A 55,290-nucleotide genomic window follows, 5' to 3' on the forward strand; every position below is an offset into this window, starting at 1 on the left:
GCGGGGGTGCCGCTCGACGGGGCGGAGGGCTGGGTGCCGCCGCCCGCGGGGGTTGCCGTGGGCCAGCCGCCGGGGCGTCGGCCGCCGCCTGCGGGGGCTGCGGTGGGCCAGGCTCCCGGGGCGGAGGCGGGTGTGGGCGTGGGCGCAGGGGTGGGCGGAGCCTGAGGGGGCTGGGACTGGGATTGAGGTTGGGGCTGGGGCTGGGGCGACTCGACGGGTGCTGGAGGTGCCGGGGGCGTGGAGGGGGCCTGACCCACCGGAGCCGCACCGGCCGCCGCCCCGGGCCCGGTAGCGGGCGGCGTCTGCCCCGGCCCCCCCGAAGCCCGTACGGCAGCTCGCGCCGCGGCGGGCCCGCCACCGGGCGGAACCGGCGCGGCAGCCGCTCCCGCGTGGGCGTCCGGGCCGGGCACGTATCCCATCGCGGGCATGCCACCGCCGCCCGCAGCCGCACCCGCACCCGCACCCGCACCCGCTGAGAAGTTGACACCCCGCTCCAGCCGATCGAGCCGGGCCATCACGGAACGCTCGTCCCCGTACGCCGCGGGAAGCATCACGCGCGCGCAGATCAGCTCCAGCTGGAGCCGGGGCGAGTTGGCGCCCCGCATCTCGGTCAGCCCCGCGTTGACCAGGTCGGCGGCACGGCTGAGCTCCGCGGCGCCGAAGGTGCCGGCCTGGGCCTGCATGCGCTCCAGGACGTCGGCCGGGGCGTCGATGAGCCCCTTCTCGGCCGCGTCCGGCACGGCGGCCAGGATGACGAGGTCACGCAGCCGCTCCAGCAGGTCGGCGACGAACCGCCGGGGATCGTTGCCCCCCTCGATCACACGGTCCACGACCTCGAAGGCGGCGGCCCCGTCACCGGTGGCGAAGGCCTCCACTACGGAGTCGAGGAGCGAGCCTTCGGTGTACCCGAGCAGGGAGGTGGCCATGGCATACGTCACACCCTCCTCCCGCGCTCCGGCGAGCAACTGGTCCATGACGGACATGGAGTCACGCACGGACCCCCCGCCCGCGCGCACGACCAGCGGGAGTACGCCGTCCTCGACGGGGATGTCCTCCCGGCCGCATACCTCGCCGAGGTAGTCCCTCAGGGTCCCCGGCGGGACCAGCCGGAACGGGTAGTGATGGGTCCGCGACCGGATGGTCCCGATGACCTTCTCGGGCTCGGTGGTGGCGAAGATGAACTTCAGATGCTCGGGCGGCTCCTCGACGACCTTCAGCAGTGCGTTGAAGCCGGCCGACGTGACCATGTGGGCTTCGTCGATGATGTAGATCTTGTAGCGGCTGGAGGCGGGCCCGAAGAAGGCCTTCTCCCGCAGCTCACGCGCGTCGTCCACACCACCGTGGGACGCGGCGTCGATCTCGATGACGTCGATGGACCCGGGGCCGTTCCGAGCGAGGTCACGGCACGACTGGCACTCTCCGCACGGGGTCGGCGTAGGACCCTGCTCACAGTTCAGACACCGCGCGAGGATCCGCGCGCTGGTCGTCTTGCCGCAGCCGCGCGGCCCGCTGAACAGGTACGCGTGATTGACCCGGTTGTTCCGCAGCGCCTGCTGCAACGGGTCGGTGACATGCTCCTGCCCGATGACCTCGGCGAACGACTCCGGGCGATAGCGGCGGTACAGCGCGAGAGACGACACGCATACGAGGTTATAGGCGCCCACTGACAACCCACCCCGCCCGGGAACGCAAGCGCCCCCCACGCACCCGCCAGAGCCGACCTACCCTTGCTGCCTTCCGGCCCTGGGGGAGTTCAGTCAGATAGCGCCGCGTGAGGGGCTGCCCAAACAGTACCCGATGGCAGGGGGCGGGAACGAGTTCGCGAGCACTCCTCAACGTCTTGTATTGTTTGCGGCGGAGGATTCGCCTAGAGGCCTAGGGCGCACGCTTGGAAAGCGTGTTGGGGGCAACCCCTCACGAGTTCGAATCTCGTATCCTCCGCCAGTGCCTCACCGGGCACGATGTCGAAGGGCCCCACCGTTCACGGTGGGGCCCTTCGACGTTGTCCGTCTCAGTTTCCGTCTCAGTCGGCTTTTCCGTCGGCTGCGGGAGCCCCGCCGGTTCCGGGCGGCACCCAGAGGGCATCGCCGACTTACTGCGCGACCTTGCGGAGCATGGTCCCCGTCACATCATGTACCGAGCGCGCATCCGGGCCGCTCCCCCAGGCTCCCAACCCATGATCGAGTCGATCACGACGTCCGGGACGCCGAGGATCAGGAGGACGGTCGCGGCGGTGTGGCGAGCGTCATGAAGGCGGCCGTCTCGTACGCCAGCGTCCCGCAGCAGCCGCTTCCAGGTGTGGAAGTCGGTGTTCGGGCTCAGCGGCCCACCGACCGGCGAGGCGAAGACGTATCCCTTGCCCTCCCAGTCGGCACCGGCCGCGATCCGTTCCCTTTCCTGCGTCTCCTGGCGCTGGCGGAGAATCTTGATCAGCGGATCTGGCAGGCCGATGGTTCGGCGGCCCGCGCGGGACTTCGTGGACTTGTGCTCGCGGCGGGTCTGCTGTCGCTTCGGGCAGTAGCCCGCCTTACGGCCGCAGGGTTCGCCGTCGCAGCCGTGGGCGTACTTGGGCCGGAGCCGGTTCTTACGAATGCGGGCGTATCCGGCGTCGAGGTCGACGTCTTCCCAGTGCAGACCCAGCGCCTCCCCCTTGCGGAGGCCCAGCGCCAGGGCGACGACCCAGCGCGCGCTGTTGCGGAGCTTGGCCGCCTCGACGAGGAAGCTCTGCACCTCGTCGATCGTGAACGGCTCGATGTCCTCCTCTTCGAGGCGGGGAGCCTTGGCGATCTCGGCCGCGTTGGTGGCGACGTGCCCACGCCGGACGGCTTCACCGAGGGCGACCCGAATCGTCCGGTGGGCATGGTGGGCGGTGCCGGCGGAGCTCCAGGACGTCTGCATCTTCCGGTAGAAGCGTTCGAGGTGCTCGGGCTCCAGGCGGTCGAGCTTGTGGGCGCCCAGGCCGGGGACCAGGTGAACGCGGACGTCCACCTCGTAGCCGTCGTACGTGTTCTCCGAGACGTACGGCTTGGCGATGTTCTCGACCCAGTGCTCAAGCCAGGCTTGCAACGTCCAGCTCTGCCCAGGCTTCCTGAGCTTCCTGTCATCCCGTGCCCGCTCCATCTCACGGGACCGCCTTGGTGACCTGTGCCTTGGTCTTGCGCTCGTTGTGTCGGCGGTCCGGCTTGCCGTCATCACGGACGCCGACGGTCACGCGTCCGTGCCACTTGCCGTCCTTGCCGAGGTAGATCGAGGAGGCGCCGTTGGGCTGGCGGGTGCGGTTCTTCTCTGCCATGGCGTCCCCTCAGGCCGCGCGGGCGGGTCGGTGGCGCAGCTTGGCCACGTTGAGTGGCGTCCTCCCTCAAGGCCACCGGTACTTTCAGGAATCCGTCCATGGTCTTGCGCGGCATCCGGACCCGCCGCAGCACGTCGTAGCCGACAAGCCGTAGTTCGACGACACCAGGCTTGATCGTCGTGACGTACACGGCATGGACTCCCCAGGCGTGCCGCAGCCGTTCGGCAGAGGTGGCGACGTCGGCGGGCTCCTGTCCCGGGGCAAGCCTCAGACGAAGCCGCAGCCCGGTCGAGGTGGGACGGATGATCCCGCGACGCGGTGGGACGGGCCGCACCTCGCGGCGGGTGGTGGCCTTGACCGCCAGGACCCGCAGTCGGGACGGAGCGACAGTCAGGCCGCACGCCTCCATGACCGAGCCGTACGAGCTGAGCAGACGGGCCGTGGATATCGGCAGGCCGACCGTCGACCAGTAGATCCCGGGGTGCTTGGCCCGGGCGTAGGCAGCCCCGCCGCCGAGCGCGGCGACAGGACCACCCACCTCCAGGAGCGTTCGGGGATGGTGTGCCTGACGTGGCAACGTCGTAGGTAGCTCCGGTTGCGGCGGGAGCTGTACGCCTTGCCGCCACCGACATGGTCGGGCCGCGTGCGCGGGTGTCCTCCGCCAGGGCGGGGGACACGGATGCGTTCGAGCACGGGTATCAGCTGCGGGGCATCACCCCACTGCCCTGGCGTGATCACGAATGCGAGGGGCGTCGGCCCCCGTCGCCGGCCAGATGGATCTTGCAGGTCAGGCCGCCCCTGGAACGGCCCAGGGCCTCGTCGTCGCGGTGCTGAGCGGGCCGACTGCATCGGCCCGGAATGCTTGGTGGGCGTGCACGAGCACCGGCGGCGTGCTGGTGAGCCCGGCAGGACGTCGAGTCAACACCGACCATGGTCCAGTCGATCCTGCCGTCCGCATCGGCGTCAGCCTGGACGGCTTGCAGGATCCTGTCCCAAGTACCGTCCGCCGACCAGCGGCGATGCCTGTCATAGACCGTTTTCCACTTCCCGAACCGTGGCGGCAGATCCCGCCATGGGATACCGGTGCGCTGGCGGAAGAGAATGCCGTTGATCACCCTGCGGTGGCTCTTCCACCGCCCGCCCCGCCCGACGTTCTGTGGCAGGTGCGGCTCCAGCCGAGCCCACTCTGCGTCGGATAGATCACCCCGTCCCACGAGAGACTGAACGACACGGACGCTGCTCAGTCACCAGACCCATCGGACACTGCTTAGAGCCCGTTCTGAGTCCAGGTCACGAAAAGGCCTAGCACTGGTACTCCCAGAAGCGGCCTCTGTCGTGAGTATCCGTACTCACGACAGCAGGCTGCGGAGGAGGGACGGTCGACGGATGGCTGAAGAAGAGGAACGCCGCCGCGTACGTGTCGCTGTCGGGGTGTGCGTGGGTCTGGGCGCTGTCGAACTGGTCTTCTTCGGGCTGATCTGGCTGAGCTGGTTCCAGTCCTACCTGTCGTGGGATCCACAGAGCTACGGAGATCCGCCAGCCGCCTATCAGGAGAAGTCCCTGTATGTAGCCGCCGCCGCTGGTGTAGCTGTCCTCGTTGCCGCCGCCTTCCGCTCCTGGAGAGTGGTCATCGGGCAGGTGATAGCGGGCGGAGCACTGCTCATGCTGTCGTTTGCCACCGGGAGCGCGGCGCAGGGCTACTACGAGTCCTCATACGAGAGCGCCTGTCATGCGGGAGGATTCTGCGACGTCCCGGCGCCCGCCCGGTGACGGCATCACCCGGGATCGGACACAGCCCACTCGCCCGTGTCGAGTCTCAGTTGACGGTTGACGGGTTGGCGTCGGGTGATGCTTGACGTCTGTCCTAGACGATCTTCCTAAGGCCGGCCGCGTGGCTCAGGCCAGCGGGGTTCAGCGAGGCGCCCGTGCCTACGTGGTCGGCTGCCCGGCCTCGTAGGCTGGCTGTCGTCGCCTGAGGCTCAGACACCCCGGGCCCAGCTCCGCCAAGGGTCTTTCGAGACACCGGGACCGTGCCATTCGCGTGCCAGATCCTGCGGGGAACAACGGGGAACAACGGGGAACAGCGGGAACCTGTCCCGGGTGCGGCCACCTCTCCAACACCGCTCCGCCCCAGGTCAGCGCAGAAATGGCCGGTACGAAACCCAAGCTTCCCAAACTGAGGGCTTCGATGCCGTAGTTCCGGTGCTGGTTGGGTCGCTCACCGGCAGTGGCCATGCCGGTCATCATCCCAGCCGTTCGGGGGATACGCGGGCAGCCTCGGAGGCGTATCCCCCGCAGCGGGGGCATCCCTTGCTGGAACGAAAGGGAGACATGATGCCGCTCTACCTATCGAGGTTCAGCTACACGCCGCAGACCTGGGCGAGACTCATCGGCCACCCCGAGGACCGCGCAAAGGCCGCTCAGTCGTACATCGAGTCCGTCGGCGGCAAGCTCCACGGCTTCTGGTACGCGTTCGGCACCCGCGACGGCTACAACCTGTGGGAGGCCCCCGACAACGTCTCCATGGCCGCGGTCGCCCTGGCGATCAGCGGAGGCGGCGCACTCAGCTCGTTTGAGACGACCGTTCTCCTGACCGTCGACGAAACCATGGATGCCCTGCGCAAAGCTGGGCAAGTCCAGTACCGGGCTCCCGGCGCGTAGCGGTCCAGGCGGCTTGCAGCGACCAGGCTCAGGCATCGGGTGTCGGCGGCGGTACAGCAGCGAGGTACAGCAACCACAGCAACCCTCCGCGTCCAGTGGTGGTCGTTGAAGACCGCATAGCGTCCTGCATGACCGCCATTGACCGATCTCTGTGGCCGAGGACGACCAATGACGACCAGCAGGCACATGAGCCCACCGCGCCTGACCAGCAAAAACCCAGCTCACCAGGAGCAGTTTTGGTTGCATTTATATGAACCCATTGAGGACATTCTGGCGAGTGGGTAGCCAGATCTTCTACTACCGTCAGCTCGTCTCGTCGGGCTGGGCCCGCGGCAGGCGGGTGCCCCGGACTCTGTCTTCGTCCGGCATCCGCGGATCATGGAACTGCGCCATCCTTGGCCTTGGCGCCGAAGCGACTTCGGTCCGCCTGTGACGTTCCCCGTCTGTCGAGGTGCACCCTCATGAAGTCCCGTTCGACGCTTGCGAGTTGGCTGAGCAAACTCGACCGTTCCCGCCTGGCACGCATACTCGCCATGCGGAAGGACGCAGCCTCCTCCCCGGAACCACGCTCGGTGGAAGAACTGGCAGACCGTCTCCAACGTCCGGGGTCTGTGGCACTCGTCCTGCCGCAACTCACGCTGCCGTGCGTGCAGGCCGCCGAGGCGCTGGCCGCCTTGGGAGCAAGAGCGACCCGGGACAGCCTCGCGAAGTTGCTCGGCTCGACCTCCCCTGCGGCGGTACGCGCGCTGGACGCGACCCTGGAGGCGCTGTCGGATCGGGCGCTCGTGTGGCACGACGGCAGCAGGGCACTCCGCATGCCTACGCCCTTGCGGCAGGCGTGGAGCACGCCCCTGGGACTTGACGCCCCACTGGAAGAGCTGCTGGCCGGCACCACCTCGGAGGAACTGCGCGGCATGCTGGCGGTCCTGGGTATCAAGCCACCCGGCACCAAGCAGCAGCGACTCGCGGCTCTGGTGGAGCATCACAGTGACTCGGAACGGGTCGCCGCGTTGGTGGCGGGGGCACCGGCGGCCGCACGGAAGTTGCTTGAGCAGAGCGCCAGGTCCACGCCGCGTCAGTCTCTGTTCGTCGTGTCCGGGGCTCCTGGCCACGGTCTCCAACCAGGAGCCCGATGGGCACTCGACCGCGGGCTTCTGCTCCAGGACCGTCACCGGTACGGGCCCGTCCGGATGCCGGTCGAGGTGGCCTTGGCTCTACGGGGCCCCGATTGGCATGCTCCGTTCGAACCTCTGCCGCCCGTCGCACAGTTGGTGCCCGTCACCTCCTCGGAGGTGGAGCGGGAGGCCGCGGTGGCCGCCACCGCGTTCGCGGCCCATGCCGCCTCCGTCCTTTCGGCATGCGCGACCGCTCCACCGACCCGGCTGAAGTCGGGCGGGATCGGCGCGCGTGAACTGGCCCGGCTCGGCAAGACCGCCCAAGCGGACGACGCCGTCGTACGCCTCGCCCTGGAGACCGCGTACGCCGCCGGACTGCTGGCCCGCGACGGCGATCGCGTAGCTCCCACCGAGGCGTACGACGCCTGGGCCGAGCAGGAGCCCGCAGAACAACTCGCCGTTCTGCTCCGGGCATGGCGGGACCTGCCGCTCACCCCCACCCGGGCGCGCGACGAGGACAACAAAGCGCTTCCCGCGCTCGCCGGTGCGCCTGACTGCGGCGGCTGCCTTCAGGCCCGCCACGGGCTGCTCACCGCGGCAGCGGGGCTCCCGACAGGACAGGGTGTGAAGGCCGCTTCGGAGCTGGGGCCGCTCGTGGCCTGGCACCGTCCGCTCGCCGACGATGCCTCGCCCCAGGACACGGCACCATTCAGCACCTTGATCCGCGAAGGTGAACTGCTCGGCGTGCTGGCACGGGGTGCGCTGTCCCCGCTCGGTGCCCACCTGGCGGCCCACGCCGACGAAGAGCTCGACATCGTGGCCCAGCGGCTGCTGCCCCCCGCGACCACGACGGCCCGGATCGGCGCCGACCTCACCGCCGTCGTCACCGGCACCCCGTCCGCGCGACTCGCGGCACTGCTGGATGCGACGGCCGACCGGGAGACCAGTGGTACGGCGTCGGTGTGGCGCTTCAGTGCCGGCAGTATCCGCCGGGCCCTGGACGCCGGCCGCACCCCGGACGACATCACAGCCGACCTGGCAGCCGGTTCCGCCACGGCCCTGCCACAGCCGCTGACCTATCTCATCGCCGACACCGCACGAGGTCACGGCCGGGTGCGCATCGCCCCCGCGGCCTGTGTCATCCACGGCGACGCACCCGCGCTCCTGGCCGAACTCGCGGCCCACCGCGCGCTGTCCAAGCTCTCCCTGCGGCAGCTCGCCCCGACGGTCCTGGTCAGCGGCAGCCCACCCGCGACGGCTCTCGCCGCGCTCCGTGCTGCGGGCTACGCCCCGGTCGCCGAGACCGCCAGCGGAACGGTACGCATCGAAAAGCGCCTGCCACAGAGGGCCGCCGCTGCCGTCCCGCCCCCGCGAAGGAACGCCGGGCGGCGCGGGCCCCGGACCACCGCAACCCGTACCTCGGACCTGCCCACCGAAGCCGGGATGGACGTCCTGGCCGACCGGCTGCTCAAGGCCCCGCCGACCGCACCGGAACCCGACCCGTTCGGCAGCGGGGTGCCTTTCGCGACGGACACCGAGGAGATCGTCGCCGCATACGCGAAGCACCTGTCGTACAGCGACGTCCGCCAGGTCGCCCATGCCATCGACACCGGTGCGGCCATCACGGTCGAATACATCGCCACCTCGGGCAACCGGACCGTACGCACCCTCAGCGACCTGGAACTCGACCCGCCCTACCTCGACGCCTGGTGCCATCTGCGCGAAGCGGAACGCGTCTTCAGTCTCTCCCGCATCCACGGCGTGATGCCCGCGTAGAACTTGGCGGCCAAGACCGGGTACCCGGGCGTACCACTCCAGGCATCTCGCGAGATATATTCGACACCATATTTGATATCAGGGAGGAACTCATGAGTCGGACGGTTATCGACCTGGACGACGACCTGGTCGCGGACGTGGCCAAAGCCCTCGGGACGAAGACCAAGAAGGAGACCGTCAACACCGCTCTTCGCGAGGTGCTGGAGAGCCGACGTCGCGCTCTGGCTCTCGCCCGGCTACGGGCCGCGGCCGGGGACGGCGCGTTCGATCTGGAGCTGTTCGAGAACAAGACGAACTACCGCCGGTGAACGCGGCCCAGTTCTTGATCGACACCAGCGCGCTCGCACGGTTCATGCGCGAGGACTCGGAGCAGTACGGCTGGGACCAGGCGGCAGCCGCCGGGCTCATCGCCACCTGCCCGATCACCGAGCTTGAGTTCTTCTACACCGCCCGGTCGGCCGCCGACAGGGCGCGCGGCATCGAGGACATGCGACTGATCTTCGGTTGGGTTCCCGTCGACGACCGCGCCTACGACCGCGCCTGGCAGGTCCAGGAAGCTCTCACCAAACAGGGAAAGCATCGCAGTGCGGGTGCGGTGGATCTCGTCGTCGCGGCGACGGCCGAGTTGCAGGGGCTCACCCTCCTGCACCGCGACCACGACTTCGCCCGCATCGCGGCAGTGACCGGCCAGGCTCTCCAGTGGTACGGCCCGGAGAGCGGCAAATAGGCGGTGATGGTTGCAGTTCTGGTTGCATTCACCCCCGTCATGAACGCGGTGGGAGCGGCAGCCCTCGCTAGACGGGGCCCAGATGCTGTTCCGCCCAGATGGTCTTGCCCTTCGATGTCTGGCGGGTACCCCAGCGCTGGGTCAGTTGGGCTACCAGGAGGAGGCCGCGGCCGCCCTCGTCGTAGGTGCGGGCGCGGCGGAGGTGGGGGGCGGTGGTGCCGCCGTCGGAGACCTCGCAGATGAGGGAGGTGTCGTGGGTGAGGTGGATGAGGCGTAGCTGGACAGGGGGTTCCGCGTGCCGGATGGCGTTGGTGACGAGTTCGCTGACGACGAGTTCGGTGACGAAGGCGGCGTCCTCCAGTCCCCAGGCCTCCAGCTGGGCCAGGGCGTCCTTGCGGGTCTGGGCGACGGCGGAGGGGTCGGACGGGACGGCCCAGGTGGCGACCTGGCTCGCGTCGAGGGCGCGGGTGCGGGCGATGAGCAGGGCGACGTCGTCGGGTGGGCGGGGCGGGAGGAGGTCGGTGAGAATGCTGTCGCACAGGGCGTTCAGGGTCGGCTCCGGGCCGGTGAGCAGCTGGCGGAGGCGGAGGATGCCCTCGTCGACGTCCCGGTCCGGGGATTTGATCAGGCCGTTGGTGTAGAGGGCGAGCAGGCTGCCCTCCGGCAGGTCGATCTCGGCCGATTCGAAGGGCAGGCCGCCCAGGCCCAGCGGAGGGCCGGCCGGGAGATCGACGAGGTCGGTGGTGCCGTCGGGGCTGACCACGGCCGGCAGCGGATGCCCGGCCCGGGCCAGGGTGCAGCGCTGGGAGATCGGGTCGTACACGGCGTACAGACAGGTCGCGCCGACCTCACCGCCGGCGCCGGTCTCGGGGTGCCGGTCGGCGGTCGGCCGGTCGTCCTCCCGGTCGGTGGACAGACGGGCGACGAGGTCGTCGAGGTGGGTGAGCAGTTCGTCCGGGGGCAGGTCGATGTCGGCGAGGGTGCGCACGGCGGTCCGTAGCCGGCCCATGGTGGCGGAGGCGTGGATGCCGTGGCCGACGATGTCGCCGACGACCAGGGCCACCCGCGCCCCGGACAGCGGGATCACGTCGAACCAGTCACCGCCGACGCCGGCGTGCGCGCCCGCCGGGAGGTAGCGGGAGGCGACCTCCACCGCCGCCTGCTCGGGCAGCCGCTGCGGCAGCAGACTGCGCTGGAGCGTGACCGCCGTGCCGCGTTCGCGGGTGTAGCGGCGGGCGTTGTCGATGCAGACGGCCGCCCTGGCCGCCAGTTCCTCGGCCAGCACCACGTCGTCCTGCTGGAAGACCTGCGGTCGGCGGTGGCGGGCGAGGACGGCGACGCCCAGCGTGGTGCCGCGGGCCGACAGGGGAACCGCCATCACCGAGTGCATGCCGAACTCGCGGACCCGGGAGGCCCGGACGGGGTCGCGGGCGACCAGCGCGGTGATCGCGGGGTGCGTCATCTCGTACACCCTGGCCTGTCCCGAGCGGAGCGTCTCGACCTGTGCGGAGCCCTCCGGGTACGCGTCCGCGGACCCGAGGGCGACGACCGCCTCCGGTATGCCCGGGGTCACGGACTGGTGGGCGGCGCGGCGCAGCACGAGCGGCCCGGCCGGGGTGCCGGACCCCGGGAGCGGCTCGTGCGGCTCGTGCGGGTCGTCGAGGGAGGTCAGCAGGTCGACGCTGACGAAGTCGGCCAGTTCCGGGACCGTCACGTCCGCCAGCTCCTGCGCCGTACGCATCACATCGAGGGTGGTGCCGATCCGCCGGCCGGCCTCGGCGATCATCTGGAGGCGCTTGCGGGCCCAGTACTGCTCGGTCATGTCGTGCGCGGTCAGGCAGACGCCGCGCACCTCGCCCTTCGCGTCGCGCAGCGCCGACATGAAGACCGACCAGGCGTGCTCGCGGGGCTCACCGGCGAGGCGCAGGAAGTTCTCGTGGTACTGCGGCTCGCCGGTCTCCAGCACGCGCGCCATGCTCTGTTCGGCCCGGTCGCCGGCCGGGCCGTCCACGATCTCGTTGACGCGCAGCCCCAGCATGTCCCGCTCGGTGAGGGCTGTCGTACGTTCCATGTCCGCGTTGGCGCGGCGCAGGCGCAGACGGGTGTCGTAGAGAGCCAGCGCGCAGCACGGGGACTGGGCGAAGCTCCAGGTCACGAAGGTGTCGTCGAGCGGCTCGGGCCGCTGCCCGCTCAGGGCGGAGACCAGAAGCCATTCGCCGGGGCCCGCAGCTGCCCTCGCCCCGGCTTCCGTCTCGCGTGTCCTGTGGTGCGCCAGGACCTTGATCTCCAGCCGTCGGCCGTCGCGGTGCCGGACGGAGACGTCGCCGTGCCACCTGGGCAGCCGCGCGAAGGGAGGCAGGTCCTCGGCGGGGACCGGGTCGGCCAGCAGTTCGGCCGCCGGGCGCCCCACGATCTGGTCGGCCGCGTACCCCAGCAGACGTTCCGCCCCCGCGTTCCAGCCGGTCACCATGGAGCGTTCGTCGACGGTGACGCGGGCCGTGAGGGCCTCGCCGACCACCTCGTCGATCGGCCGTGCCGTCGTCCGACCGGTGATGACGGGCTCGTCCATGATCGTTCATCTCGCTCTCGCCGGGATGCCGGGGGGCGGACGCGTCGCCCACGGCTCACGCCCCCTCCCTCCTCTCTCGCCCTCCCTCACCCTCCCTCCCTCTTCCCATCCCCCTCCCCGCCTCCCTGACACCCCGGGCACCACACCGTCGTACGACCCCCCACCCGCGACCGGCGCAGAGCGGTGCCGCAGCGAGGACAGTGCGGGTCGGGGCTGTCGCGGTGGCCGGTGAGCCAGGTGGGGCGTGGGGGGACTCGGCCCGCGGTGACCGCGGGGCGCAGGGTGCGGCGCATCTGGGTGTAGAGGCGGCGGCGTTCTGGCTCGGTGAGGGCGTTGGCCGGGGTGGCGGGGCGCAGCCTCGCGCGCCACAGGATCTCGTCGGCCAGGAGATTGCCGAGGCCGGCCAGGACCGACTGGTCGATCAGGACCGCCTTGACACGGCCGCGGTGCGAGGCGAGCACGGTCTCGAACTCCTCCCGGTCCACCGTGAGGGCGTCGGGGCCCTGGGCCGCCAGCAGCCGTGCGACGTCGGAGTCGTCGTGGGCCAGCCAGAGGCCCTGGAGTTTGCGCTGGTCGCGGTAGCGGAGCTGGCGGTCGCGGGCCAGCGTGAACAGGACGCGGTCGTGGGGTTCGGGCGCGTCGTCCGGGTGGGCGCAGAGCAGCAGGCCCGTCATGCCGAAGTGCAGCGCGAGAGTCGGGCCGCCGGTGCGGGCCAGCAGCCACTTGCCGTGCCGCTGCGTCCCGGTGATCCGGCGGCCCTCCAGCGCGTCCCGCAGGCCCCGCGCGCTCACCCCGTGCAGGACGCCCGTGTCACGTACGTCGACGCGACGGATGACCCTGCCCTGCGCACAGGACCGGAGCACCTTGCGGAAGCCCTCGACGTCCGGCAGCTCAGGCATGGGGGACGGCCTTCGGGGCGTGGATGCCGCGCACCTTTACTGTTTGCCCGGTTTAGGGTGCTTTGCACCTCACGATGCCCTCGCCCCTGCCAGCACAGGTATCAGCGCCTCTTGAACTCCACCGGCCCCGCGTTCATCTCCACCGTGCCGTCCGCGTGGAGCACCGGGCGGCGCTCGGTCATCCGGCCGCTGTAGGCCTCGACATGGTGGATCGCGGCCCCGTCGGACTCGGTGAAGTCGACCAGGGCGATGGCCACCCAGTACCGGGTCTTGGTGTTCTCGAAGAGCGGCACGGTGACGGTCGAGCCGCGGCCGTCGGTGACCACGACCTTCGCGCCGAAGCTGCGGAAGGAGCCGAAACCGTTGCTGACCGCGGAGTAGGCGCAGAGCAGGACGTAGCCCTGCTGGTCGGGGCGGACGATACGGAGGGTCTCGCGGCCGGGGACCCTGGCGTCGCCGTCGAGGCGGATGAAGGGGTGCTTCTTCCGGGAGCCGAGGCGCTTGTAGTAGACGACGTCCGCGCCCTTGCCCTTCCTCGCCGTGTCCGCCTCGGGCGCGGGGCGCGACTTCTTCTTCGGCGTGATGACGGTGCCGGGCGCCTGGTCGCCGCGTACCGCCTTGGACGCCGGCACGAACAGGGCGTAGAGATCGAGGTCGGCGCCCCGCCTGCGGCGCTCGTCGCTGCCGCCGTCCCACTCCAGCGTCGCCGTGACCACCAGCTCGCGGTCCCCCTTGTCCAGGCTCATCGAGACCTGGCCGCCCTTGTCGAGGCTGATCCTGCCGAGCGGGGGCTTGCGCAGGTTCATGGGGGACGTGGCCGGGGCCGGGGCAGGCCGTATCTGTACCTCGTCCGCCTGCCGCGAGGGTTCCTCCGCCTGCCGCGAGGGTTCCTCCGCCTGCCGCGCGGGCTCCTCCGGCGCCTCGGGCTCCTCCTCCGCCACGTCTATCCCGAAGTCGGTGGCGAGCCCCGCCAGCCCGTCGGCGTACCCCTGGCCGATGGCGCGCAGCTTCCAGGCCTCGCCCCTGCGGTAGAGCTCCAGCAGGAGCACGGCGCGTTCGCCGTCGGTGAGGGCGGGCGGGCGGAAGTGCACGGGGTCCGCGCCGAGTGGGGAGGCGCGGACGAGGACGTCCTTGACCTCGCGGAAGGTGCGGCTCGCGTCGTCGGGGTCGCAACTGCCGACCAGGACCACCCGGTCCACGTCCGCGGGGAGCGCGGCCGGGTTCATCTCGACCCGCTCCGGACCCTCGGCGTCGGCCGCGACGTGCCGTACGGCACCGGACTCGGCGGACGGCTGGTTGTAGAAGACCAGGTCGTCGTCGGACCTGACCTTGCCGTCCGCCGCCACCAGCAGGGCGCTGAGGTCGACGGTGCCGCCCACGGCGTGCAGTTCGGCGACGAGAGGGCCGGAGCCCACCACGATGTTCCCGCCCTTGGTCAGCTCCGGCATGCCGCCCCCGCCCTCGAAAGCCCCCGACGAATGTCCTCCCACCCTGCCACTCAGCGCGGCTCCCGCACCACCGCCGTCTCCCCCGCCGCGACGCTGACCGCCCCCGGCACCGACCTGCCCGTGAGCAGCTCGGTGGCGTCCGCCGCGACCGCGACATGGGCGGGCCGGTCGGTGTGGTTGATCAGGAAGAGGTAGTCGGCCTCCGGGCCGCGCCGCAGGACCGCCTCGACACCCTCCGGCGTGCTGCGTACCGGCTCCACTCCCGCCTCCGCGCGGATACGGTCCACCAGCGCGGCCAGCGTCCGCGGATCCGGCAGCGTGGCCAGGTACCAGGTCACTCCGGCGCCGTGCGCGTTGCGGGTCACCGCCGGGACACCCCTGAGCGGGCCGGACGTGTACGCCGTGACCGGCTCGGCGCCGGCGAGGCGCACCCGCTCCGACCACAGGGTCCCGGTGCCGCCGTCGCTCAGGCCCACCGACTCGCCCGGCAGCAGCGGGAACAGCTCGTCGGTGCGCACGCCGAGCGCCTCGCGGAACGCGCCCGGGTAACCGCCCAGCCGGACATGGCAGTTCCCGTCGACCGCGCCGCTGTGGAAGCCGACGGCCAGGGTGCCGCCGCGTTCCGCGAAGCCGGTGAGGTTGGCCGCGCCCTCGTCGTCCACCAGGTAGAGGCTCGGGGCCAGGACCAGGCGGTAGGCCGACAGGTCGGCGTCGGGTCGGACGAAGTCCACGGCGACACCCGCGCGCCACAACGGCTCGTACCAGGCACGCACCAGGTCCTGGAAGGACAGTTCGCCGCTCGGCTGCGACGGGAGTTCCATCGCCCAGCGGGAGCTCCAGTCCCAGACGATCGCCACCTCGGCCGTGCCGACGCTGCCGCGCACCTCGGCGAGCGCCCGCAGATCCGCGCCCAGGCGGACGACGTCCCGCCAGATCTGGCTGTCCGTGCCCGCGTGCGGAAGCATCGCCGAGTGCCACTGCTCGGCACCCGCCTTGGCCGCCCGCCACTGGAAGTAAGCGATGCCGTCCGCGCCGCGCGCCACATGGGCGAGCGCGTTGCGCCGCAACTCCCCCGGGCCCTTCGCCCGGTTCACCGGCTGCCAGTTCACCGCACCCGTCGAGTGCTCCATCAGCAGCCAGGGGCCGCCCGCGAGGGAGCGGACCAGGTCGCCGCTGAGCGCGATGTCGATCTGCGACTCGGGATCGGCGGACTGGAGGTAGTGGTCGTTGGAGACGATGTCCAGCTTCGGGGCCCAGCGCCAGTAGTCGAGGGCGTCGAAGTTGTACATCACCATGAAGTTGGTGGTGGCGGGGACGGTCGGGGCCGCCTCCAGCAGCACCGCGCGCTCCGCCTCGTACAGCGAGAGCAGCTCGTCGCTGGAGAAGCGGCGCCAGTCCAGCTGTTGGGTGGGGTTGGGGACGGCGCCGGTGGGGCGGGGCGGGAGGATCTCGTCCCAGTCGTAGTACCACTGGCTCCAGAAACGGGTACCCCAGGCGTCGTTGAGGGCGTCCAGGTCGTCCGCGTACCGCGCCCGCAGCCAGCGCCGGAACGCGGCCGCGCTCTCGTCGCAGTAGCACTCGGCGTTGTGGCAGCCGTACTCGTTGTGGACGTGCCACATCGCCACCGCCGGGTGGCCCGCGAACCGCCCGGCCAGCGCCCGCGCCATCCGCAGCGCCGCCTCGCGGTACGCCGGGCTGCTCGGGCAGAACGTCTGACGGCTGCCGTACGACAGCCCCCGGCCGTCCTTGTCGACGGGCAGTGCCTCGGGGTGGGCCTTGAAGAACCACGCCGGGGGCGCCGCCGTCGGGGTCGCGAGGTCGGCCGCGATGCCGTGGGTGTGGAGCAGGTCGAGGACGCGGTCGAGGAGGGTGAAGTCGTACGCGCCCTCCTTGGGCTCCAGCAGGGCCCAGGAGAAGATGCCGACGCTGACCATGGTGACCCCGGCCTCGCGCATCAGACGCATGTCCTCGGCCCAGACCTCCTCGGGCCACTGCTCGGGGTTGTAGTCGCCGCCGTAGGCGATGCCGGGGACGGAGAGTTCGCGCTTCACCGGGCACCTCCGCCGAGGAGACGGCGGGTCGTGGTCACGCCCCACTCGTCCAGGGACAGCAGACGGTCGCTGGAGGCCATGAGGCCGCCGGTCGCCTCGACGTGCGCGGCCCACCGCTCCCGGGTCTCGACGGCCGGGCGGGCCATCAGGCAGTCGGGGTCGTTGATCCAGAGCCGGCCGTGCTGCCACTGGCGGCCGACGCCGGTGAACTCGGCCGGGTCCTGGCCGGGTTGGCTGTAGTCGTCGGCCTCGGGGCGGCGGTGCGGTGCCGTGTCGGGGCTGACCCGCATCGCGTCGAACAGCCCGACGGACGCGAGCAGAGGTGCGCCGCAGCCCAGCAGGTAGGCGTCCTCGCCGATCGCCGCCCGGATCAGCTCGATCCCGGAGCGGTACGCCGTCAGCGCGTCGACGTCCGGGTCGTGCCGTACGCCGTCCAGCGCGCCCGCGTAGAGGAAGTCGACCTTGAAGTAGTCGTAGCCCTCGGCGCGCAGCGTCCGGAAGACCTCTGTCAGATACGCCGCCGCCTCGGGGTGGGTGGTGTCCAGGACGTGCAGGTCGTGGCCCCAGTTGCGGCCGGCGTGCGTGAAGCCGCCGGCCGCGTCGCGGACCAGCCACTCGGGGTGCTCGGCGGCCAGGTCGCTCGCCGGGTCGACCAGGAAGGGTGCCGTCCAGATACCGGCGCGGCGGCCCCTCGCCCTGATCGCGTCCGCGATGCCCGCGCGGGAGCGGAAGCGGCCGGAGAGGGTGAGCCAGTCGCCGAGGGCCTTCTGGTAGCCGTCGTCGATCTGTACGACGTCGATGGGCAGGTCGAGGGCGTCCATCGCACGGAGGTTCTCGTGGATGTCGTCCTCGGTGACGGCCGTGAAGTACTCGTACCAGGAGCACCAGACCGTCGGGGCCGGGCGCGGGGCGGGCAGCTGGAGGCTGTCGGCCCAGTCGCCGAGCACCGACTGGACGGTGGCGCCCGTCCACTCCTTCACCGGGCCGTCGGCGCTGACCTCGGCGACGGCGCCGTCCGTCACGACAAGCCGGATCGACGGCACCTCACGCGTCGGGTCGACCGCCGCCCACAGACGGACCGGCGAGCCGTCACCGGGGTCGAGTGCCAGCAGACCCTCGCCCTGGAAGGTGCCCTCGGGCACGGTGACGCCCGGCCGGTAACAGACCGTCGCCCAGTTGTCGTTGGTCGGGCGGTACGGCTTGTCGCCGAGGGAGTAGGCGCCGCTCGGGCTCCAGGACTGCCAGCCCTCCTCGTGGACGCGGGCGTTGGCCGGGTCCACGGGCGCGGAGGCGACCGGGGTGAAGGGGTTGTGCACGGGGATCTCTTTCAAGCTGAGGGCCGTCAGCCCTTGTTGGCGCCGAGGGTGAGGCCGCTGACGAACTGGCGCTGGAGCACGAAGTACACGATCAGGGTGGGGATCGCGGTGAGCAGGGCGCCGGCGGCGACGAGGTTGGGGTCGGTGAAGTACGCGCCGGTGAGGTTGTTCAGTGCCGAGGTGATCGGCATGTTCTCGCCGGTGGAGATCAGGACGAGGGCCCAGAAGAAGTCGTTGTAGATCCAGATGGACAGCAGCGTGGCCAGGGCGGCCATCGCCGGGCGGCACAGCGGGAGCACGATCTGCCAGTACTGCCGCCAGACCGAGGCGCCGTCGACGAGCGCGGCCTCGGTGAGCTCGTGCGGCAGGCTGCGCATGTAGTTGCTGAGCACGAAGGCGCAGAACCCGGACTGGAACGCCACGTGGATCAGCACCAGGCCGAGGGCGGAGTCGTAGAGCTTGCCGCTCATGGTGATGCCTGGCAGGTCGATCAGCAGATACAGCCGGTACAGCGGGGTGATGATGACCTGCTGCGGCAGCAGGTTGCCCGCCGTGAAGACCAGCAGCAGCGCCAGGTTGAGGCGGAAGTCGAAGCGGCTGACGTAGAAGGCGACCATGGAGGACAGGAACAGCGTCAACAGCACCGCCGGCACGGCGATGATCATCGTGTTGACGAAGTAGTGACTCATGTCCGACTGCGTGAACGCGTTGGTGAAGTTGTCGAAGTTCAGCGTGTCCGGCCAGGACACGTATCCCTTCTCGCTCGTCTCGCTGTACGGGCGCAGCGCCGAGTAGATCGCCCAGGCCAGCGGGGCGATCCAGACCAGCGCCATGGACGCCAGGAAGAGGTGCAGCAGGATCCGGCCGGGGCGGACGGGGGTGCGCTGCTTGCCGAGCGTGGCGGTGGGGGTGCTCATGCGCGCCGCTCCTTCCGGAAGGTGGCCACCAGGTAGGGAATGATCACGACGAGGGAGATCAGCAGCAGGACGACCGCGATGGCGGAGCCGTATCCGATGCGGCTGGACTCGCCGATGATGTTGTTGGTGACCAGGATCGAGAGCAGCTCGGTGCCCTCGGCGCCCTTGTTGAAGACGAAGACCAGGTCGAAGCAGCGCAGGGCCTCGATGATGGTGACGACCAGGACGACGGTGTTGGTCGGCCGCAGGGTGGGGAAGATGACGTTCTTGAACGTCTGCCACTCGTTGGCGCCGTCGAGCGAGGACGCCTCCCGCAGCGAGGGGTCGACACCCTTCAGGCCCGCCAGGTACAGGATCATCATGTAGCCGGTGTGGCGCCAGGACGCGGCGATCAGGATCGCCCAGAGGTTGAGGTCCGGGTCGCCGATCCAGTCGATGTACTTGCCCGGCTCGTTGGCCCCGATGATGCTGTTGATCAGGCCGGTGTCGGGGTTGTAGATCAGCTGCCAGACGAAGCCGATGACGGCCATCGACAGCACGACGGGCAGGAAGAACGCGGTCTGGTAGACACGGCTGAAGCGGATCTTCTTGTCCAGCTGCACGGCCAGGAACAGGCCCAGCGGCGTCGGGATCACGATCAGCACGACGAACCAGATGACATTGTGCTGGACGGCGGGCCAGAACTGCGGGTTGTTGGTGAACAGCTCCTTGAAGTTCTCCAGCCCGACCCACTTGATCGAGTCGAAGCCGATGCCGTCCCAGGTGGTGAAGGCCAGCGCGATGGAGGCCAGCGCCGTCACCCAGACGAGGGCGATGTGCAGGATGGTCGGCAGGCCCGCCATGAAACCGAGGGTGAGCCGGTCACGGCGGGTCAGCAGGCGGCGGTGCCCCTGGGGCACCTTGCCGGCGTTCTTGGCGGGGGCAGCGCCCGAAGGCGGCACGGCGGCCGCCTCCGGGTTCTCCTTGGTGATGTCCGTGGTCATATCGATCAGCCCGATCTGCCGGATCAGCCGGACGCGAAGATCGTCTTCTTCTGGCGCTCGATCGAGGACAGCAGGCTGTCGACGCTCTTGGGGTCACGGACGAACTTCTGGAGCGCGGGCTGCATCACCGTGGAGGTGAAGTCCGGACGGCTGTCCCGGTCCATGAACTGGGTCAGCGACTTGGCGCCCGCGATCATCTCGTAGGCCTTCTTCTGCAAGGCGGTGTACGACGAGGTGTCGGCGCCGGTGGCGGCGTGGACCACGCTCGGGTCGGACTTGAGGTAGATGGTCTCGGCATCGGTGGTGCCGAGGTACTCAAGGAGCTTGACGGACTCGGCCTTGTTCTTCGGGCTCTTGCTCATCATGAAGCCGTCGGTCGGCGCCTCGACGGTGTCCTGGCCGTACGCCGGGTCGATCTCCGGGAAGGCGAAGAAGTCGAGGTCCTCCAGGGCGGCCTTGTCGGTGAACTGCTGGGCCACGAAGGTGCCGAGGAGGTACATGCCCGCCTTCTTGGAGGCCAGCGTCTGGGCCGCGTCCTGCCAGGTGCGGCCGGTGGCGCCCTCTTGGTGGTACGGGAGGATCTCGGTCCACAGGTCGAAGACCTTGCGTACCTTGGCGTCGGTCCAGGAGGCCTTGCCCGCCATCAGCTCGACGTGGAAGTCGTAGCCGTTCTGGCGGAAGTTGATCTGGTCGAAGGTGCCGAGTGCGGGCCAGGCGTCCTTGTCACCGAAGGCGATCGGCACGAGGCCGTCCTTCTTCATCTGCTTGCACAGCGCGACGAAGTCGTCCCACTTGGTGGGGACTTCGTACCCCTTCTCCTTGAAGACGCTCTTCCGGTAGAAGATCGCCCACGGGTACGAATACAGCGGCACGAAGTAGTACTTGCCGTCCTCGCCCTTGCTGAGCTTGTGCATCGCCTCGGGGAAGTTGCCCCCGATGGTCTTCCACACGTCGTCGATCGGCGCGGCCAGTCCCTTGGCCGCGAAGAACTGCATCCGGTAACCGGCGAACCAGGTGAACACGTCGTCCGGCGTGCCCTGGAGGTAGGAGTTGATCTGCTCCTGGAACGTGTTGGAGTCCTTGGTGTTCACGTCGACCGTGATGCCGGACTTCTTCTTGTAGGCCGCGTAGATGTCGGCGAACGCCTTCTTCGGCACCGGGTCGGACGCCTTGGAGCCGAGAGTGACGGTCTTCGGGTCACTCGCCGTACCGCTGCCGCCGCAGGCGCTGAGCAGCGGGATGCCTGCGCCGAGTACGGCGGCGCCGCCGATGCCGCGCAGCAGGGTGCGACGGCCGGGCGAAGGCAGGGAGAGACCGGAGGGGGTGAGGTGCTGCATCTACGGCTCCTGGTGGCAGGGTTCGATCATGAGCGTGTGGTTCGCCGAAGTCCGTCGTAACCGATCAGAAAACAACTTGACCGAACACGGTGGCGCAATAACAGCGGTATGTCAGGTCATGCGTCAAGAGATGACGATCGCCGTTTCGGAAACGTGACCGACATCTCGAACCCCCAAGCTCATCGTGGTGATGATCGAACCCGGGAACGTTCACGGCGCCGCCGGGCCGCGGACACGACGCGCACAGTCGTCTGACCTGCTACCGCACGAGCACGGTACTGGTCTCGCTCACCTGGTCGACCTCCGACGTCCGGACGGTCACCTTCATCTCCCACGTTCCGGCGATGGGCAGGTTGAGGAAGCTGTTACCCCAGTAGCCGCCCTTGTCCGTGAGCCCGGCGTCGAGGGGGCCGATGTCCTTGGCGGGGTGGGTGAAGGAGATCCTCAGCTCAGGAACGACGGAGACGCCGCCGTCGGGGCCGTAGACGAGCGCCTCGATCGAGTTGTCGCCGACCCGGCCCGGATCGAGGGTGACCTGCACCTTGCCGTGGCCGCCGGGGGTGCCGACGTCGAAGGGGACGTTGGTGACGGAGGCCCCGATGACCGCGGGCGCCCCCGCCGCCGCGTCGGCCTCCGCCCGGCCGGGCAGCGTGCTGGTGAGGATCGTGGTGATCGCCAGCACGGCGGCACCGACGGCAACCTCGGTGAGGACGGAGCGGCGCAGGGCGCGGCGGTGCGGGTCCGGGGAAGGCGGTGCGTCGGCCGGGGCCGGCGGTACGTCGGCCGGGGGAGACGGTACGTCCGCCAGGGGAGGCGGTACGTCGGCCGGGGGAGGCGGCTCGGGAAGCGCCGGCCCGCCGACCGTCGGCGCGCCGACCGCCTCGGGGACGCGCTCGTTTTCCCGCTCCCGTTCCCGCTCCCGCTCCCGTTCCGGCTCCCGCTCCCGTTCCGGCTCCCGCTCCGGCTCCTGTACGACCGCCTCCGCGTCGACCGTGGTCGTCGCCAGCCGCGCCGTCCAGCGACGCGAGAGGGCCGCCGCCCCGAGGAGCAGGGCCACCGCGGCCAGCTTGAGGATCAGGAGCCTGCCGTACGTCGTGCCGGTGAGCGTGTCCCAGGAGCCGAGGCCGCGCCAGGACTGGTAGACGCCGGTGACGACCAGGACGGTCACGGAAGCGAAGGCGATGCGGGAGAAGCGGGTCACCGCGGCCGGGGTGAGGTGAGCCCGGTACAGGGTCACGAGCAGGGCCGCGAGCCCGCCCAGCCATACCGCCGTGGCGAGCAGATGCAGCGCCGAGGACGTCATCGCCACCGGAACCTGGATGCCGGCGGAGGCGTGCTCGCCGGCGGCCCAGGTCACGGCGAGGCCGACGGCGAGGGCGGCGCCGCCCCAGCCGTACGGCTTGCGCCGCCTGGTCAGGCGTACGAGATAGACGGCGGCGACGGCCAGGAGGCCCAGCCGGGCGACGAGGACCGCACCCGGGCGGCCGGTCAGGGTGCGGGTGAGGGAGTCGGCGCTCAGCGACCCCAGGGGCCCCTCGCCGGTCTCGTACGGGGCGCGCAGCACCAGCAGGGCGAGGGTGGCGCCAAGCAGTGTCCACCAGCTCGCCCTCAGCAGCCTGCGGAGCACGGGCGCGTCCGGCGGACGGCAGACCGCCGTGAACGTCGCCGTACCGATGAGCAGGGCGACGGCGAGGTAGGCCAGATAGCGGGCGATGTTGTAGAGACTCTTGGTCGCCGGGTCCTCGGTGGGGCCGGTGTCCACGGTGGCCGTGGTGAGGGACGCCTTGCCGACGGAGAACGTGAAGGCGCCGGAGACGGGGTGGCTGTCGGCCGACACCACCCGCCAGGCGACGGTGTACGTCCCCTGGGTGAGCTTCGCGGGCAACGTCACCCGGGCGGTGTCGCTGCCGTCCGGGGCGTGCTGCGGCTCGCCCGTGCGCAGACGGCGGCCGTCGGGGTCCAGGACGCGGAAGGAGTCGTCGAGCAGACCGACCGACTCCGTGAAGGTCAGGGTGAGGTGGCGGGGGGCCGACTTGAGGACGGTTCCGTCCTGGGGATCGGTGGCGCGGAGGGCCGCGTGGGCCGACGCGGGGGCCGTGCCGCCGAGGAGGAACAGGACCAGCAGGGTGCCCAGCAGCACCAGCCTTTGAAGCCGTCGCTGTCCTCGACGCCCGCGACGTCCTGGCCGTCCGCCATCACACCTCACGCCGCTTCTCCGTCGTCGATCCGTGCCACCTCGCAGTTACGTACGGATGCGAAGCGTTTCACGCTCACCGACTCACCCGCTCATCTCGAACCAGAGCAGCTTCCCGGCGTGCCGGTCGAAGGTGCCGTCGCCGAGAGAGCCGAGGGAACCGAGGGAACCGAGGGAAACTCCGCCCCAGCAGTCGGCGTATTCCTGTACGAGGCGCAGACCGCGACCACCTTCGGAGTCCGGCGGGGTGAGCGGGATGTGGTCATGAGGCGGTCGGGCGAAGGGGGCGGGAACGCGGGGGTGGCTGTCCCAGACCCCGACGCGCAGAGGCCCATCGGCGAGGGCGGTCAGGCGGAGTGATGCGGGGCCGCTGGTGTGCAGGTAGGTGTTCGTCACCATCTCCGAGGTCAGCAGCTCGACGCGTGAAGCGCCAGGCCGTCCTGTTCGAGGGCACGCCCACCCCCTACACGGCCATCGTCCATGAGGCCGCCCTGCGTATGGGCTTCGGCGGCGCGGACGTCGCCCGCGCCCAGCTGCGGTACCTACTGGAAATGAGCGAGCAGCCGACGGTCACCTTGCTGGTGCTGCCCTTCGGCCAGACCGGCTTCCCCGCCGCGGGACAGCCAATCACGTGCGCGATCGGACCTGTCCCGCAGCTCGACACCGTCGTCCTGGACACTGACCACGGCTGCGAATTCCTGGACGCGGAGGCCCAGCTGAACCGCTACCGCTCCGTACTGGACCACATGGAGTCCCGCGCACTCCCCGAACGCGAATCACGAGACCTGATCCACCGCATCGCCGCCGAACTCTGAGGAACCCACCATGTCCAAACTGACCTGGCAGAAGTCCACGTACAGCGCCGAAGCCGCCAACTGCGTCGAGATAGCCACCACCCCCACCACCATCCACATCCGCGACTCCAAGAACACCACCGGCCCCCACCTCACCCTCCGACTCACCGCCTGGACGGACTTCCTCTCACATACGGCGGCCACGCAGTAATCCGCGTGCAGCAGCCTGAAGCGAAAACCCCAGAAGCCTCACGACGTGAGCGCCCGTCTCGCCGCGCTGATGACGTTCTGCGCGTCAACGCCGTACACAGCGGACTCCCGCAGTGTCTTCCAGGTCCGCAGATAGGTGTCCACGCCGGCTTCGTCGTCGATCCACAACTCAGCGTGCCAGTTCTCGACGATCACTTGGCGGTCGTCGTGGATCCAGAAGCCGACGGCCGGCGGGAGCCTCAGGGTTGCTGAGAGCGGGATGATGCCGAGTTCGACTGTGGTGAGGCCGATGACCCCGGCGAGTCGGTCGAGCTGAGCGGCCAGCACCGAGGGTGGGCAGATCAAGGCGCGCAGGGCTGCCTCCCACATGATGATGTGGAACCGTTTCGTCGAGTCGTACAGGGCCTCCTGTCGCTTCATACGCGAGACCACAGCCTCCTCGATGTCGCGTGGGGACTGATGCAGCTCCGTGAACCGGGTGAAGATCGACCGAGCGTAGTCGGGGGTCTGGAGAACACCGGCGACCATGGCGCCCTGCCAGACGTGAAAGACGCGAGTCTTCGCATGCTCCGCGTTGAGGGCGTCCTGTACGGGCTTATGCCCTGCGGCGAGCTGTCGGCGCCATGATCGAATATGGGACTCGAAGCCCCGTAGCCTGGCGAGCAGTTCGTTGTAGGTCTCGGGCCGGCCGGTTCCTTCTGCCCACATCCGCAGATCGTCGGGCGTTGGTGTCGTCCGGCCGTTCTCCAGTTTGCTGACCTTGGATTTGTGCCATCCGCACTTTTCGGCGAGCCGCGTACCGGTGAGTCGGCCGCCAGGGGCCGTGAGCCGAAGTTCCCGGAGACGTGTTCCGAGCGCTTCGCGTGCCTTTTGGTAGTCCGTGCTCACCGATACACACCTGCTTCTGCTACTCCTTCGCGGTCAGGCCGGCCGCGAACTCCTCGTACGGGATGGCGTGATGCATGGCCGCGTCACGCATCATGGAGTACCGCACAACTTCGGCAGGCTCCGTGATCAGTTCGACGTTGACCAGGTCGTCGGCGTCGTCGAAGTTGAGCAGCGCGACCAACCGCGAGTCGAAGATCCAGAAGTCTTCGGCGGGCAGGTTCAGCCGCTCGGCGTCCGCGCGCCAGAGGTTCGTGATCTTCTCGCCGACGGCGCTGTTTCGGCGTGCGTTGTCCAGCAGGTACAGCTGCCCTGTCGTGGGCGGGTCGTCGACGATCCGGACACGCTCGAACCGCTTGCCGAGTGCGGTCTGTGCGCGGCGCGCTGCGCACCATTCGCCGCTGGCGCCCTCCCAGTTGACACGCTCTCCACGTGTGAACTGTGCGTAGGTTTCGGTGACTTCGTCGGACGCATAGCGTCGCCGAGTCTCCAGCCGCCAGGCTGTGTGCTCGAACTGTGTGAACAGCCGACCGAAGTCGTCCAGGTCGATGATCTTCGCTTGGCGCGTCATGTCCTTGGGCCCCCAGTCCACGAGAAGTTCGCGCGGCACCACGATCGGTACCTCGCCCTCACCGAGGTACTGAAGACGGGTGATGTCCTCGGGGTCCGTGAGCGGCGGGCCGTGCACGATGACTTCTCCCGAGTCGAGGTCTTCATGCACGGAGGGACATCCGTCCTCACCGGAGCCCGTGCCGTTGAAGCGCAGTCGTCGCGCCATGGTCAGTTCCTTTCGCCGGGGGCTGCTGCGCCAAGCCTCCCCAAGGTCGACACTCCATGTGCGCTGTTCAGCGGGCCCGTCTGAGCAACATCAGGGAACTTTCTGCCCTTGTCAAGCAACTTCGGGGAACTCCCATGGCGTCCACCAACTCCCTTTCCTTATCGTCCCGTTCATGGTTGCAGCACACGAGCCGCAGGATGTTCGATCCTCTGGCGCCCACCGAATCTCTCAGGGCAGCACTCTCTCAAGCAGGCAGGATGAGCGGCGCGGGAACGCCGACCGAGGACGGCGGGTTCTCCCCCAGGATGACGCTGAGGGTCTGCACCGTGGCCCGCGAGGGTCGCATCACGAGCGACACCGGTACCCACGGATTCGAGGGCGCCGAAGCCGGGACGACGACGAGCCTCGGGCGGCGGGGCGGTGAGCGTGTCCAGCGATCCCCTCGTGCTGTCGCCGGAATGCGCTGTCGCTGTTCGCCCTGGCTACGAGGACCTGCACGAGTGGTGCCGCCAGACCGAGGATGTCCCACTGCCCGGCGCGCCCAGGGTCTTGCTGGTACACCGCTGCACCTGCGTGTGCCACGGCTACAACCGCCAGGCCTCCACCCAAGACGCCTGCTCCAGCCAGGTCACCTGGTAGCCCCCGCTGGAACGGGATCCGCAAGACGCCCGTGCCGCGCTTCCTGCCCAGGACGGGCTGACAGGCGGGACGGGCCCGAACCGGAACGGCACGACAAGTCTCCGAAGGAGTAGTCCATGACCGTCACGCTCGACGGACCCGCGACAAGCACCCGCACAAGGGACCCGAAGGAACTCCTCAACGCCGTCCAGCCCCACATCAAGCACCTGACGATCAACGTACTGGACAGCGGCACGTCCCTGTGGGACCGCGAGGTCGCCCTGCTGCTGCGCGACCACACGATGGTCCGGGACATGGCACAGCGCATCCTCGGCAACGCCGTGATGTACACCATCGGCTGCATGGAGCACCCAGAGGTCCACCTCGGGGTCGGCAAGCTCGTCGACATCGGCGTTCACCAGCTCATCCTCGACACACCCGTGTGGTGGGCCCTCTGCAACGTGTACAACGAGGGCCGCTACAAGCACCACGCCCCGTTCATCGAGCGCCGCCGCGACGGCCTGTGCCTGCGCACCGCGGATTTCCTCAAGTCCATCGGATTCAACATCGACGAGGAGCTGTGGGCGATCGACGGCACGGACTGCTCGCCGTGCGACAACAAGGTCCCCGACAGCCACTGAACGGCCCTACGCCGGCCCCTGTCCTCGGGCCCCGGGAGGACAGGGGCCGGCCCTTGCGCAGAGGAATCGCCTTGCCCGCACAACACGACATCGCCGCCGAGACGGAACTGTGGGACACCTTCGCCGCCTCCGCCTTCAAGGACGACGCGGAGCCGAGCTTCTGCTGGACCCAGTACGCCGGTCACGGACCCGGTCCGGACCTGCTCGGCAACCCGCGCTCCGTGCTGGAGATCGGCTGTGGAACCGGCCGCGCCCTCGCCTACCTCGCGCAGCGGGGCATCGCCGCTCGGGGCGTTGACCTGTCTCCCATCATGGTCAAGAAGACCACCACGAAGTGGGCCGACACCGGCGCGGAGTTCGTGTGCTCCGAGGTATTGGAGTACCTGAGCGAACACGAGGAGGCCTACGACGCGATCTACTCGATCTTCGGAGCCGCCTGGTTCACCGACCCAGGCCGCCTCTTCCCGCTCGTCCGCCGGCGGCTCAGGCCGGGCGGTGTCTTCGTCTTCTCGCAGCCTCCAGCTATCCCCGGCGCGTATGGGCCGCAGGGCATGTACAAGGGAGGTTTCGCAGGCAGAGCGATGTTCACCTACCGGTACAGCTACCGCGCGCCCGTATGGGAACGACTTCTCACCCGAGCCGGCTTCGCGACGGCTGACGCCGAGGTCCTCGACGCGCCCCACCCTGGGCACATCGGGACGCTCCTCGTCCGCGCGGTCGCTCCGTGACCGGCTTCCCGGTTGAGAGCGTCTTCGTGATTCGATCTGCGACGACTGGTCCAGGGCCACATAGTCGGGTCGCGTCCTCGTCGCTGCCCACAACGCGGAAGACCGTCTGACCCTCCCCTCCCACCAGTCGAGCCGGATGCATCCTCACCCCTGTATCCGGTGCATCCGGCCCGACCGGCACCTCTCGAACGGAACGACAGGTGCACCACCACGGCTATCCATGGACCGGCCCCAAAGACCGCTTCGACAACGAGGCCCTACGGCGCTCCCCGCATCCCGAGCCGCCCCCGGCCGGAAGCAGGCCCGAGCTGATCCAGCGCTACCGCGAAGTGGCAGCGGAGTTCTCCGCCGTGGATCTGCCGCCGCTGACAACGGCGTACTGGCTCGTCAAGCCGCGCGCGCTCATTCGCGGCACCTGGGACGAGGCGAAGGAAGCGGCAGCCTGGCTCGGGGAGCGGCTGGCCGAGTACGCGCCTCGGTTCGCGGACGAGCATGACCGTGACACCAGCCGCCTGAGCCGGCGGGTCGACTCCGCGGCCCTACGATTCGCCACGGGAACCGACGTGTCGTACGGCTTCTACCTCGAACGCCCCACGTACCTGTCACTGGCCGTGGTGACCTGCTCCCCGAACCGCTCGATGCCCGCCCTGTCCTGTCCGCTCGGATGACCACGCCTGAGGCGTTGCCCCACGCCTCGAAGAATCGCGCTGACTCGGGCGGGACCCGACGGTGGACCCGACGGTCAGCAGCGTCGGATCTGCTGCTGCCACACGCTGGGGTCGCCGGTGTTGAGGTACCAGTCGTTGACGTAGCCCGACCGCACCCCCAGGTCGATGAGCATCCAGTAGCGGTAGTTGGGGTTGTCAGCCGCTCCGTCGCCGGTCGTCCAGCAGGCGAGGCCGACCTCGTCACCGTTGAGGAGCGTCCCGTGGGGAACGTTGGCGTACCCGTATCCGGGACCGGTGCGCATCTGTAGCCAGGAACCCGGGTCGATCCCGGTCACCGTCGTGCAGTTCGTCATGTCCCCGGAGACGCTGCACCGGTGGATTGCGGCGTCAGCGGGCGTCGCCAGGCCCAGCACAGCGGCGGCGGTGGCCAGTGCGGTGATGAGCACGCCCGGGCGACGGGGTCGAAATGTCATCGGGATCTACGTCCTCTCGGGTGACTGGTACCAGGTGTGTCCAGCTGATTCGTCATGCTAGGCACGCGTGGGACGAGCAGGTCCCTGACAGATGTCAGGGGGTGGCATGCGCTTCTCACCTCATCGGCCGCGCCTTGAACAGGCGCTTTTCCACAGGGAAGCGAGATACAGCCTTCTGACGCGGGCCTCGGAGAGAGGCCCGTGATCGTGAGGGCGGAGGAAGAAAAGCACCTACTGAGTACGAGCACTCATGCGCGTCGAGACGTCGGCCGACAGGCTTCGCGTATGACGAGTGGCAGAAAGGCTCTGACAGCCCTGCATCTCTTCCTGGTCTGGGCGACGATGGCCGCCGCGGTGCCGACGCTCGGTTTCGGGCTGCTGATGACGAGCTGGGGTGGTGGGGTCGGTGCGACGGTGCCGGTCTTCGCGTTGGGTGTGCCGCTGACGATGGTCCTGCTGGCCATGACGGGCATATCGGCGCAGACCGTGGTGCCGCTGTGCGGGTCCGCACGGCAGCGGCTCGGCTGGGCGGCACTGGTCTTCGTCCTCGGCACGCTCGGCGTCCTGGCGGGTGTGGCTGCCTACGGCGGGGACGTCGACCTGGGAAGCGCCGGTACCCGGATCGCGCTGACGGGGGCGCCGTACGCCGTGGCCGCGGCGTTCTTCGTGCCGAGCCGGTGGGTGCGGCTGGGGGCGTTGGCCGTGCTGGCGGCCGGAGTGGCGTATGGGGGATTCGTCGGCCCGGAGCAGGCGCAGCAGCGTAAGCACGAGGCAGAGATCGCGCGGTATCGGGAGAAGCCGGAGCTGCTGTACATGGGCGATGCGCCGCCGGGCATGGAGGTGTCCCATGCCTGGGTCGGCCCTGCCTCGTTCGTCGTCGACTACCACCCCGTCCGGGAAGGGTACGAGTTGGGTTACGTGGGCCTCGTGGTGCGCTCGCCGTCCACACTGGCACCGCGATGCCCCGAGCCGGCGGAGAAGGGCGCGACCTGCACGGTGGACGCGCACGGTGAGATGGCCATGGTCCGCGACTTCCCCGGCGGTACCCGCGAGGTCACCCTTGCCCGCCGCCACCGGAACTCGAAGGTCGAGGTCGAGGTCGAGGTCAAAAGCCAGAGGCTTGACGAATCCGGGCTACGCCGTCTCCTGGACACTCTGCACCCGCTGTCGGACACAGAGCTGGAGAAGCTGATGCGGGAAAAGAAGATCGACCACCGACTCTGAGTGCCGAGACACAGCCCTCGGCACCAACCACACCACACTCACCACGTCGGCCGAGCCGACACCCCACCGTCCACCACCAGGTCATGCCCCGTGATCCAGGACGCCAGCCCCGACGCCAGGAACACGCACGCGTCCCCCACGTCCTCCGGCCGCCCCAACCTCCCGGCCGGCGCCGCCCGTTCCCAGCGTCGCACCCCCGCCGGCCAGGCCTCCTCCAGCCCTTTCCGGTGAATCAGCCCGGGCGAGACCGTGTTCACGCGGATCCCGAAGGGGCCGTACTCCAGGGCGGCCGCCCGGGCGTGCATCACCACCGCCGCCTTGGACGCGGAGTAGTGGGCGTGCAGCGGGGCGGGGCGGCTCGCCTCGATGGAGGCGATGTGGGTCACCGAACCGCCGCCGCTCTGCTCCCGCATGACCTCGGCCGCGGCCTGCGTACAGGCGAAGACGCTCGACAGGTTGGTGTCCACGACCGCCCGCCACTGCGCCACCGACATCCCGGGAAGCTCCCGCGTCGGCTGCACCCCCGCGTTGTTGACCAGCGCCGTCAGCCTGCCCCCACCCCACTCGGCGGCCTCGCCGACCAGCCGCCGGCACGCGTCCTCGTCCGTCAGATCGGCCCGCAGGACGACGGCCCGCCCACCCGACTCCCGGACGCCCCGCGCCGCTTCGTCCGCCGCCTCCACCACCGTACGGCAATGCAGCACGACCGCCGCGCCCTCCTCGGCGAACCGTGTCGCGATCCCGCGCCCGATGCCGCCGCCCGCGCCCGTGACGAGGGCGACCTGTCCTTCGAGGAGTCCGCGTCCGCTCATGGACGGCACAGTGCCGCGATACGCGCGGCCTCGGAGGGATAGCGCGCCGTCAGTTCCGCCAGGTCGCCGTGCTCGTAGCCCTCGTAGGTGAAGCCGGGGGCCATCGTGCAGCCGAAGAAGGTCCAGGACCCGCCCGCCACCACCCGCGCCCCCATCCAGGTTCCGGCGGGAACGGTGAACTGGATGTGCTGCCCGCGCAGTATGCCGGGACCGAGCACGACGGTACGTGACGTGCCGTCGGGGGCGAGGAGGAGCAGTTCCAACGGGTCGCCCAGATAGAAGTGCCACACCTCGTCGGACGGCAGGCGGTGCAGCGCCGAGAAGTCGTCCGCGGTGAGCAGTACGACGATGGCCGAGCCCTGCGGCCGGCCGTCGGCGAGCTCGGGGCCCGCCCACATCCGCCGGAACAGCCCGCCCTCGCGCGGGATCGGCTCAAGTTCGAAGTGCGCGACGAGGTCTTCGGGAGTCACGCCCGGAAGGCTACCTCCCGAGTGAGGAAGGCCAGTTGGGCCTTCTTCTCCGGGATGTACACGTCGGGGAGGTCGACCTCCGGCAGCACGACCGTCGGCCCCGCCGTGAAGCCCTGCTTGAGGAAGCGGGCGATGGCCTTCTCGTTGCGCACGTCGGGGTCCACCACGACCCGCTGCCGGCCCAGTGTGCGGAACACGTACGACGCGGCGACGGACACGAGCGCCGAGGTCCACCCCGGCCGGCCGCCCTGCGGACCGGCGGGGGCGAGCAGCAGGTGGATGCCGATGTCGCCGGGGCGGACGTCGTAACACTCGCTGACCCGGTCGGCCTCCGGCTCGTATGTCTGGAGAAGCGCCACCGGTTCGGCATCTCGTACGACCATGAAGGCGTGGTGGGTGTCCAGTTTGTCCATGTGCGCGTAGATCCCGGCCACCTGGTCCCTGGTCAGGCCGTTCATGCCCCAGAAGGAGGCCCGCTCCTGGCTGACCCAGCCGTGGACGAGCGCGGCGTCGGCGTGCGGGGCGAGGGGGCGGATACGGAAGGTGCCGAAGCCGTCGACGTCCTGCTCGTGCACGGTCTGCATGGTCTGCATGGTCTGCACGGTCTGCTTGGCCTGCTCGGCCTGCTCGGCCTGCTCGGCCTGCTCGGCCTGCTCGGCCTGCTCGGCCTGCTCGGCCTGCACAGACTGCACGGTCTGCTCGGCCTGCACAGACTGCACGGTCTGCTCGGTCTGCTCGGTCTGCTCGGTCTGCTCAGACATCGGATTCCTTCTGGAGCTTGGTGAAATCGGTGACGACCGGGACCAGATCCCCCGCCAGCCACAGGGGGAGTTGGTCACGGTGGTGGGGCGAGCCCGGGATGCCGCAGGCGCCGAGGGGGACCACCCAGAGGCTCGCCTCGCGGTCGGCCAGGTCCCAGACGTAGCGGGCGGCGGGGCCGCGCGCGCTCAGGTCGCTGAGGCCGGGGACGGCCGAGGTGCACAGCACGCAGTCGTGGTCGCCGGAGAGGCCGGGGGCGTCGTACGACGGGTCGGGGAGCGCCCGCCAGGGGGCGAGGCGGTGGGTGTCGCCCCAGGTGCCGGGCCCTGCTCCGGTGGGCCGGGCCGCCACCTCCTCGACCGCCGCGCGGACGATCCCGGCACGGTCGATGCCGTACAACTCCTCGGCGCGCAGCAGGTGTTCCAGAGCGAAACCGACCCGGGGCAGCAGGGCCAGCCAAGGCAGGAGGACCTCCGGGTAGGCGGGTGGGGCGGACAGCGCGGCGAAGGCGGGGTGCGCGGCGAGTCGCCGTACGACCGCTCCGCGCACCGCCGCGTACACGGCCGCGGGTGCGCTGCTCGCGTCCATGCGGCGGTCCCAGGCCAGGAGGCTCTGCCGGATACGGGCGGCCTCGGGGGTGAGGCCCTCCACCGCGGAAAGGAGGTCCAACAGGGGCTTCGCGGATGCCAGTTGGGTGTCCATGTGGATCGCCGGCATGTCGGCGGCCGACCAGCGCTCCTTCTCCCCCAGCAGGGCCGTGATGCGGTCGGCGCGGTGCGGCGGGGCGAACTCGACCCCCAGGGGTGCGGCGAGGCCACGCTGGTTGGCCATGGCGGCGATGCCGTCGGTGAGGCCGCCCCGGGACGTCTCGTGCCGGCCCCGCCAGTCGTGGCCGGGCTCCCAGGCAGGCACGAGCCGGACCCGGTTGGCCTCCGACCGCACCGGCACCCTCCCGGCGACACGGTGCAGCAGGCCGCCCTCGGTGTCGGCGGCCTGGACGACGTTGACGGGCTCGGCCCAGAGGTCGACGGCACGGTCGACGTCGGCGACGCGGCGGGCACGCAGGAGGGGGAGGAGGGCGCTGAAGCCGAGGTCGGAGGTGACGCGGGGCGGGTAGCGCAGACTGACGGCGAGCGGAGCATCCAGCCCGTCCGGCGTTTGGGGAAGGGGGGACGGCAGCGTCGCGCCGGCGGTCGCACTGACTTCCCCCACTTCCACGTCCGCCACCCCGCTCTCCAGATCCTCCTCCACCCCGCTCTCCAGCCCCTCCGGCCCCCCGATCACCACCGGCCCCCGCTCCGTCTCGATCACCTCGACCTCGACCGGCTCCTCCCCCGCGACCTCCACGACCTCCGTGTGCCGCGCGGCGCGCCGCCAGATCCCGTCCGGACCCAGCGCCTCCACCTCCGCTCCCGTACGCCGCAACCGCTCCCGGTACAGGTCCTGGTAGTCGGCCATGGCGTTGGTGATGCCCCAGGCGACCGTGCCGGTGTGGCCGAAGTGGGCGATGCCGGGGATGCCGGGGACGGCTAGGCCGATGACGTCGAACTCGGGGCAGGAGAGATGGATCTGCTGGTAGACGCCGGGTTCCTCGATGAAGCGGTGCGGGTCGCCGGCGATGATCGGGCGCCCGGTGACGGTCCGTTCGCCGCTCACCAGCCAGCCGTTGCTGCCGGAGGTGCCCGGCCCGTCGGTGGCGAACAGCGCGACCGCGTCGGCGCCGAGATGCCGGACGACCTGCTCACGCCAGAGCTTGGCCGGGAACCCGGCGAACAGGATGTGGATGCCGAGCCAGACGCCGAGCGGGGTCCAGGGCTCCCAACTGCCGGGGGCGAGCCCGGTCCGGGCGAACTCCGGCGTACGGCGGGCGCCCTCGGCCAGGCCCTCGTTGACCCCGTCGACGTACGCCCGCACCCACTCCGCCGTCTCAGGGTCCCGCCCCTCCAGCTCGGCGAAGCAGCGTCTCGCCGTGTCGTCGAGGCGGGCCCGTCTGACGAACCGGTCCCAGGGCAGGGCCTCGGCCCCGAGGAAGGACGCGGACGTGCCCTGGGACCGGTGCCGCTCCACCTCCAGCTGCCAGGCCCGGTCGAGGGCGGTGACGCGGCCCTGTACGCGGGCGAGTTCTCTCGCCCCGGTCGCACGAAGATGCGGAATGCCCCAGGCATCGCGGAAGATCTCGCCGGTCACCTGTGCCCCTCCCTTGCTTTAGGTTAGCCTTGCCTAAGTCATTGGTGCGGGAATGGTACTTGAAGGGTGAAGAAGCCATGGTGCAGGGGCACGGCTGGGAGGGCGCGGTCCTGAAGCTGCTGCGCGCGAAGGACTTCGTCTTCACGGTGACGGGGGCCGAGGACGTCACCGAGCACTACCGCCGGGTCCACCTCACGGACGGCGGCATGCTGGCGGCGACCGGCGTCCACCCCACCATGTGGGTCCGGCTGTGGTTCGACAACGCGGGCAAACCCCACCAGCGCGCCTACACCCTGGTCGACCCGGACCCTGCGGCCGGCACCTTCAGCCTGGAGTTCGCCCTGCACGAGGGGGTCGCCAGCGACTGGGCGCGTACCGCGAAGCCCGGCGACACGATCGAGGCGACCATCCACGGCACGGGCTTCACCGACCCCGACCCGGCCCCCTCCCACGTCTTCGCCGTCGCCGACACCGCCTCCCTGCCTGCCCTCAACTCCCTGCTCGCCACCCTGGCCTCGGCCCCGGCCACCGTGTGGTTCGAGGGCGAGCGCGACGGCCTGCCCTTCCGCACGGCCGGGTCCCGCCACGACGTACGGACGCTGCCGAGGCGCGACGCCGGCGCCCACTTGGTCTCCCAGGTCAAGGAGGCCCTGCCCGACCTCCTCAGGGGCACCCCGGACCCGTACGTCTGGATCGCCTGCGACACGGCGACGACCCGGGCCCTGACGTCGTACGTCAGCAAGGAGCTGGGCCTGCCGAAGCAGCGGGTGAACGCGCAGGGGTACTGGCGCGCCTGACCGGGCCCAGGACTGCGGAGCCCAACCCTCCGGCGCGTACCCGACCCACTGCGCGTAGCCCGACCCACTGCACGGAGCCCAGCCCACGGCACGGAGCCCAGCCCACAGCACGGATCCCGACCCACGGCACGGAGCCCACCCACTGCGCGTAGCCCGACCCACTGCGCGTAGCCCAGCCCACGGCGCGTAGCCCGACCCACGGCGCGTAGCCCAGCCCACGGCACGGAGCCCGACCCACGGCGCGTAGCCCAGCCCACGGCACGGAGCCCAGCCCACGGCGCGGAGCCCGACCCACGGCTGCGGGGCATGGGCCGAGGGGGCATGATCGGGGGCATGGACGTCACCCTTCACCTCGCCCAGGACGCCGAGGCCGACGCGCTTCTCGGCCGCAGCCCGCTCGCCGCGCTGGTCGGCATGCTGCTGGACCAGCAGGTGCCGATGGAGTGGGCGTTCAAGGGGCCGCGCACGATCGCGGACCGGCTCGGCGCGGACGACCTGGACGCGCACGACATCGCCGCGCAGGACCCGGACGCCTTCTCCTCCCTGCTCTCGGAGAAGCCGGCCGTGCACCGCTACCCCGGGTCCATGGCCAAGCGGATCCAGCAGCTGTGCCAGTACATCGTCGAGCACTACGACGGTGACGCCGAACTCGTCTGGAAGGGCGTCGACGACGGCCGCGAACTGCTGCGCCGGCTGGAGGACCTGCCCGGCTTCGGCAAGCAGAAGGCCCAGATCTTCCTCGCCCTGCTGGGCAAGCAGCTGGGCGTCCGCCCCCAGGGCTGGCAGGAGGCCGCCGGCGCCTACGGCGAGACGAAGTCCTTCCGCTCCGTCGCCGACATCACCGGCCCCGAGTCACTGGCCAAGGTGCGGGCGCACAAGCAGGAGATGAAGGCGGCGGCCAAGGCCGCGAAGGGGACGGCGAAGAGCGCGGGGAAGAGCGCGGGGAAGTAGATACGGAGGCCTTCGCGGCCGTAGCCCCGCCGCCCGTGCTGTCATTCGAGTGGCCCGTCCCCGATGGCGAGGTGGGCCGGGTCGTTCTCAGCATGGATCATGACCGAGTCACCGACCGGCTCCCCGTGGGGTCGGGACTACGACGACCGGCGCGTCCATGCCGGACACGCGCCCGGGCCGGGGACCGGCACGGTCGCCCATGAACCCGAGCCGCCGCTCGAAGGCCCCCTGCACGCCCTCTCCCGCGCCGCCTGGCAGGTCGTTCTCGGCACCGGCGTCTGCTCGCTGGTCCTGGGTGTCCTGGTCCTGGTCTGGCCGGGCGCCCCGCTCTTCGTCTCCGGTGTCCTCTTCGGCCTCTACCTCCTGATCAGCGGCGTCTTCCAGCTGATCGCGGCCTTCGGCACGCACCGGACGACCTCGCTGCGGGTGCTGGCGTTCATCAGCGGCATCCTGTCGGTCGTCCTCGGTCTGTTCTGCTTCCGCCGCCCGATGCAGTCGGTCCTGCTGCTCGCCCTGTGGATCGGCATCGGCTGGCTCATCCGCGGCATCACCCAGCTGCTGGCCGCCGCCTCCGACAAGTCCATGCCGGCGCGTGGCTGGCAGATGTTCCTGGGGATCGTCACCGTCCTCGGCGGGATCGTGCTGATCGACTCCCCGATCGAGTCGGTCACCGTGCTGATGGTGCTCGGCGGATGCTGGCTGGTCGCGGTCGGCCTCGTCGAGATCGTCCTCGCGCTCCGCATCCGGGGGCGGGCCCGCCAGGTCCCGCGCGAACTGTGACACGGACGGTGGCACGGACGGTGACAGGAACTGCGATACGCGCCGCGAACCGGTACGCCGAGCGGGCGGTTCTTCCCCCGGACGGGATGAGCCCCGTACGGCCACCGGGGAGATGACCTTCCGTGAGTACCGCGAGTACCGCACGACGCCGCTCGCGCAGCCGCGCCTGGCTGCGGGTCCTCGTGCTGCTGCTCGCCGTCCTGGTACCGGGCGCCCACGCCCAGGCACACGCCACCGCCCTGCCCACCGCGACCGGCGTCTCATCCGGGCCCTCCGGTGCTTCTGGCTCTTCTGGCTCTTCTGGCTCTTCTGGTCCTTCCAGTCCTTCCGGTCCTTCCGGTCCTTCCGGTCCTTCCGGTGAACTCGCCGAGCACGACGTCCTCGACACGGTCCTGCGGCCGCCGACCCGCCCCGACCGGCGCAGCGCGGCCCGCCGGGGACGGCCGGGCCCCGGTCCGCTGCCGCGACCGGCACGCGACGCACGGCCGTGCCCGCCCCGCCCCGCGCCGCCACGGCCGTCGTACCTCCCCCATCTCCCCCGCCTCGCGCACCTCCTGCGCACCGTGGTCCTGCGCTGCTGACCGCCCCCGTCACGCGGTCAGTCAGTACGACACAAGAAGCGGGAGCACAACCATGCCCACCGACCACTACGCGGTCCTGCGCGCCCTGCTGCGAGCGGAAGCCGTACGCAACGCACCGAAGCCGCAGTCGAAGAAGGAGAAGCCGCAGCATCCTCCGAAGGGACGGGAGCGCGGCTGAACGCGGGCGCGGCGGAGGCGGGTCTTCTCCGGGTCACCGCCTCCGCCGCGCCGTACCGAGGGCCGACCGGGTGATCTCGCGCCCGATCTGCGTACCGGTCGAACGAGCCAGGGACTTGAACATGCCGCTCCCGACGACCTGTTCCACGACGGAGGGCCGCTCCTGCCGCTCCCTTCCCCTGGGCGCCTCGCGGATCTCGTCCGGTCCAGCCTCTCGTACGCCGACTCCCTGTCCACAGCCTGTGCATACCGCCCGTACAGCGCGGACGAGGTCACCGCACGCTCCAGCGCGCCCGCCTCCTCGCCCATCCTTCTGGGGCTCCGCCCCAGACCTCGCTCCTCAAACGCCGGCGAGGCCGATTCAGCCCGTCCGGCGTTCGAGGACGAGGCCCGAAGGGCCGACAGCGGGGGGCTGGGGGCGCAGCCCCCAGGGACGGGACGGGTAGGGGCGGCGGGGGCGAGATCCACACGGCCCGCACCACCGATCCGGCCACCACTTCCTCCGGCTTTGCCGATCCATCCCGTTTTGCCACCTCTTTTCCAGCGTCGCACTCCGTCGTCATGGCTGCGCCCGGAAGGTCTTGACCGGTAGGCTTTCCGTGTGATCTTCAAGCGCATCGGAAACGGCCGGCCGTACCCCGACCACGGCCGGGAAAGCACCCGGCAGTGGGCGGACGTCGCGCCGCGCCCGGTCCGCCTCGATCAGCTCGTGACGACCAAGGGTCAGCTCGATCTGGAAACACTGCTGGCCGAGGACTCGACGTTCTACGGCGACCTCTTCGCGCACGTCGTGAAGTGGCAGGGCGACCTGTACCTGGAGGACGGCCTCCACCGCGCGGTGCGGGCGGCGCTCCAGCAGCGCCAGGTGCTGCACGCGCGCGTCCTGGAACTGGACTGACCCCGCACTGCTGACCCCGCACTGCTGACCCCGCACTGCTGACCCCGGACTACTGCCCCCGGACTGCTGACCCCGGCTGACCCGGCCGGGCGCCAGGACGTCGGCAGTTGCCCCTTTCGGGTTGGACCGCGCGACCTCGAATGATCATCTAGTAGGCATTGCCGCTCGCGCGCACTACGCTGCGCCCATGAGCATGCTGACTCCCCCGGGCATGGGCGGCCAGTACCGGATCAAGGGGGACAAGTACCCGCGGATGCGCCGTCCCCGGCGCCGCGGCAGGCTCGTCGTCGCCACCGTCGCCTCCGCCGCCGCGGTCGGCATGATCGGCTGGGGGACGCTGCAACTCATCGATGTCTTCACCGGCGGCGGCGGAGAGGCCTCGGCGGCCGGTCCGAAGGCCGACTGCCGGACCGGGGCGACCCCCTCGGCCACGGCCACCGCCCCCGCCGCGCTGCCCAAGCCGGGCAAGGTCACCGTCAACGTCTTCAACGCCACGACCCGCAGCGGCCTGGCCAAGCAGACCGCGGACGAGCTGAAGAAGCGCGGCTTCAAGATCGGTGACGTGGGCAACGCGGCCAAGGAGTTCGACAAGAAGGTCAAGGGCACCGGTCTCCTGCTGGGCCCGGCCGCGTCCCTGAACACCTCGCTGCCGGTCCTCGCCACCCAGCTCACGACGGCAGAGCGCCGCACCGACGCCGCCCGCAAGGACGCGACCGTCGACCTGATCATCGGCGACAAGTTCAAAGAGCTGACGAAGAAGCCGGACGCCGACAAGGCCCTGGCCGCCCTGGCCAAGCCTCAGCCGACGCCCACTGACAAGAAGGCCTGCTGAAACGCCCCGCTAAGGCAAGGCGAACGACGCCGCCCTACTCGGCAGCCCCGTAAAGACGATCCCCCGCGTCCCCCAGCCCCGGCACGATGTACCCGTGCTCGTTCAGGTGGTCATCCACCGCGGCCGTCACCACCGTCACCGGCGTCCCCGCCAGCTCCCGCTCCATCAGCTCGACACCCTCGGGCGCGGCGAGAAGCACCACGGCCGTCACATCGTCCGCGCCCCTCTTGATGAGCTCCTGGATCGCCGCGACCAGCGTGCCGCCCGTGGCGAGCATCGGGTCCAGGACGTACACCTGACGCCCCGAGAGGTCCTCCGGCATGCGCGAGGCGTACGTGGAGGCCTGGAGCGTCTCCTCGTTGCGGATCATGCCCAGGAAGCCCACCTCGGCGGTCGGCAGCAGCCGGACCATGCCGTCCAGCATGCCGAGGCCGGCCCGCAGGATCGGCACCACCAGCGGGCGCGGGTGGGAGAGCTTGACGCCGGTGGTGCCGGTGACCGGGGTCGTGATGTCGACCGCTTCGGTGCGCACGTCCCGCGTGGCCTCGTAGGCCAGCAGTGTGACCAGCTCGTCGGCCAGCCGACGGAAGGTCGCGGAGTCGGTGCGCCGGTCGCGCAGCGTGGTGAGCTTGTGGGCGACCAGAGGGTGGTCGACGACGTGGAGACGCATGTCCACAACAGTAACCGGGCCGGGTGGGCCCGGCGTCCGCACGCGCGGCAAGCCAAAGGCCATGACATCACCCTTGCGCTGGCATCAAACCGCCCGTCAGAGGGAAAGTGGGAGGGACCGGGAGGGACATACCGGGGGTGGTGTGCCTATGCCTGATCGTGAGTCCCCAGCGGACGCCGCGCAGGAGGAGGCGGACGCCGTGCGTCGCCGGCGCCGCGCCCAGTTCCTGCGGGAACTCGCCGAGGCCCGCGCCCTGCGGGACCGCGTACAGCCGCGCCGCGCCAAGGCTGCCCGCCTGCGCCACGCCCTGCGCATGCGCACGTTCCGCTGGTAGGGCGAGGTCCGGGAAAGATCCGCGCCCTTCTGGGGCGCCTGCGCGGTGGGCGTGCGTGGACAGCCGGAAAAGCCGCGTACGATCCGCACGTGGCGGCAACGAGTGTGCTGGTGAGTCCTTCACGGACGTGCTCGCGGACCCCCTCGGGCCGACGCGATCAAAACTGCCGGACACAGGGAGCCGAAGACGTCCCCTGGACGGCTTGTTTCTGCCACGATTCCGAGTGGGTGGGCTCGGAGCACAGCTCTCCCCGCCCCCAACCTCCGCCGGGGGGACCCCCAACCGGCACGCCTATGACCAGTGGGAGAGTCACGGTGTACTTCGCCGCACTGCTCGCGCGCACCGAAGACGGGTGGGAAGCGAGCGACACAGAGCTCGACGATGTGGAGACCCTGTCGGACCTGGCCGACCTGGCCCGTGAAGCCTCGCCCGAGGACGACACGGTGCTCGTGCTCATCGAGCAGGAGGACGCCTGGTTCGGGGTCGTCCGGATCGATGGCGAGGAAGACCCTCGCATCTACGTCTCGGACGCCGCCGCCGCTGCCCGCAGCAGCTACGGGGAGATCCTGCTCACCGACGAGCTGCTCGGAAGGGAGCCCGGCGACGACAGCGCCGACCTGGACTCCCTGGACCTCGACGGCACGGAGGAGCCCGACGGCGACTCCGACGACGAGGACGGCGGCTCCGCGGAAGCCGTTCCGCACAGCCCCGTCGGCGATACCGAGATCCTCGACGATCTCGGCGTCAGCGAGAAGGAGCTGAAGGCCCTGGACGCCGACGACGCGCTCGGCGCCATCGCCGAGGCGCTGGGCGCCTCGGAGGTGCTGGAGACCGTCCGCTGACCTCGTCCGACCAGGGGCCGGCGCCCGAGGTGCCCGACCCCGTACGCGACCGCTGGCGGGCCGCGATGCGGCTCGCCCTGGACCAGGCCGAACTGGCCGTCCGGGGCGGGGACGTCCCCGTCGGCGCCGTCGTGCTGTCCGCCGACGGCACGACCGTGCTCGGCGTCGGCCACAACGAGCGTGAGGCGACCGGCGATCCGACCGCGCACGCCGAGGTGCTGGCCATCCGGCGGGCTGCGGCAGAGGTCGGGGAATGGCGGCTCTCCGGCTGCACGCTCGTCGTCACGCTGGAGCCCTGCACCATGTGCGCCGGCGCGCTCGTGCAGTCCCGGGTGGACCGGGTGGTGTACGGCGCCCGGGACGAGAAGGCCGGAGCGGCGGGCTCCCTCTGGGACGTCGTACGCGACCGACGGCTCAACCACCGGCCTGAGGTGATCGAGGGTGTGCTCGCCGCGGACTGCGCCCGGATTCTCACCGAGTTCTTCCGCGACCGGTGACCCGGGGTCCCTCCGGGCTCGGTCGTACGAGCTCGGCGAATACCGATTTCTGAGCACGGCCCGGCGTGCTGTAAGGTCTCCCTCGGTAGCGTGTCCGAGCGGCCGAAGGAGCTCGCCTCGAAAGCGAGTGTGGCGCAAGTCACCGAGGGTTCAAATCCCTCCGCTACCGCTCTCCCGAAGGGCCCCGTCGAAAGACGGGGCCCTTCGTGCGATCATGTGCGGTCGTTGGGACAAAAGTGACAGGGGAGGCCGCCGTGGCGGTGAATTCGAAGAAGGTCGCCGTCTACGTCGTCGTGGCCTTCGTGTTCTACGTGATCATCACGGACCCGGCCAAGGCGGCCGACTACGTCCAGATAGGGTTCGAGGGCATATCGGACGCCGCCAAGGCCATCGGCGACTTCATGACGTGGATCGCCAACGGAGGCGACAGCTAGGGCCTGTCGAGGGCCGCATCTTCCGGGAGTACGCATGATCCGCCACCTGGTCCTCTTCAAGCTCAACGAGGGCGTCGAGCGCGACGACCCGCGGGTCGTGGAGGGCGTCGAGGCCTTTCGGTCGCTGGAGGGCAAGATCCCCGAGCTCCGGCACTGGGAGCTCGGCTGGAACATCAGCGACCGCCCCATCGCCTACGACTTCGCGATCAACTCCGCCTTCGAGGACACGGCCGCTCTGCGCGCGTACGCGGAGCACCCCGAGCACCAGGCGGGCGTCACGCTGTGGCGGGAGTTCGCCACCTGGGTGATCGCCGACTACGAATTCTGAGGCCCGGCGCCCCGGTCCGCCCGGAACCCCCCAGAGCCCTCCGCCGGAACGGCGGGGGGCTTTCGCGTGTCTTACGCACCGATCCATTCCCAACACGGGATTATGCGGTACTTGAACACAATGAACTGTCTTGTGATGCTATGACCGCTTTTGACGGATGAGTTGATGGATCACGAGGTGGAGTTGACCGTGCCGGCCAGTACTGCGCCTCAAGCCCCGACCCACTCACCCCAGGAGGACATTCCCGCGTCCCCGCCGCCCCGCAGCCGGGGCGCGGACACCCGGGCCCTCACCCAGGTGCTCTTCGGGGAGCTCAAGGAGTTGAAGCCGGGCACGCCGGAGCACAACCGCGTGCGCGGGGCGCTCATCGAAGCCAACCTCCCGCTCGTGCGATACGCGGCCGCCCGTTTCCGCTCCCGCAACGAGCCCATGGAGGACGTGATCCAGGTCGGCACCATCGGGCTCATCAACGCCATCGACCGCTTCGACCCGGACCGGGGCGTGCAGTTCCCGACGTTCGCGATGCCTACCGTCGTCGGCGAGATCAAGCGGTACTTCCGGGACAACGTCCGCACGGTGCACGTACCGCGCCGGCTGCACGAGCTGTGGGTCCAGGTCAACAGCGCGACCGAGGACCTGACCACCGCCTTCGGGCGCACCCCTACCACCTCCGAGATCGCCGAGCGACTGCGCATCACCGAGGACGAGGTGCTGTCCTGCATCGAGGCCGGACGGTCGTATCACGCCACCTCGCTGGAGGCGGCGCAGGAGGGCGACGGGCTGCCCGGGCTGCTGGACCGGCTCGGCTACGAGGACCCCGCACTGGACGGCGTGGAGCATCGGGACCTCGTCCGGCATCTGCTGGTGCAACTCCCCGAACGGGAGCAGAGAATCCTGCTTCTGCGCTACTACAGCAACCTCACCCAGTCGCAAATCAGTGCGGAACTCGGGGTATCCCAGATGCACGTTTCGAGGCTACTCGCGCGTAGCTTCCAGCGGCTGCGTTCGGCGAACCGGATCGACGCGTAACCGGAAACAGGAGCGACCGGTCACCGTCCCGAGCGAATCGCTCACCAGGGCCGATCCCGACAGTTCTGGGCCGAAAGACCGTCAGACCCCCTTTATCCAGGGCCGATTCGAGTCTCACATGTCGACATGTCACTACAGCGTGTTGCCGACATGTGACATTCTTCGGGAAGCGCGTTTGCCGTGGCTCCGGCTCCGGTATTCAGGTGAAGGCTGGCGTTCCTCGATCGGAGCGTTCGCCACGACCGTCCCGCGACCCAAAGGGGGTGGCATGTCCGCAGACCAGGGCAGCTCGAAGGTGCTCACGCTCACAAAGAGCGAATCCGCGCCCGACGCCGTTCTCGACGACGTCACGGCTCTGGAGGCCGTGCCGGCCCCGGCCCTTCCGACGTCGGATTCGATCGACACCCGCACCCTGTCCCGCTCCCTGTTCCTGCGGCTCGCCGCCCTGGACGAGAACAGCCCCGAGCGCGCGTACGTCCGGGACACCCTGATCGAGCTCAACCTCCCGCTCGTGCGCTACGCGGCGGCCCGCTTCCGCTCGCGCAACGAGCCCATGGAGGACATCGTCCAGGTCGGCACCATCGGCCTGATCAAGGCGATCGACCGCTTCGACTGCGAACGCGGCGTGGAGTTCCCGACGTTCGCGATGCCGACGGTGGTCGGCGAGATCAAGCGGTTCTTCCGCGACACCTCCTGGTCGGTGCGCGTCCCGCGCCGGCTTCAGGAGCTGCGCCTGGCCCTCACCAAGGCCAGCGACGAGCTCTCCCAGAAGCTGGACCGCTCCCCGACCGTCACCGAACTCGCCGCCGTGCTGGGCGTGTCCGAGGAGGACGTCGTCGACGGCCTCGCGGTCGGCAACGCGTACACCGCCTCCTCGCTGGACTCCCCGGCCCCGGAGGACGACGGCGGCGAGGGCTCCCTGGCCGACCGGCTCGGCTACGAGGACACCGCGCTCGAGGGCGTCGAGTACCGCGAATCCCTCAAGCCACTGCTGGCCAAACTCCCGCCCCGCGAACGGCGGATCATCATGCTCCGCTTCTTCGCCAACATGACCCAGTCGCAGATCGGCGAGGAGGTCGGCATCTCCCAGATGCACGTCTCCCGGCTGCTGACCCGGACCTTGGCGCAGCTGCGCGAGGGCCTCATCTCCGACTGACCCCTCCCGCTCCCTTCATATTTGACGGAGCGTCAGCCACCATGGCCGGATGCTTCGCCGGATATGGACGACCATGACCCCTGGCCGTCGGTGCGCCCTGCTCGGCGCGTCGACGGCCGTCGTCTGCCTGGGCGGGGTACTGGCCGCGTGCGGTGGCGGCGGGAGCGGTGACGGGTACGTCGCGACAGGCGCGGCGGGCGGTCCGCCGAGGATGTCCGTCACGGCCGCCGCGCCGACGGGCGAGGTGACGCTGGTGCCGCTGGACGAACCGGAGAGCGACGGTCTCACCGGCGGTGGTTCGAGCAACACCCCGGAGCGGCAGGGAAGTCAGAAGTCGGCACCCCCGGCCGCACCCGGCGGAGGTCAGCGCCCGGCCGGGTCTCCGGGCGGCCCCGGCTCCGCAGCGACCGCACCCGATGCGGCCGCACAGCCGGGAAGCTCACCCGAGCCCCCGGCCTCCTCGACACCCTCGGGCTCCTCGACACCCTCGGCCTCCTCGGGCTCCTCAGGCCCCTCGGCCCCGTCGGCACCCGCCTCGCCGGCGAAGCTGACCGTGAGCGACCCCGTACGGGAGCCCACGGACCAGCGCTGGTGCGAGAAGGTCACCCTCGACTTCCACAACTCGGGCGGCACAGCCGTGCGTTCCGGCACCGTCACCTTCGGCACGCACGTCATCGGCGCGCTCGGCATCGACTGGGCGACGGTCGAGTCCACGCGGAAGCTCCCGGCGCCGATCGGGGCCGGGAAGCGCAAGGAGCAGACCTGGACGGTGTGCGTCGACGCCTGGCACGTGCCGCTCGGCATGCACATCGAGACGCGGGACGTCACCGTCCGGTGGGAGTAGCAGCCGTACGGCCTACTTGAACGCCAGCCACGCCACCGCGGCGACGACCGCCACGGCGACGACGACGCCGAGGATCAGGCCGATGCGGGGACCGGAGGAGGCGGCGGCCTGCTGCTGACGACCGCCCTGCGGGCCCTCGTCGACGAACGCGCGGAACATCTGGGTGCTGCCTGCGGGGTCGTGGTTGCCCTGGGGGCCCTGGGTGTTAGCCATGGGCTGAGACCCTAGCGAATTCGCCCGTTCGGCCCAAGTGGGGGCTCCCGCCCTGCACAGGGGGTCACAGGACCCACCCCACCTGCACATTTACGGTCGCAATACTTGCCTTTGCCAAGTTTTTGCGGCCCACCCTTCCCCTGTTGTTTGCCTGTAGCAACCAATCGATTCTATGGTTGCCCTAAGCAACAAATGGCGGAGGTGTGATGGCCGAGCAGGCGCAGTACGAGGAGCTGGTCCGTCAGTTCAGCGCCTTCGGCGCCGTGAAGCGGGAGATGGGACGGACGCTGCCGTCCGACTGCCCCGCCGGTTCCGCCGCCGTACTGACCTTGCTGAGCCGCCACGGGCACATGCGCATGAGCAAGCTCGCCGAGCTGCTGGCCGTGGACATGTCGGTCACCAGCCGGCATGTCGCGCACGTGGTCGAGCGGGGCTGGATCGAGCGGTCCCCCGACCCGGCGGACAAGCGCTCGCGCATCCTGCGTCTCACGCCCGCGGGCGTGGCACAGGTGGACCGGCTGTCCCGGTGCACCACCGAGATGCTCGCCCAACGCCTGAGCGACTGGACCGACGACGAGGTGGCCCAGCTCACCCGGCTCATGGCGCGGCTGAGGTCGTGCTTCGACGAACAGACCCCCCGTACACCCGCGACACCCGCGATCACCCAGTAAGAGAAGGAAGCCCATGGCAACGACCACACCAGCCGGTGTGCGGGCCCACGCCAAGCACTCAGGGGGCGGCGCCCACGCCGACGGCGCTCCGATGTCGCACCGGCAGATCATGGAAGCGCTGACCGGGCTGCTGCTCGGCATGTTCGTCGCGATCCTGTCGTCGACGATCGTCTCCAACGCCCTGCCCGACATCATCAAGGACCTCGGCGGCGGCCAGAGCGCCTACACCTGGGTGGTCACCGCGTCGCTGCTGGCGATGACCGCGTCCACCCCGCTGTGGGGCAAGCTCGCCGACCTGTTCTCCAAGAAGCTGCTCATACAGCTGGCCCTGGTCATCTTCGTGGCCGGCTCCGCGCTGGCCGGTCTGTCGCAGAACGCCGGGATGCTCATCGCGTTCCGCGCGGTGCAGGGCATCGGCATGGGCGGTCTGTCCTCGCTGGCCCAGATCATCCTGGCCGCGATGATCTCCCCGCGTGAGCGCGGCCGCTACAACGGCTACCTCGGCGCCACCTTCGCCACCGCGATGGTCGGCGGCCCGCTGATCGGCGGCGTCATCACCGACACCGACTGGCTCGGCTGGCGCTGGTGCTTCTACGTCGGCGTGCCCTTCGCCGTCGTCGCCCTGATCGTGCTCCAGCGCACCCTGCACCTCCCGGTCGTGCGCCGGAAGGTCAAGGTCGACTGGGCGGGCGCCTTCTTCATCACCGCCGCCGTCTGCCTGCTGCTGGTCTGGGTGACCTTCGCCGGTGACAAGTACGACTGGCTGTCCGGGCAGACGTACGCGATGACCGGTGGCGCGCTCGCGCTGCTGCTGATCTTCATCTTCGTCGAGTCCAGGGCGAGCGAGCCGATCGTCCCGCTGCGCCTGTTCCGCAACCGCACCATCACGCTGGCCTCGCTGGCCTCGCTGTTCGTCGGCATCGCGATGTTCGCGGGCACGATCTTCTTCAGCCAGTACTTCCAGCTGGCCCGGGGCGAGTCGCCGACCATGTCCGGCGTGCTGACCATCCCGATGATCGTCGGCCTGTTCGTCTCCTCGACCGTCTCCGGCCAGGTCATCACCCGCACCGGCCGCTGGAAGGCCTGGCTGCTGGCCGGCGGTGTCCTGGTGACGGCGGGCCTCGGACTCCTCGGCACGATCCGCCACGACACCGAGTACTGGCACGTCGCGATCTTCATGGCCCTGCTGGGCCTCGGCGTCGGCATGATGATGCAGAACCTGGTCCTCGCCACACAGAACCAGGTGGACCCGAGCGACCTGGGCGCCGCCAGCTCGGTCGTGAACTTCTTCCGCTCCCTCGGCGGTGCCATGGGCGTCTCGGCGCTCGGCGCGGTCCTCAGCCACCGCATCACCCACTACGCCGAGGAGGGCCTGACCAAGCTCGGCGTGCAGGGCTCGTCGGGCCACGGGGAGATCCCCGACCTCGACGCACTGCCCGCCCCCGTCCGCACGGTCATCGAGAGCGCGTACGGCCACGGCGTCGCGGACGTCTTCCTGTACGCCGCGCCGATCGCCTTCCTCGCCCTCCTGTTCGCCCTGTTCATCAAGGAGGTCCCGTTGAAGACGAAGGGAGCCCTGGCCCAGGCCGCCGAGGGCAGTGAGCCCGGGACGCCGGAGCCCGCCGAGGCCGCTGCGCCGGCCGCCGCACCTGCCGCCGCGCAGGAGCGGGTCCCCAGCTGGGCCACCGCCGCCTCCGACACCGAGACCTCGACGGAGGGCACTCAGAAGCTCGCGGCCGTGGCCACGGTGGCCCGCCCCGAGGCGAGCACCGGTTCGTCCGGCGGCGGCGTCCCGGTCCGCGGCTTCGTCCGGGGCGCCGAGAGCGCACCCGTGCCGCAGGCGGCCGTCACGCTGATCTCGCTGGCCGGACGGCAGCTCGGCCGGTCTGTGGCGCAGGCCGACGGTTCGTACGCGGTCGACGCGCCGGGCGCCGGATCGTACGTCCTGATCGCCTCCGCCGACGGCTTCCAGCCGCAGGCCTCCACGATCGTCGTGAACGGTGACGAGGCGGTGGCGTACGACATCCTGCTCAGCGGCACCAGCGGCCTGAGCGGTGTGGTCCGGGCCGCGGGGAGCGCACTGCCCGTCAAGGACGCGATGGTGATCGTCACCGACGTGCGCGGCGATCTGCTGGCCACCGCCGCCACCGGGGAGCAGGGCGAGTTCGGCTTCGCCGAGCTGGTGCCGGGCGTCGTGACCGTCGCGGTGAACGCCGCCGGGTTCCGACCCCGCGCCCTGCCCGTCGAGATCGGTGGCACCGGGGTCACCCGGATCGAGGTCGACCTGGAGGCGGGCGCCCAGGTCCAGGGCGTCGTACGGGCACCGCACGGCCCGCTGGCCGACGCCCGGGTCACTCTGGTCGACGCGGCGGGCAACGTGGTCGGCACGGCGACGACCGGGGCGGACGGGGCGTATGCCTTCACCGACCTGGACGGCGGCGAGTACACGGTCATCGCGACGGGCTACCCGCCGGTGGCGACGGCGCTGACGGTGACCGGCCGCGGCACCGACGACCACGACATCGAACTCGCCCACCCCGGCGAGTAGCGGGACCCCGGCCCGTGGTGGGCGGCACGCTCTGAGCGGAGGTGTGCCCGCCCGCCACGGGCCGGTTCTTTATGGCCAATTTGTATGTCTTTGCAGGGAGTTGGACGGGATGGGACTGACGGGGCTGACGGGACTGACCGCGAGGATCCGCACCCGGGACGGATGGGCCGTGTCGCACGCGGTCGTCACGGTGACCGACATGACCGGCACGCAGGTGCTGCGGGCGGAGGCGGACGCGGAAGGGGCCGTACGGGATGTGAACCCCCTGGCCCCGGGGGCGTACACCGTCATCGTCACCGCCGTCGGCTACGCGCCGGCCGCCGCGAGCGCGATCGTCACGGCGAGCGGACGGGCCGAGGTCGGCACGGTGACGCTGGCCCGGCAGGGCGGCACCGAACTGCCGCCGCCCGGACCGTGGACCATCGACCCTGCACACTCCAGCGTGGCCGCCGTCGCCCAGCACCTGGGGATCTCCAGCGTGCGGGGCCGTTTCACGCACTTCTCCGGCGCCATCGAGATCGCGCCGGACGACGTCACCAAGTCCCGCGTGGAGGCGGTGATCCGGGCCGACTCGATCGACACGGGCAACGACATGCGCGACGGGCATCTGAAGTCGCCGGACTTCCTGGACATCGAGCGGTACCCCGAGATCACCTACCGCTCGACGGGGGTCACGGCGGCCACGGGTTCCGACCGCTGGACGGTCCACGGCGAACTGGGCATGCACGGTGTCGTACGGCCCGTGGACCTGGACCTCGCCTACCTCGGTACGGGCGCCGACCCGTGGGGCGGGACCCGGGCGGCGTTCCGGGCGACGGCCGAGCTGCATAGGGATGACTTCGCCATGTCGTACAACCAGGTGGTTCAGGCGGGTATCGCGGCTATCGGGACGACGCTGAAGGTGGAACTGGACGTCCAGGCGGTGCAGGGGGAATCGCTGCCGCAGGCGTGACGTGGCCGGTGATGACTCTTTGGGACCTGGTCAGCGTCGGCGGCTGTAACCGAAGAGGCGCGAGCGGGCCTCATCCGCGCTCGTTCCGAGGGCTGTCCCGATCGTGTCCCAGGACACCTCGTCGGTGTCCACGTTGTACGTGGCTTCCCGACTGATACGCAGGGTGATGCGCTCCAACCGGGCTACGGCCTTCAAGGCGGCCACCGGCGCGTCATCGGCGAGCGTACTCAGCCGTTCGTCCAACCGCTCCAACAAGTCGGCCAGGTCCTCGGGAAGGGGCACCGCCCGAGCCTCCACCTCGCGGATGTGCTCGGCCCAGTCCCTGTGCGGGCCCGGGCTGTCGGGGACATGAACGTACACGTGATCCCTCTCCACCCGGCTCCAGTCGATGGGATGCAGGGTGGTGCCGCGCCATCCGCACGAGCAGGCGCCTCGCAGGTCCGTCGCCAACGGCGCGCGGGACTCGCCGTCATACACCCACCAGTCGCTCGTCTCATGGAAGTTGGCGCCGCTGCCACTGTCGAAGAGCATCGGCTTCGGCTCGCTGCCGTCGGCCAGCACTGCCGCCGCCCTGCCCTCGTGGGTCTTGTGGAACTGCTCGGTCGTCCACCCCATGGCTCCTCCGCAGATTGTCGGGCGGCCGCGTGCGGTGCGGCTGGTCGCCTTCAACTACGGATACGGTAGGCGTACTTGCGCTCCGTGATCCCAGAATGCCCGGCACCTTGCTCGTGTGTTCGCCGACCAGTGCCGGGCGGTGCTGCCGGAGGGGACGCAGCCGTAGCGATCTCACCGGCCGTTCCGCCGTCCATCCGGAGATGCTCGAGGGGTACATGCGCTCCGACCGTCGATTCACCGCCTGGTAGAACGGCGTCCGCAACGGCCCCGCCGAGAGCGACCCGGAACGCCGGCCGTGGCTGCGGCTCATCGCCGACCTCTCTGCCCAGGGTGTCGAGGTACGTAGGGCGCGGATCGTGTCCCACAGGCGTAGGCACGGCAAGGGCAGGCTGAGCGGGCCGCCTGCCCCTAGGCTGGCGGTATGGCACCGAACATCGCGACCAACACCCGCGTATCACTCGAAGAGCTGCTCGACTTCGTACGGCCTCGTCATCGCGCCCTGCTGCTGACCCGGCGGGCCGACGGCAGCCCGCAGGCCTCGCCGCTCACCTGCGGGGTCGACGACTCGGGGCGGATCGTGGTCTCCACGTACCCCGAACGGGCCAAGACACGGAACGCCAAGCGGGATCCCCGGGTGAGTGTCCTGGTCCTCAGCGACGACTGGGACGGGCCGTGGGTGCAGATCGACGGCTCCGCCGAAGTGATCGACTCGCCGGAGTCCGTGGAGCCGCTCGTGGAGTACTTCCGGAACATCTCGGGGGAGCATCCGGACTGGGACGAATACCGGGCGGCGATGGTGAAGCAGGGGAAGTCGATCATCCGTGTCACGCCGCAGAAGTGGGGCCCGGTAGCCACTGGCGGCTTCCCGGCACGGCTGGTGTCCGAGGGCTAGTCACCGCCGCCCGACACCACTCGACGGACGGCGTCCGGCGCAGCGCTCCGAAGCCTGCGAAGCAGTGCGAGGAACGCAGAAAGAAAGGGGCCCGGGAACTCGGCGGGTGCGGGCCGTCCGGCGACTGCGGGTTCGTTGTGGCTGGTCGCGCCCACGCGGCGGAGCCGCAGATCAGGCAGAGCCCCGCGCCTCTGACGGGCCGCTTCGCGCCACCATCGCCTCGATGCCCGCGACCAACAGGTCCAGGGCGAACTCGAAGTCCCTCTCCCACATCTCCTCGACCGTGTTGCCGCCCCGGGCCGCCATGAGCTCCGCGGAGTCCTGGACGATGTCGGCGGTGTCCGGGGCCTGGGTCACCGCGCTCATGGCGTGCTGGAAGTAGGTGTCCGGGGTCATGCCGAAGGCGGCGCTGCGGGTGATGAAGTGGCCCTCCATCGTGCCGAAGCCGTAGACGAACTGGAAGACGGCGGAGATGGCGGCCACCAGGCCGTGCGCGGGCAGGCCCGTCCTGCGGATGACGCGCTGGACGAGGCGGGAGAACGCGAGGCTGTTCGGGCCGATGTTGACGTAGGTGCCGATCAGCGGCGACAGCCACGGGTGGCGGACCAGCAGGTCGCGGTATCCGCGGGCCAGCGCGCGCAGTTGGTCCTGCCAGTCCTCGTCCGTCTCCGGGTCGGGCAGCGTCAGTTCGCCGAAGGCGGCGTCGAGGGCGAGTTCGAGGAGGTCGTCCTTGGTGTCGACGTACCAGTACACGGACATCGCGGTGACGTTCAGCTCGGCGGCCAGCCGCCGCATGGAGAACTTGGCCAGCCCGTCCGTGTCCAGCAGTCGCATGGTCACCTCGGTGATCCGCTCCCGGTCGAGCCCGGAGGGCTGGCTGCCCCCGCGCCCCCCGCGCCGCTCCTTGCCCTCCAGCCAGACGCTGGCCCGCGCGGCCTCCCGACCTGCCCTAGCCATGGCGCACCTTCCTAGACTCCGCTGACTGATCAAGATGCTATGCGGCAACGCCCTCAAGGGGCACGGGGGCTGTATCGATATGCGGTTCCGCCGCGTGGGCGCGATCAACCACACACGCCCCGCAGCTGCCAACAACCGTATGACCCGAGCTCTTAGGCGATGTCTGCCCTCTCAGCCCGCCGCAACAACGCCCAGGCGACCAACCCACCGAGCAACACCGCCAACGCCCCGACCAGCAAACTGGTCTCCAGCCCAGAGGAGAACGCGTCCAGAATCCGCCCCCTCTCGCTCTCGCCGTCCGCCAAGGCCAACGCGCCCGGCAGGGACCCCGCCGCCACCGGAATCAACGCCGTGAACCGAGAGTTGAGCAACGCCCCCAACACGGCGACCCCCAACCCCGTGCCGAACTCCGCCACCGTCCCGTTGATCCCCCCGCCGACCCCCGCCTTCTCCGGCGGAATCGCGCTCATGATCGCGTGTGACATCGCCGGACTCGCCACCGCCGCGCCGGTCCCGATCAGCACCAACCCCAGCAGCGTGCCGGTGTAACCGCCGGAGGCCACCGTCGCGATGGAGGCCAGGCCCGCCGCCATCACCGCCATGCCGAGCCCGATGGCGAGCGGGGCGCCCAGCCGGACCGCCCACTTCGCCGCCACGCCGGTGAAGTTCAGCGCCACGATCATCAGGGCCAGCGGGGCCGTCCGCAGCCCGGCCTCCAGTGGCTCGTAGCCGAGCACGAACTGCATGTGCTGGGTGAGCAGGAAGAGCGAGCCGCCCATGCCGAAGGTGATCAGCACACCTCCCGAGACGGCGCCCGTGAACTGCCGGTTCCTGAAGAAGTGCATGTCGATCATGGGGTACGGGATCCGGCTCTCCCAGTACCCGAAGGCGACCAGCACGACGATGGCCACGGCCGCCGTCAGCAGGACCTGGCCGGACATCCAGCCGTGCTCGGGTCCGGAGATGATCGCGAACACCAGGGAGGCCATACCGATCGTGGAGAGCACGGCACCCAGCAGGTCGGGACGGTCGCCCTGCGGGTTCTTGGACTCCGGGACGAGCACCACGACGGCCACCAGCGCGAGCGCCGCGACCGGGATGTTGATCAGGAAGATCGCGCCCCACCAGAAGTGGTCCAGCATGAAGCCGCCCACCAGCGGGCCGGCGGCGAAGCCCAGCGAGTTCACGGCGGCCCAGACGCCGATCGCCTTCGGCTGTTCCTCCGGCGTGAAGATCTGGATCGCCACGGCCAGGACGGTGGTCATCAGCAGCGCGCCGCCGACGCCCATCCCGGCCCGCGCCGCGATCAACTGGCCGGTCGAGTCGGCGAGGCCGGCCACGAGCGAGCCCACGCCGAACAGCGCCAGGCCCGCGGCCAGCATCTTCTTACGGCCGTAGCGGTCGGCCGCGCTGCCCGCCGTGAGCAGCAGGCCCGACTGCACCAGCGAATAGGCGTTGATCATCCACTGGATGTCGGAGGTGGCCGCGCCCAGTTCGCGGGTGAGCGAGGGGATCGCCACGTTCAGGACGGTGTTGTCGAGGACCACGGTGAGCACGGCGAGGCAGAGGACACCGAGGATGAGCCAGCGTTGTGGGTGGCCGCCCGGAGCCTCGGGCTGCGGCTGGGCCGGGGCCTGTTCCTGGGGGGATGTCGTCATGTTGTACACCGTAAGGCAATCCCTATACGCCGTACAATGCGTTTTCTCGCCGTACGGCACGCGCTCTCTCGCCGTACGGCAAAGGCGGTGGCCCGGGGCGTGTGTGGGCCCCGGGCCACCGCCCTTCCGCTGCGCCCGCTCAGCGAACCGTCAGCTGGCGCTCTTCGGCTGCGTCAGGTCGTAGAACGTCGTGCCGTCGACCGTCACCGACTCGAAGTTCTCCTGGATCCAGGAGCTGATCTGCGAGGACGTGCCGTTGCCGCTGCCGCCCATGCCGCCGCCCCTGCCGCCGCCCCTCGCGATGAAGTAGTGGATCTTGCCGTCCTCCACGTACTTCTTGAACTCGGCGAGCGTGGGGGACGGGTCGGTGCCGTTGAAGCCGCCGATCGCCATCACCGGGGCGCCGGTGGAGAGCTGGTAGCTCGCGGCGTTCTGGGCGCCGACGGCCGCGGCCGCCCAGGTGTAGTCACCCTCGTTCTTCTCCAGGAGCGCCTTGGCCTCGTCGCTGACGCTGGCGCCGTTGATCAGGCCGCCCATGCCGCCGCCGTCGCCCGTGCCGCGACCGGGCATCGCGCCCTGTTGGTTGTTCTGGCCGGGCATACCGCCGCCGGGGAAGCCGTTGCCGTCCTGCTGGTTCCGGCCGCCCTGCTGGTTGTTCTGCTGGTTGTTCCGGCCCGGCTGGTTCTGGCCCGGCTGGTTCTGGCCCGGCGTGCCGCCGCCGGGGCCGCCGCCACCGCCCGGGCCGCCACGGCCGCCCGACACGGCGGGGCCGGCCGTCACGATCGAGCCGGTGTGGCCCTCGTTCACCGTCGTGAGGGTGTACGCGGCCGGGCCGGCCAGCGCGGCGGTGAGGCTCAGGCCGACGACGCCCATGGTCAGTCGACGGCCGAGCTTGCTTGCGAAGATCAGGCCCAGTGCCGCTACCAGACCGCCGGCCAGGACGACCCACTTCAGCCAGGGCAGGTAGTCGGAGGAGCGGTTGAGCAGGACGTAGCCCCAGACCGCGGTGGCCGTCATCGCGGCCGCGAGGCTCAGCGACGCCCGGACCTTGTCACGCTTCTCCCAGAGCAGCGCCGCGCCCATACCGATCAGCGGGGCGATG

The 55,290-nt window shown here is 70.2% G+C and carries 54 protein-coding genes, 2 tRNA genes, 1 other RNA gene and 4 pseudogenes (1 of these 61 only partly in view); 32 read left to right on the plus strand and 29 right to left on the minus strand.

Features of this window, described 5'->3' with window-relative positions; all coding sequences use genetic code 11:
• The coding region (locus KUM44_RS16890) for a DNA polymerase III subunit gamma and tau (RefSeq protein WP_217208716.1) at positions 1-1,640 on the minus strand (1,640 nt) is incomplete at its 3' end.
• 45 nt (positions 1,641-1,685) lie between these two features.
• An RNA gene (ffs, locus tag KUM44_RS16895) (signal recognition particle sRNA small type) lies at positions 1,686-1,784 on the minus strand.
• 72 nt (positions 1,785-1,856) lie between these two features.
• On the opposite strand from ffs, the gene KUM44_RS16900 reads away from it, so the two are divergent.
• Positions 1,857-1,944, plus strand: a tRNA-Ser gene (locus KUM44_RS16900).
• Positions 1,945-2,092: 148 nt separating this feature from the next.
• Here KUM44_RS16900 and KUM44_RS16905 read toward each other — a convergent pair.
• The 3 pseudogenes from KUM44_RS16905 to KUM44_RS16910 form a co-directional block, all read right to left on the minus strand.
• Positions 2,093-3,292: pseudogene (locus tag KUM44_RS16905) on the minus strand (tyrosine-type recombinase/integrase).
• Between the two features lie 52 nt (positions 3,293-3,344).
• Positions 3,345-3,830 (minus strand): annotated as a pseudogene (locus KUM44_RS45415) (conjugal transfer protein TraS); the annotation flags it as partial.
• Positions 3,831-3,841: 11 nt separating this feature from the next.
• Positions 3,842-4,506 (minus strand): annotated as a pseudogene (locus KUM44_RS16910) (IS5 family transposase); the annotation flags it as partial.
• Between the two features lie 172 nt (positions 4,507-4,678).
• Between KUM44_RS16910 and KUM44_RS16915 the strand changes: the two are divergent.
• From KUM44_RS16915 to KUM44_RS16935, 5 genes are all read left to right on the plus strand, one after another.
• Entirely contained in the window at positions 4,679-5,062 is a 384-nt protein-coding gene (locus KUM44_RS16915; protein ID WP_217208717.1) for a hypothetical protein, read from the plus strand.
• 564 nt (positions 5,063-5,626) lie between these two features.
• A complete protein-coding gene (locus KUM44_RS16920) occupies positions 5,627-5,953 on the plus strand; it encodes a GYD domain-containing protein (RefSeq protein ID WP_217208771.1) in 327 nt (108 codons plus the stop codon).
• A 461-nt stretch (positions 5,954-6,414) separates the two neighbouring features.
• On the plus strand, positions 6,415-8,844 hold the full coding sequence (locus KUM44_RS16925) for a helicase-associated domain-containing protein (RefSeq protein WP_217208718.1): 2,430 nt from the start codon (positions 6,415-6,417) through the stop codon (positions 8,842-8,844).
• A gap of 92 nt (positions 8,845-8,936) precedes the next feature.
• Positions 8,937-9,152: a type II toxin-antitoxin system VapB family antitoxin gene (locus KUM44_RS16930; RefSeq protein WP_217208719.1), complete on the plus strand. Its 216-nt coding sequence runs from the start codon at positions 8,937-8,939 to the stop codon at positions 9,150-9,152.
• The gene (locus KUM44_RS16935; protein WP_217208720.1) at positions 9,149-9,571 is read left to right on the plus strand and encodes a PIN domain nuclease; all 423 of its coding nucleotides are present in this window, start codon (positions 9,149-9,151) and stop codon (positions 9,569-9,571) included. Before KUM44_RS16930 ends, KUM44_RS16935 begins: the two co-directional genes overlap by 4 nt.
• Before the next feature lie 67 nt (positions 9,572-9,638).
• Here the strand turns inward: KUM44_RS16935 and KUM44_RS16940 are convergent, their stop codons facing one another.
• From KUM44_RS16940 to KUM44_RS16985, 10 genes are all read right to left on the minus strand, one after another.
• Positions 9,639-12,140, minus strand: a complete 2,502-nt coding sequence (locus KUM44_RS16940) for a SpoIIE family protein phosphatase (RefSeq protein ID WP_217208721.1) — start codon at positions 12,138-12,140, stop codon at positions 9,639-9,641.
• Positions 12,141-12,226: 86 nt separating this feature from the next.
• Positions 12,227-13,039 carry an Fpg/Nei family DNA glycosylase gene (locus tag KUM44_RS16945; protein ID WP_217208722.1) on the minus strand — a complete coding sequence of 271 codons (813 nt, stop codon included), beginning with the start codon at positions 13,037-13,039 and terminating at the stop codon, positions 12,227-12,229.
• A gap of 101 nt (positions 13,040-13,140) precedes the next feature.
• Positions 13,141-14,487 carry a TerD family protein gene (locus KUM44_RS46790; RefSeq protein ID WP_217208723.1) on the minus strand — a complete coding sequence of 449 codons (1,347 nt, stop codon included), beginning with the start codon at positions 14,485-14,487 and terminating at the stop codon, positions 13,141-13,143.
• A 50-nt stretch (positions 14,488-14,537) separates the two neighbouring features.
• On the minus strand, positions 14,538-16,538 hold the full coding sequence (locus KUM44_RS16955; RefSeq protein WP_217208724.1) for a beta-galactosidase: 2,001 nt from the start codon (positions 16,536-16,538) through the stop codon (positions 14,538-14,540).
• Positions 16,535-17,854, minus strand: coding sequence for a glycoside hydrolase family 36 protein (locus KUM44_RS16960; RefSeq protein WP_217208725.1), 1,320 nt, complete (start codon positions 17,852-17,854; stop codon positions 16,535-16,537). The genes KUM44_RS16955 and KUM44_RS16960 overlap by 4 nt, the downstream gene beginning before the upstream one ends.
• A 26-nt stretch (positions 17,855-17,880) precedes the next feature.
• Positions 17,881-18,771: a carbohydrate ABC transporter permease gene (locus KUM44_RS16965; protein WP_048582189.1), complete on the minus strand. Its 891-nt coding sequence runs from the start codon at positions 18,769-18,771 to the stop codon at positions 17,881-17,883.
• The gene (locus tag KUM44_RS16970) at positions 18,768-19,754 is read right to left on the minus strand and encodes a carbohydrate ABC transporter permease (RefSeq protein ID WP_217208726.1); all 987 of its coding nucleotides are present in this window, start codon (positions 19,752-19,754) and stop codon (positions 18,768-18,770) included. The genes KUM44_RS16965 and KUM44_RS16970 overlap by 4 nt, the downstream gene beginning before the upstream one ends.
• 23 nt (positions 19,755-19,777) lie before the next feature.
• On the minus strand, positions 19,778-21,091 hold the full coding sequence (locus tag KUM44_RS16975; protein WP_217208727.1) for an ABC transporter substrate-binding protein: 1,314 nt from the start codon (positions 21,089-21,091) through the stop codon (positions 19,778-19,780).
• A gap of 259 nt (positions 21,092-21,350) precedes the next feature.
• Positions 21,351-23,231 carry a copper resistance protein CopC gene (locus tag KUM44_RS16980; protein WP_217208728.1) on the minus strand — a complete coding sequence of 627 codons (1,881 nt, stop codon included), beginning with the start codon at positions 23,229-23,231 and terminating at the stop codon, positions 21,351-21,353.
• A 138-nt stretch (positions 23,232-23,369) separates the two neighbouring features.
• Positions 23,370-23,684, minus strand: a complete 315-nt coding sequence (locus KUM44_RS16985; RefSeq protein ID WP_308402632.1) for an ATP-binding protein — start codon at positions 23,682-23,684, stop codon at positions 23,370-23,372.
• A gap of 23 nt (positions 23,685-23,707) precedes the next feature.
• On the opposite strand from KUM44_RS16985, the gene KUM44_RS16990 reads away from it, so the two are divergent.
• The gene (locus KUM44_RS16990; RefSeq protein WP_217208729.1) at positions 23,708-24,100 is read left to right on the plus strand and encodes a DUF5753 domain-containing protein; all 393 of its coding nucleotides are present in this window, start codon (positions 23,708-23,710) and stop codon (positions 24,098-24,100) included.
• Between the two features lie 10 nt (positions 24,101-24,110).
• Positions 24,111-24,290, plus strand: coding sequence for a DUF397 domain-containing protein (locus KUM44_RS16995; protein WP_217208730.1), 180 nt, complete (start codon positions 24,111-24,113; stop codon positions 24,288-24,290).
• A 38-nt stretch (positions 24,291-24,328) separates the two neighbouring features.
• Here KUM44_RS16995 and KUM44_RS17000 read toward each other — a convergent pair whose 3' ends face one another.
• Together KUM44_RS17000 and KUM44_RS17005 are read right to left on the minus strand one after the other, a co-directional pair.
• On the minus strand, positions 24,329-25,177 hold the full coding sequence (locus KUM44_RS17000) for a helix-turn-helix transcriptional regulator (protein ID WP_217208731.1): 849 nt from the start codon (positions 25,175-25,177) through the stop codon (positions 24,329-24,331).
• 19 nt (positions 25,178-25,196) lie between these two features.
• On the minus strand, positions 25,197-25,952 hold the full coding sequence (locus tag KUM44_RS17005) for a DUF6879 family protein (RefSeq protein WP_217208732.1): 756 nt from the start codon (positions 25,950-25,952) through the stop codon (positions 25,197-25,199).
• Positions 25,953-26,707: 755 nt separating this feature from the next.
• On the opposite strand from KUM44_RS17005, the gene KUM44_RS17010 reads away from it, so the two are divergent.
• From KUM44_RS17010 to KUM44_RS17020, 3 genes are all read left to right on the plus strand, one after another.
• Complete coding sequence (locus tag KUM44_RS17010) at positions 26,708-27,211, plus strand: hypothetical protein (protein ID WP_217208733.1); 504 nt, start codon at positions 26,708-26,710, stop codon at positions 27,209-27,211.
• Positions 27,212-27,282: 71 nt separating this feature from the next.
• Positions 27,283-27,939 carry a bifunctional 2-polyprenyl-6-hydroxyphenol methylase/3-demethylubiquinol 3-O-methyltransferase UbiG gene (locus tag KUM44_RS17015; protein ID WP_217208734.1) on the plus strand — a complete coding sequence of 219 codons (657 nt, stop codon included), beginning with the start codon at positions 27,283-27,285 and terminating at the stop codon, positions 27,937-27,939.
• A gap of 200 nt (positions 27,940-28,139) precedes the next feature.
• Positions 28,140-28,607 carry a hypothetical protein gene (locus KUM44_RS17020; RefSeq protein ID WP_217208735.1) on the plus strand — a complete coding sequence of 156 codons (468 nt, stop codon included), beginning with the start codon at positions 28,140-28,142 and terminating at the stop codon, positions 28,605-28,607.
• Between the two features lie 74 nt (positions 28,608-28,681).
• On the opposite strand, the gene KUM44_RS17025 is transcribed toward KUM44_RS17020, so the two are convergent.
• Entirely contained in the window at positions 28,682-29,080 is a 399-nt protein-coding gene (locus KUM44_RS17025) for a hypothetical protein (RefSeq protein WP_217208736.1), read from the minus strand.
• A 285-nt stretch (positions 29,081-29,365) separates the two neighbouring features.
• Here KUM44_RS17025 and KUM44_RS17030 point away from each other — a divergent pair, with 285 nt between their 5' ends.
• Complete coding sequence (locus KUM44_RS17030; RefSeq protein WP_217208737.1) at positions 29,366-30,304, plus strand: hypothetical protein; 939 nt, start codon at positions 29,366-29,368, stop codon at positions 30,302-30,304.
• Between the two features lie 38 nt (positions 30,305-30,342).
• Here the strand turns inward: KUM44_RS17030 and KUM44_RS17035 are convergent, their stop codons facing one another.
• The 4 genes from KUM44_RS17035 to KUM44_RS17050 form a co-directional block, all read right to left on the minus strand.
• On the minus strand, positions 30,343-31,116 hold the full coding sequence (locus tag KUM44_RS17035; RefSeq protein ID WP_217208738.1) for an SDR family NAD(P)-dependent oxidoreductase: 774 nt from the start codon (positions 31,114-31,116) through the stop codon (positions 30,343-30,345).
• The gene (locus KUM44_RS17040; RefSeq protein ID WP_217208739.1) at positions 31,113-31,586 is read right to left on the minus strand and encodes a cupin domain-containing protein; all 474 of its coding nucleotides are present in this window, start codon (positions 31,584-31,586) and stop codon (positions 31,113-31,115) included. Before KUM44_RS17040 ends, KUM44_RS17035 begins: the two co-directional genes overlap by 4 nt.
• On the minus strand, positions 31,583-32,179 hold the full coding sequence (locus tag KUM44_RS17045) for a GNAT family N-acetyltransferase (protein ID WP_217208773.1): 597 nt from the start codon (positions 32,177-32,179) through the stop codon (positions 31,583-31,585). The genes KUM44_RS17040 and KUM44_RS17045 overlap by 4 nt, the downstream gene beginning before the upstream one ends.
• A gap of 160 nt (positions 32,180-32,339) precedes the next feature.
• Positions 32,340-34,532: a penicillin acylase family protein gene (locus tag KUM44_RS17050; protein ID WP_217208740.1), complete on the minus strand. Its 2,193-nt coding sequence runs from the start codon at positions 34,530-34,532 to the stop codon at positions 32,340-32,342.
• 77 nt (positions 34,533-34,609) lie between these two features.
• Between KUM44_RS17050 and KUM44_RS17055 the strand changes: the two genes are divergently transcribed.
• The 5 genes from KUM44_RS17055 to KUM44_RS46795 all read left to right on the plus strand — a co-directional run bounded on the left by KUM44_RS17055 (position 34,610) and on the right by KUM44_RS46795 (position 37,819).
• On the plus strand, positions 34,610-35,329 hold the full coding sequence (locus KUM44_RS17055; protein WP_217208741.1) for a siderophore-interacting protein: 720 nt from the start codon (positions 34,610-34,612) through the stop codon (positions 35,327-35,329).
• A 333-nt stretch (positions 35,330-35,662) separates the two neighbouring features.
• Positions 35,663-36,280, plus strand: a complete 618-nt coding sequence (locus KUM44_RS17060; RefSeq protein WP_217208742.1) for an HhH-GPD-type base excision DNA repair protein — start codon at positions 35,663-35,665, stop codon at positions 36,278-36,280.
• Between the two features lie 99 nt (positions 36,281-36,379).
• Positions 36,380-37,060, plus strand: coding sequence for an HdeD family acid-resistance protein (locus tag KUM44_RS17065; RefSeq protein ID WP_217208743.1), 681 nt, complete (start codon positions 36,380-36,382; stop codon positions 37,058-37,060).
• Between the two features lie 122 nt (positions 37,061-37,182).
• The gene (locus KUM44_RS17070; RefSeq protein WP_217208744.1) at positions 37,183-37,641 is read left to right on the plus strand and encodes a hypothetical protein; all 459 of its coding nucleotides are present in this window, start codon (positions 37,183-37,185) and stop codon (positions 37,639-37,641) included.
• A gap of 52 nt (positions 37,642-37,693) precedes the next feature.
• Complete coding sequence (locus KUM44_RS46795; protein WP_302186013.1) at positions 37,694-37,819, plus strand: hypothetical protein; 126 nt, start codon at positions 37,694-37,696, stop codon at positions 37,817-37,819.
• 33 nt (positions 37,820-37,852) lie between these two features.
• Here the strand turns inward: KUM44_RS46795 and KUM44_RS45430 are convergent.
• Positions 37,853-38,118: pseudogene (locus tag KUM44_RS45430) on the minus strand (ATP-binding protein); the annotation flags it as partial.
• 301 nt (positions 38,119-38,419) lie between these two features.
• On the opposite strand from KUM44_RS45430, the gene KUM44_RS17075 reads away from it, so the two are divergent.
• Positions 38,420-38,716, plus strand: a complete 297-nt coding sequence (locus tag KUM44_RS17075) for a type II toxin-antitoxin system VapB family antitoxin (protein WP_003999914.1) — start codon at positions 38,420-38,422, stop codon at positions 38,714-38,716.
• A 211-nt stretch (positions 38,717-38,927) separates the two neighbouring features.
• Positions 38,928-39,548 (plus strand): LytR C-terminal domain-containing protein, encoded by a 621-nt coding sequence (locus tag KUM44_RS17080; protein WP_217208774.1) that lies wholly within the window; start codon positions 38,928-38,930, stop codon positions 39,546-39,548.
• 34 nt (positions 39,549-39,582) lie between these two features.
• On the opposite strand, the gene upp is transcribed toward KUM44_RS17080, so the two are convergent.
• Positions 39,583-40,218, minus strand: a complete 636-nt coding sequence (gene upp, locus KUM44_RS17085) for a uracil phosphoribosyltransferase (RefSeq protein ID WP_217208745.1) — start codon at positions 40,216-40,218, stop codon at positions 39,583-39,585.
• 148 nt (positions 40,219-40,366) lie between these two features.
• Between upp and KUM44_RS17090 the strand changes: the two genes are divergently transcribed.
• From KUM44_RS17090 to KUM44_RS17130, 9 genes are all read left to right on the plus strand, one after another.
• Positions 40,367-40,552, plus strand: coding sequence for a hypothetical protein (locus KUM44_RS17090; protein WP_217208746.1), 186 nt, complete (start codon positions 40,367-40,369; stop codon positions 40,550-40,552).
• A gap of 314 nt (positions 40,553-40,866) precedes the next feature.
• Positions 40,867-41,394 carry a hypothetical protein gene (locus tag KUM44_RS17095; protein WP_217208775.1) on the plus strand — a complete coding sequence of 176 codons (528 nt, stop codon included), beginning with the start codon at positions 40,867-40,869 and terminating at the stop codon, positions 41,392-41,394.
• A 65-nt stretch (positions 41,395-41,459) separates the two neighbouring features.
• A complete protein-coding gene (gene tadA, locus KUM44_RS17100; RefSeq protein ID WP_254389644.1) occupies positions 41,460-41,891 on the plus strand; it encodes a tRNA adenosine(34) deaminase TadA in 432 nt (143 codons plus the stop codon).
• A gap of 84 nt (positions 41,892-41,975) precedes the next feature.
• A tRNA-Ser gene (locus KUM44_RS17105) sits at positions 41,976-42,060 on the plus strand.
• Positions 42,061-42,145: 85 nt separating this feature from the next.
• Complete coding sequence (locus KUM44_RS17110) at positions 42,146-42,325, plus strand: hypothetical protein (protein WP_217208748.1); 180 nt, start codon at positions 42,146-42,148, stop codon at positions 42,323-42,325.
• Positions 42,326-42,359: 34 nt separating this feature from the next.
• Positions 42,360-42,653, plus strand: coding sequence for a Dabb family protein (locus tag KUM44_RS17115; RefSeq protein WP_217208749.1), 294 nt, complete (start codon positions 42,360-42,362; stop codon positions 42,651-42,653).
• 165 nt (positions 42,654-42,818) lie between these two features.
• Positions 42,819-43,682, plus strand: a complete 864-nt coding sequence (locus KUM44_RS17120) for an RNA polymerase sigma factor SigF (protein WP_217208750.1) — start codon at positions 42,819-42,821, stop codon at positions 43,680-43,682.
• Between the two features lie 268 nt (positions 43,683-43,950).
• Complete coding sequence (locus KUM44_RS17125; protein ID WP_217208751.1) at positions 43,951-44,838, plus strand: RNA polymerase sigma factor SigF; 888 nt, start codon at positions 43,951-43,953, stop codon at positions 44,836-44,838.
• A 73-nt stretch (positions 44,839-44,911) separates the two neighbouring features.
• Positions 44,912-45,682 carry a hypothetical protein gene (locus tag KUM44_RS17130; RefSeq protein ID WP_254389639.1) on the plus strand — a complete coding sequence of 257 codons (771 nt, stop codon included), beginning with the start codon at positions 44,912-44,914 and terminating at the stop codon, positions 45,680-45,682.
• 12 nt (positions 45,683-45,694) lie between these two features.
• Here the strand turns inward: KUM44_RS17130 and KUM44_RS17135 are convergent, their stop codons facing one another.
• On the minus strand, positions 45,695-45,895 hold the full coding sequence (locus tag KUM44_RS17135; protein ID WP_217208753.1) for a hypothetical protein: 201 nt from the start codon (positions 45,893-45,895) through the stop codon (positions 45,695-45,697).
• 206 nt (positions 45,896-46,101) lie between these two features.
• Here KUM44_RS17135 and KUM44_RS17140 point away from each other — a divergent pair, with 206 nt between their 5' ends.
• The 3 genes from KUM44_RS17140 (at position 46,102) to KUM44_RS17150 (ending at position 50,066) form a co-directional block, all read left to right on the plus strand.
• Positions 46,102-46,566 carry a MarR family winged helix-turn-helix transcriptional regulator gene (locus tag KUM44_RS17140; RefSeq protein WP_217208754.1) on the plus strand — a complete coding sequence of 155 codons (465 nt, stop codon included), beginning with the start codon at positions 46,102-46,104 and terminating at the stop codon, positions 46,564-46,566.
• A 13-nt stretch (positions 46,567-46,579) separates the two neighbouring features.
• Complete coding sequence (locus tag KUM44_RS17145; RefSeq protein ID WP_217208755.1) at positions 46,580-49,114, plus strand: MFS transporter; 2,535 nt, start codon at positions 46,580-46,582, stop codon at positions 49,112-49,114.
• Positions 49,115-49,223: 109 nt separating this feature from the next.
• Positions 49,224-50,066, plus strand: a complete 843-nt coding sequence (locus KUM44_RS17150; protein WP_217208756.1) for a YceI family protein — start codon at positions 49,224-49,226, stop codon at positions 50,064-50,066.
• A 30-nt stretch (positions 50,067-50,096) separates the two neighbouring features.
• Here the strand turns inward: KUM44_RS17150 and KUM44_RS17155 are convergent, their stop codons facing one another.
• Positions 50,097-50,681, minus strand: a complete 585-nt coding sequence (locus tag KUM44_RS17155; protein ID WP_217208757.1) for a hypothetical protein — start codon at positions 50,679-50,681, stop codon at positions 50,097-50,099.
• Between the two features lie 421 nt (positions 50,682-51,102).
• On the opposite strand from KUM44_RS17155, the gene KUM44_RS17160 reads away from it, so the two are divergent.
• On the plus strand, positions 51,103-51,573 hold the full coding sequence (locus KUM44_RS17160; RefSeq protein ID WP_217208758.1) for a PPOX class F420-dependent oxidoreductase: 471 nt from the start codon (positions 51,103-51,105) through the stop codon (positions 51,571-51,573).
• A 171-nt stretch (positions 51,574-51,744) separates the two neighbouring features.
• Here the strand turns inward: KUM44_RS17160 and KUM44_RS17165 are convergent, their stop codons facing one another.
• The 3 genes from KUM44_RS17165 to KUM44_RS17175 form a co-directional block, all read right to left on the minus strand.
• Entirely contained in the window at positions 51,745-52,530 is a 786-nt protein-coding gene (locus KUM44_RS17165; RefSeq protein ID WP_217208759.1) for a TetR/AcrR family transcriptional regulator, read from the minus strand.
• A gap of 152 nt (positions 52,531-52,682) precedes the next feature.
• Complete coding sequence (locus KUM44_RS17170; RefSeq protein ID WP_217208760.1) at positions 52,683-54,188, minus strand: MFS transporter; 1,506 nt, start codon at positions 54,186-54,188, stop codon at positions 52,683-52,685.
• A gap of 150 nt (positions 54,189-54,338) precedes the next feature.
• Positions 54,339-55,290, minus strand: the 3' portion of a protein-coding gene (locus KUM44_RS17175) for a glycosyltransferase family 39 protein (protein ID WP_217208761.1). 1,235 nt of this gene lie beyond the right edge of the window; 952 of the gene's 2,187 nt are visible here — the last part of the coding sequence; its start codon lies beyond the right edge, outside the window; its stop codon occupies positions 54,339-54,341.

The organism is Streptomyces sp. AC550_RSS872 (genome assembly GCF_019049285.1).
Lineage (GTDB): Bacteria > Actinomycetota > Actinomycetes > Streptomycetales > Streptomycetaceae > Streptomyces.

What these genes read in the sequence shown, in the direction of transcription:
- KUM44_RS46790 (WP_217208723.1), bottom strand. Translation starts at nt 14,487, where the DNA reads ATGCCGGAGCTGACCAAGGGCGGGAACATCGTGGTGGGCTCCGGCCCT.
- KUM44_RS17045 (WP_217208773.1), bottom strand. Translation starts at nt 32,179, where the DNA reads ATGCAGACCATGCAGACCGTGCACGAGCAGGACGTCGACGGCTTCGGC.
- tadA (WP_254389644.1), top strand. Translation starts at nt 41,460, where the DNA reads ATGCGGCTCGCCCTGGACCAGGCCGAACTGGCCGTCCGGGGCGGGGAC.
- KUM44_RS17005 (WP_217208732.1), bottom strand. Translation starts at nt 25,952, where the DNA reads ATGGCGCGACGACTGCGCTTCAACGGCACGGGCTCCGGTGAGGACGGA.
- KUM44_RS17165 (WP_217208759.1), bottom strand. Translation starts at nt 52,530, where the DNA reads ATGGCTAGGGCAGGTCGGGAGGCCGCGCGGGCCAGCGTCTGGCTGGAG.
- KUM44_RS16965 (WP_048582189.1), bottom strand. Translation starts at nt 18,771, where the DNA reads ATGAGCACCCCCACCGCCACGCTCGGCAAGCAGCGCACCCCCGTCCGC.
- KUM44_RS17120 (WP_217208750.1), top strand. Translation starts at nt 42,819, where the DNA reads ATGGATCACGAGGTGGAGTTGACCGTGCCGGCCAGTACTGCGCCTCAA.
- KUM44_RS16975 (WP_217208727.1), bottom strand. Translation starts at nt 21,091, where the DNA reads ATGCAGCACCTCACCCCCTCCGGTCTCTCCCTGCCTTCGCCCGGCCGT.
- KUM44_RS16915 (WP_217208717.1), top strand. Translation starts at nt 4,679, where the DNA reads ATGGCTGAAGAAGAGGAACGCCGCCGCGTACGTGTCGCTGTCGGGGTG.
- KUM44_RS16930 (WP_217208719.1), top strand. Translation starts at nt 8,937, where the DNA reads ATGAGTCGGACGGTTATCGACCTGGACGACGACCTGGTCGCGGACGTG.
- KUM44_RS17060 (WP_217208742.1), top strand. Translation starts at nt 35,663, where the DNA reads ATGGACGTCACCCTTCACCTCGCCCAGGACGCCGAGGCCGACGCGCTT.
- KUM44_RS17125 (WP_217208751.1), top strand. Translation starts at nt 43,951, where the DNA reads ATGTCCGCAGACCAGGGCAGCTCGAAGGTGCTCACGCTCACAAAGAGC.
- KUM44_RS46795 (WP_302186013.1), top strand. Translation starts at nt 37,694, where the DNA reads ATGCCCACCGACCACTACGCGGTCCTGCGCGCCCTGCTGCGAGCGGAA.
- KUM44_RS17135 (WP_217208753.1), bottom strand. Translation starts at nt 45,895, where the DNA reads ATGGCTAACACCCAGGGCCCCCAGGGCAACCACGACCCCGCAGGCAGC.
- KUM44_RS17140 (WP_217208754.1), top strand. Translation starts at nt 46,102, where the DNA reads ATGGCCGAGCAGGCGCAGTACGAGGAGCTGGTCCGTCAGTTCAGCGCC.
- KUM44_RS17065 (WP_217208743.1), top strand. Translation starts at nt 36,380, where the DNA reads ATGACCGAGTCACCGACCGGCTCCCCGTGGGGTCGGGACTACGACGAC.
- KUM44_RS17150 (WP_217208756.1), top strand. Translation starts at nt 49,224, where the DNA reads ATGGGACTGACGGGGCTGACGGGACTGACCGCGAGGATCCGCACCCGG.
- KUM44_RS17160 (WP_217208758.1), top strand. Translation starts at nt 51,103, where the DNA reads ATGGCACCGAACATCGCGACCAACACCCGCGTATCACTCGAAGAGCTG.
- KUM44_RS16925 (WP_217208718.1), top strand. Translation starts at nt 6,415, where the DNA reads ATGAAGTCCCGTTCGACGCTTGCGAGTTGGCTGAGCAAACTCGACCGT.
- KUM44_RS17145 (WP_217208755.1), top strand. Translation starts at nt 46,580, where the DNA reads ATGGCAACGACCACACCAGCCGGTGTGCGGGCCCACGCCAAGCACTCA.
- KUM44_RS17090 (WP_217208746.1), top strand. Translation starts at nt 40,367, where the DNA reads ATGCCTGATCGTGAGTCCCCAGCGGACGCCGCGCAGGAGGAGGCGGAC.
- KUM44_RS16970 (WP_217208726.1), bottom strand. Translation starts at nt 19,754, where the DNA reads ATGACCACGGACATCACCAAGGAGAACCCGGAGGCGGCCGCCGTGCCG.
- KUM44_RS17115 (WP_217208749.1), top strand. Translation starts at nt 42,360, where the DNA reads ATGATCCGCCACCTGGTCCTCTTCAAGCTCAACGAGGGCGTCGAGCGC.
- KUM44_RS16995 (WP_217208730.1), top strand. Translation starts at nt 24,111, where the DNA reads ATGTCCAAACTGACCTGGCAGAAGTCCACGTACAGCGCCGAAGCCGCC.
- KUM44_RS17170 (WP_217208760.1), bottom strand. Translation starts at nt 54,188, where the DNA reads ATGACGACATCCCCCCAGGAACAGGCCCCGGCCCAGCCGCAGCCCGAG.
- KUM44_RS17130 (WP_254389639.1), top strand. Translation starts at nt 44,912, where the DNA reads ATGACCCCTGGCCGTCGGTGCGCCCTGCTCGGCGCGTCGACGGCCGTC.
- KUM44_RS17010 (WP_217208733.1), top strand. Translation starts at nt 26,708, where the DNA reads ATGACCGTCACGCTCGACGGACCCGCGACAAGCACCCGCACAAGGGAC.
- KUM44_RS16985 (WP_308402632.1), bottom strand. Translation starts at nt 23,684, where the DNA reads ATGGTGACGAACACCTACCTGCACACCAGCGGCCCCGCATCACTCCGC.
- KUM44_RS17035 (WP_217208738.1), bottom strand. Translation starts at nt 31,116, where the DNA reads ATGAGCGGACGCGGACTCCTCGAAGGACAGGTCGCCCTCGTCACGGGC.
- KUM44_RS16920 (WP_217208771.1), top strand. Translation starts at nt 5,627, where the DNA reads ATGCCGCTCTACCTATCGAGGTTCAGCTACACGCCGCAGACCTGGGCG.
- KUM44_RS16945 (WP_217208722.1), bottom strand. Translation starts at nt 13,039, where the DNA reads ATGCCTGAGCTGCCGGACGTCGAGGGCTTCCGCAAGGTGCTCCGGTCC.
- KUM44_RS17030 (WP_217208737.1), top strand. Translation starts at nt 29,366, where the DNA reads ATGACGAGTGGCAGAAAGGCTCTGACAGCCCTGCATCTCTTCCTGGTC.
- KUM44_RS16940 (WP_217208721.1), bottom strand. Translation starts at nt 12,140, where the DNA reads ATGGACGAGCCCGTCATCACCGGTCGGACGACGGCACGGCCGATCGAC.
- upp (WP_217208745.1), bottom strand. Translation starts at nt 40,218, where the DNA reads ATGCGTCTCCACGTCGTCGACCACCCTCTGGTCGCCCACAAGCTCACC.
- KUM44_RS17080 (WP_217208774.1), top strand. Translation starts at nt 38,928, where the DNA reads ATGGGCGGCCAGTACCGGATCAAGGGGGACAAGTACCCGCGGATGCGC.
- KUM44_RS17025 (WP_217208736.1), bottom strand. Translation starts at nt 29,080, where the DNA reads ATGACATTTCGACCCCGTCGCCCGGGCGTGCTCATCACCGCACTGGCC.
- KUM44_RS17155 (WP_217208757.1), bottom strand. Translation starts at nt 50,681, where the DNA reads ATGGGGTGGACGACCGAGCAGTTCCACAAGACCCACGAGGGCAGGGCG.
- KUM44_RS17055 (WP_217208741.1), top strand. Translation starts at nt 34,610, where the DNA reads ATGGTGCAGGGGCACGGCTGGGAGGGCGCGGTCCTGAAGCTGCTGCGC.